General features: G+C 73.7%; 38 protein-coding genes (1 of these 38 running past the window's edge). 21 read left to right on the forward strand and 17 right to left on the reverse strand.

The genetic code is table 11. The features are described 5' to 3' along the window. Nucleotides 1–410 carry the 3' end of a glycoside hydrolase family 13 protein gene (locus tag ABT296_RS03810; protein WP_351922812.1) on the forward strand. The gene continues 1,252 nt to the left of window position 1, outside the view, so 410 of the gene's 1,662 nt are visible here — the last part of the coding sequence; its start codon lies beyond the left edge, outside the window; it ends in the stop codon at nt 408–410. A gap of 172 nt (nt 411–582) precedes the next feature. On the opposite strand, the gene ABT296_RS03815 is transcribed toward ABT296_RS03810, so the two are convergent. From ABT296_RS03815 to ABT296_RS03830, 4 genes are all read right to left on the reverse strand, one after another. Beyond that, entirely contained in the window at nt 583–1,428 is an 846-nt protein-coding gene (locus ABT296_RS03815) for a DUF4097 family beta strand repeat-containing protein (protein WP_351922814.1), read from the reverse strand. An 83-nt stretch (nt 1,429–1,511) separates the two neighbouring features. Then, complete coding sequence (locus ABT296_RS03820; protein ID WP_351922816.1) at nt 1,512–2,033, reverse strand: hypothetical protein; 522 nt, start codon at nt 2,031–2,033, stop codon at nt 1,512–1,514. 197 nt (nt 2,034–2,230) lie between these two features. After that, entirely contained in the window at nt 2,231–2,974 is a 744-nt protein-coding gene (locus ABT296_RS03825) for an ABC transporter permease (RefSeq protein WP_351922902.1), read from the reverse strand. A gap of 85 nt (nt 2,975–3,059) precedes the next feature. Beyond that, a complete protein-coding gene (locus ABT296_RS03830; protein ID WP_351922819.1) occupies nt 3,060–4,001 on the reverse strand; it encodes an ATP-binding cassette domain-containing protein in 942 nt (313 codons plus the stop codon). A 140-nt stretch (nt 4,002–4,141) separates the two neighbouring features. Between ABT296_RS03830 and ABT296_RS03835 the strand changes: the two genes are divergently transcribed. Both ABT296_RS03835 and ABT296_RS03840 read left to right on the forward strand, forming a co-directional pair. Continuing rightward, nucleotides 4,142–4,843, forward strand: a complete 702-nt coding sequence (locus ABT296_RS03835; RefSeq protein WP_351922821.1) for a TetR/AcrR family transcriptional regulator C-terminal domain-containing protein — start codon at nt 4,142–4,144, stop codon at nt 4,841–4,843. A gap of 365 nt (nt 4,844–5,208) precedes the next feature. After that, the gene (locus ABT296_RS03840) at nt 5,209–6,024 is read left to right on the forward strand and encodes an Ig-like domain-containing protein (protein ID WP_351922823.1); all 816 of its coding nucleotides are present in this window, start codon (nt 5,209–5,211) and stop codon (nt 6,022–6,024) included. On the opposite strand, the gene ABT296_RS03845 is transcribed toward ABT296_RS03840, so the two are convergent. Both ABT296_RS03845 and ABT296_RS03850 read right to left on the reverse strand, forming a co-directional pair. Next, nucleotides 5,999–7,123, reverse strand: coding sequence for an aminopeptidase P family protein (locus ABT296_RS03845; protein ID WP_351922825.1), 1,125 nt, complete (start codon nt 7,121–7,123; stop codon nt 5,999–6,001). The genes ABT296_RS03840 and ABT296_RS03845 overlap by 26 nt on opposite strands. A 115-nt stretch (nt 7,124–7,238) precedes the next feature. After that, nucleotides 7,239–7,700 carry an FxLYD domain-containing protein gene (locus tag ABT296_RS03850; RefSeq protein ID WP_351922827.1) on the reverse strand — a complete coding sequence of 154 codons (462 nt, stop codon included), beginning with the start codon at nt 7,698–7,700 and terminating at the stop codon, nt 7,239–7,241. Between the two features lie 196 nt (nt 7,701–7,896). Here ABT296_RS03850 and ABT296_RS03855 point away from each other — a divergent pair, with 196 nt between their 5' ends. Further along, nucleotides 7,897–8,433, forward strand: coding sequence for a DUF7144 family membrane protein (locus ABT296_RS03855; protein WP_351922829.1), 537 nt, complete (start codon nt 7,897–7,899; stop codon nt 8,431–8,433). Nucleotides 8,434–8,534: 101 nt separating this feature from the next. Here the strand turns inward: ABT296_RS03855 and ABT296_RS03860 are convergent, their stop codons facing one another. Continuing rightward, entirely contained in the window at nt 8,535–8,903 is a 369-nt protein-coding gene (locus ABT296_RS03860) for a DUF6479 family protein (RefSeq protein ID WP_351922831.1), read from the reverse strand. 62 nt (nt 8,904–8,965) lie between these two features. Continuing rightward, on the reverse strand, nt 8,966–10,291 hold the full coding sequence (locus ABT296_RS03865; protein WP_351922833.1) for a lipase family protein: 1,326 nt from the start codon (nt 10,289–10,291) through the stop codon (nt 8,966–8,968). A 616-nt stretch (nt 10,292–10,907) separates the two neighbouring features. Here ABT296_RS03865 and ABT296_RS03870 point away from each other — a divergent pair. From ABT296_RS03870 to ABT296_RS03905, 8 genes are all read left to right on the forward strand, one after another. Continuing rightward, a complete protein-coding gene (locus ABT296_RS03870) occupies nt 10,908–13,139 on the forward strand; it encodes an MMPL family transporter (RefSeq protein WP_351922835.1) in 2,232 nt (743 codons plus the stop codon). A 76-nt stretch (nt 13,140–13,215) separates the two neighbouring features. Beyond that, on the forward strand, nt 13,216–14,445 hold the full coding sequence (locus ABT296_RS03875; protein ID WP_351922837.1) for a sensor histidine kinase: 1,230 nt from the start codon (nt 13,216–13,218) through the stop codon (nt 14,443–14,445). Beyond that, a complete protein-coding gene (locus ABT296_RS03880) occupies nt 14,442–15,125 on the forward strand; it encodes a response regulator transcription factor (RefSeq protein WP_351922839.1) in 684 nt (227 codons plus the stop codon). The genes ABT296_RS03875 and ABT296_RS03880 overlap by 4 nt, the downstream gene beginning before the upstream one ends. Before the next feature lie 196 nt (nt 15,126–15,321). Continuing rightward, nucleotides 15,322–16,017, forward strand: a complete 696-nt coding sequence (locus ABT296_RS03885) for a type 1 glutamine amidotransferase domain-containing protein (protein WP_351922841.1) — start codon at nt 15,322–15,324, stop codon at nt 16,015–16,017. A 474-nt stretch (nt 16,018–16,491) separates the two neighbouring features. Further along, complete coding sequence (locus ABT296_RS03890; RefSeq protein WP_502977169.1) at nt 16,492–17,472, forward strand: LysR family transcriptional regulator; 981 nt, start codon at nt 16,492–16,494, stop codon at nt 17,470–17,472. Between the two features lie 138 nt (nt 17,473–17,610). Next, complete coding sequence (gene abc-f, locus ABT296_RS03895) at nt 17,611–19,284, forward strand: ribosomal protection-like ABC-F family protein (protein ID WP_351922843.1); 1,674 nt, start codon at nt 17,611–17,613, stop codon at nt 19,282–19,284. A gap of 287 nt (nt 19,285–19,571) precedes the next feature. Beyond that, nucleotides 19,572–19,880: a helix-turn-helix domain-containing protein gene (locus ABT296_RS03900; RefSeq protein ID WP_351922845.1), complete on the forward strand. Its 309-nt coding sequence runs from the start codon at nt 19,572–19,574 to the stop codon at nt 19,878–19,880. Between the two features lie 323 nt (nt 19,881–20,203). Next, a complete protein-coding gene (locus ABT296_RS03905; protein WP_351922904.1) occupies nt 20,204–21,541 on the forward strand; it encodes a phosphatase PAP2 family protein in 1,338 nt (445 codons plus the stop codon). Here ABT296_RS03905 and ABT296_RS03910 read toward each other — a convergent pair. The 4 genes from ABT296_RS03910 to ABT296_RS03925 are packed head-to-tail and all read right to left on the reverse strand — an operon-like array spanning nt 21,524 to nt 27,746. Next, complete coding sequence (locus ABT296_RS03910; protein ID WP_351922847.1) at nt 21,524–23,266, reverse strand: SulP family inorganic anion transporter; 1,743 nt, start codon at nt 23,264–23,266, stop codon at nt 21,524–21,526. The two genes, ABT296_RS03905 and ABT296_RS03910, sit on opposite strands and share 18 nt — an antisense overlap. Nucleotides 23,267–23,297: 31 nt before the next feature. Beyond that, nucleotides 23,298–26,078, reverse strand: coding sequence for a cation-translocating P-type ATPase (locus ABT296_RS03915; protein WP_351922849.1), 2,781 nt, complete (start codon nt 26,076–26,078; stop codon nt 23,298–23,300). 43 nt (nt 26,079–26,121) lie between these two features. Then, the gene (locus ABT296_RS03920) at nt 26,122–27,099 is read right to left on the reverse strand and encodes a polyphosphate kinase 2 family protein (RefSeq protein ID WP_351922851.1); all 978 of its coding nucleotides are present in this window, start codon (nt 27,097–27,099) and stop codon (nt 26,122–26,124) included. Further along, nucleotides 27,099–27,746: a three-helix bundle dimerization domain-containing protein gene (locus tag ABT296_RS03925; RefSeq protein ID WP_351922853.1), complete on the reverse strand. Its 648-nt coding sequence runs from the start codon at nt 27,744–27,746 to the stop codon at nt 27,099–27,101. The genes ABT296_RS03920 and ABT296_RS03925 overlap by 1 nt, the downstream gene beginning before the upstream one ends. A 317-nt stretch (nt 27,747–28,063) precedes the next feature. Between ABT296_RS03925 and gadC the strand changes: the two genes are divergently transcribed. From gadC to ABT296_RS03940, 3 genes are read left to right on the forward strand one after another with little or no spacing between them, the layout of a single operon-like run. Continuing rightward, nucleotides 28,064–29,518 carry a glutamate/gamma-aminobutyrate antiporter GadC gene (gene gadC, locus ABT296_RS03930; protein WP_351922855.1) on the forward strand — a complete coding sequence of 485 codons (1,455 nt, stop codon included), beginning with the start codon at nt 28,064–28,066 and terminating at the stop codon, nt 29,516–29,518. Further along, the gene (locus ABT296_RS03935; RefSeq protein WP_351922857.1) at nt 29,515–29,952 is read left to right on the forward strand and encodes a hypothetical protein; all 438 of its coding nucleotides are present in this window, start codon (nt 29,515–29,517) and stop codon (nt 29,950–29,952) included. Before gadC ends, ABT296_RS03935 begins: the two co-directional genes overlap by 4 nt. A 4-nt stretch (nt 29,953–29,956) precedes the next feature. Beyond that, nucleotides 29,957–31,327 (forward strand): dipeptidase, encoded by a 1,371-nt coding sequence (locus ABT296_RS03940; RefSeq protein ID WP_351922859.1) that lies wholly within the window; start codon nt 29,957–29,959, stop codon nt 31,325–31,327. A 72-nt stretch (nt 31,328–31,399) separates the two neighbouring features. Here the strand turns inward: ABT296_RS03940 and ABT296_RS03945 are convergent, their stop codons facing one another. Beyond that, nucleotides 31,400–32,602: a L,D-transpeptidase gene (locus ABT296_RS03945; RefSeq protein ID WP_351922861.1), complete on the reverse strand. Its 1,203-nt coding sequence runs from the start codon at nt 32,600–32,602 to the stop codon at nt 31,400–31,402. Nucleotides 32,603–32,821: 219 nt separating this feature from the next. Here ABT296_RS03945 and ABT296_RS03950 point away from each other — a divergent pair, with 219 nt between their 5' ends. From ABT296_RS03950 to ABT296_RS03970, 5 genes are all read left to right on the forward strand, one after another. Further along, nucleotides 32,822–34,018, forward strand: coding sequence for a lipid II:glycine glycyltransferase FemX (locus ABT296_RS03950; RefSeq protein WP_351922863.1), 1,197 nt, complete (start codon nt 32,822–32,824; stop codon nt 34,016–34,018). An 89-nt stretch (nt 34,019–34,107) separates the two neighbouring features. Beyond that, nucleotides 34,108–35,661, forward strand: coding sequence for a murein biosynthesis integral membrane protein MurJ (gene murJ, locus ABT296_RS03955; RefSeq protein WP_351922865.1), 1,554 nt, complete (start codon nt 34,108–34,110; stop codon nt 35,659–35,661). A 23-nt stretch (nt 35,662–35,684) separates the two neighbouring features. Next, nucleotides 35,685–36,368: a response regulator gene (locus ABT296_RS03960; RefSeq protein ID WP_351922867.1), complete on the forward strand. Its 684-nt coding sequence runs from the start codon at nt 35,685–35,687 to the stop codon at nt 36,366–36,368. Further along, a complete protein-coding gene (locus ABT296_RS03965; RefSeq protein WP_351922869.1) occupies nt 36,365–37,840 on the forward strand; it encodes an ATP-binding protein in 1,476 nt (491 codons plus the stop codon). The genes ABT296_RS03960 and ABT296_RS03965 overlap by 4 nt, the downstream gene beginning before the upstream one ends. After that, the gene (locus ABT296_RS03970) at nt 37,837–38,541 is read left to right on the forward strand and encodes a hypothetical protein (RefSeq protein WP_351922871.1); all 705 of its coding nucleotides are present in this window, start codon (nt 37,837–37,839) and stop codon (nt 38,539–38,541) included. Before ABT296_RS03965 ends, ABT296_RS03970 begins: the two co-directional genes overlap by 4 nt. Before the next feature lie 50 nt (nt 38,542–38,591). Here ABT296_RS03970 and ABT296_RS03975 read toward each other — a convergent pair whose 3' ends face one another. The 4 genes from ABT296_RS03975 to ABT296_RS03990 form a co-directional block, all read right to left on the reverse strand. Beyond that, entirely contained in the window at nt 38,592–40,301 is a 1,710-nt protein-coding gene (locus ABT296_RS03975) for a methyltransferase (protein ID WP_351922873.1), read from the reverse strand. Between the two features lie 83 nt (nt 40,302–40,384). Beyond that, nucleotides 40,385–41,551, reverse strand: a complete 1,167-nt coding sequence (locus tag ABT296_RS03980; protein ID WP_351922906.1) for a 4-hydroxybenzoate 3-monooxygenase — start codon at nt 41,549–41,551, stop codon at nt 40,385–40,387. A gap of 292 nt (nt 41,552–41,843) precedes the next feature. Further along, entirely contained in the window at nt 41,844–44,516 is a 2,673-nt protein-coding gene (locus tag ABT296_RS03985) for a zinc ribbon domain-containing protein (RefSeq protein ID WP_351922875.1), read from the reverse strand. A gap of 374 nt (nt 44,517–44,890) precedes the next feature. Then, entirely contained in the window at nt 44,891–47,905 is a 3,015-nt protein-coding gene (locus ABT296_RS03990) for an FG-GAP-like repeat-containing protein (protein ID WP_351922877.1), read from the reverse strand. A 1,074-nt stretch (nt 47,906–48,979) separates the two neighbouring features. Here ABT296_RS03990 and ABT296_RS03995 point away from each other — a divergent pair. After that, a complete protein-coding gene (locus ABT296_RS03995) occupies nt 48,980–49,486 on the forward strand; it encodes a lamin tail domain-containing protein (protein WP_351922879.1) in 507 nt (168 codons plus the stop codon). Nucleotides 49,487–49,625 lie beyond the last annotated feature (139 nt).

The following is a 49,625-nucleotide window of genomic DNA, read 5'->3' on the forward strand; positions in this document are numbered from 1 at the left end:
GGGAACAGACCGGACACGTCCGCAAGGGCCGCGACGGATGCCGGGTCCCGCTGCCCTGGACGTCCGGCGGCCCCTCGTACGGCTTCGGCGCGGGCGGCGCCTGGCTGCCGCAGCCCGAGTGGTTCGCGGGTCTGTCCGCCGAGGCGCAGGACGGGGTGGAGGGGTCGACCCTGGAGTTCTACCGGCGCGCGCTGCGACTGCGCCGCAAGCTGCTGGAGGGGGAGGAACTGACCTGGGACGACGACGCTCCCGACGGGGTGCTCCGGTTCGCCCGGTCGGACGGGTGGCGGTGCGTGGCCAACCTGTCGGGGGCCGCGGTGCCGCTCCCGCCCGGTGAAGTCGTCCTCTCCAGCGCCCCGTTGGAGGCGGACGGACGCCTGGGGCCGGACACGACGGTGTGGCTCACCTAGGGCCCTTCTGATGGATCTCCGTGGCGTCGCGTCGCCCGGCACGTACGCTCGGCGCACGGCGCGAAGGGACAGGTGGCTCCGCCACATGACCCTCCACGCCGCACACCGATCGCACGCACCGAACGCCGCTCCTCCTCCCACGGAGATCCATCAGAAGGGCCCTAGGCCGGTCTCAGTCCTTCGCGCGCAGGATGTCGATGTTGCCGTACCGGGTGCGGGCGCGGACCTCGACGGTGTCCCGGGCGTCCTCCGGGGCGTCGGACGCGGTCAGCCTGTTGCGGACCTGTCCGGAGCTGGCGTTGACGTCGAGCCAGGCGGCGGAGCCCTCGCGGATTCCGACCTCGACGGCGCCGTAGGCGGTCTCCACATGGACGGTGCCCCGGGCGACGTGGGCCACGCGCACGGTGCCCTGGGCGGTGGTCGCCGAGACCGAGCTCTCGGCGCGCGCGATGTCGATGTCGCCCTGGCTGTTGCGGACGCGCAGGTCGCCGGTGACCGTGCCGACGGCGGTGGTGCCGTGGGAGTTCTTCAGGACGGCGGTGCCGTCGACGCTGCCGACGCGCATGCTGCCGGTGCTGGTGGTGACCTCGGCCGGGCCCTCGACCCGGCCCACGGTGATCGAGCCGTGCGAGGCGGTCAGCCGGAGCGGTCCGGTGGTGTCGAGGCGGACGTCGCCCGAGGAGGTCTTCGCCCTCACCTCGCCCAGCCGGCCCTCGCCGAGCACCTGCGCCCACGAGCCGGTCACGTCGACGCCCGAGCCGGTGGGCAGCTCCACCGTCACGTCGACGGTGCCGGAGCGGCGCAGCGCGTTGCGGTGCTTGGGCGTCCGCACGGTCAGCGTGCCGCCGGCGAAGGTGACCTCGGTCTGTTCGGCGTCCCGCACGTCCCGGTCCTTCTTCGGGTCGCGGGGCACCACCTCGACGACGGTGTCGGCGCGGTCCCCCGCGCTGAAGCGGATGGAACCGGCCTCCACCTGGGCGATGACGGAGATCGGGGCCGGGGTGTCGAAAGCGGGCATGGCGGTACCGTCCTCTGGGGTCCTTGGGGCGTCCTCGCAGGTGGGACGCGGTGGGTGAGGGGTGGCGCGGCGGGCGGGCGCGGTCAGCGCACCCACCCCGTGAAGCTCTGTCCGACGGTGTGGCCCGGGCCGGCCGGGCGGGGCCGGGCGCCGCCGCCCTCGACGGCGGTCGAGACGGCCCGTACGAGCCAGGCGTTGACCGACAGGCCCTCGCGGCTCGCGGCCTCCTCGGCGCGGGCCTTGAGGTGGGCCGGCAGGCGCAGGTTGACGCGGGCGGTGCCGCCCTCGTCGCCCTCGGCCGGGACCGGGGCGGGGAGCGGCTCGGCGAGGGCGAAGGGCTCCGCGGGGGCGGGGCTCTCGGCGGGCGGCAGGGAGACGACGAAGTCGGGGTCGAGCCCGCGCAGCCGTACGTCGACCGAGCCGGGGGCGAGTTCGCGGGTGATCTCGTCCATGGCCGCGGAGAGGACGTTGAGCATGGTCAGCCTGGTCGCCGACTCCAGGGGCGCGGTGAGCCGCTCGGCCAGCTCGCGGGCTTCCTCGCCGCCGGCCTCGGCGGCCACCGCGAGTTCGCGGCGGAGGTTGTCGACGTAGGGAGTGAGGTCCATGACGCCATCTTGGCACCATCGTGGCGCTATATGCAAGTGTTGGTGCCATGATTTGGCGCCTGATGGCACCGAGTGGCATCGCGTGGCGTCGGCGTGCCGCATGCAAGGGCGCGCCGCCGACCGGGGTGCGGTCGGCGGCGCATGGAGGTGGGCCGGGCTGCGGGCGGCGCGGCCGTCCGGAGCCCGGCCCTCTGGGGTCAGGCCCTCCGGAAGGACGCCCGCGCCCACAGGTACCCCGTCGCGGCCAGCCCCGCGCACCAGGCCAGCGCGGTCCAGGCGTCGTTGCCGATCGGGGTGCCGAGGAGCAGGCCGCGCAGGGTCTCGTTGACCGGGGTGAAGGGCTGGTACTCGGCGAACCAGCGCAGCCCGGCCGGCATCGAGTCCGGGGTGACGACCGCGCTGCCGAGGAAGGGCAGGAAGGTCAGGGGGGTGGGCGCGTTGCTGGCGGCCTCGACGGTCCTGGCGCGCAGCCCCATCGCGGCCGACAGCCAGCTCAGGCCGAAGGCGAGGAGCAGCAGCAGACCGAGGGCGGCCGCCCATTCGACGGCGGTGGCGTTCGGGCGGAAGCCGACGGCGAAGGCGATCCCGACGACCAGGACGAGGATCAGGGCGACCTGGACCATGTTGCCGAGGACGTGCCCGGTGAGCACCGAGCCGCGGGAGATCGCCATGGTGCGGAAGCGGTTGACGATCCCCTCCGTCATGTCGGTGCACACCGACACCGCGACCGAGATGGTGCCCGAGGTCACCGCCATGAGGATGATCCCGGGGACCACGTAGTTGGTGTAGTCGCCGCGGTCCCCGGCGCCGATGCCCGCGCCGATCGCGCCGCCGAAGACGTACACGAACAGCAGCATGATCAGGACCGGCATCGCGACGATCGCGACGGTCATCGAGGGGTAGCGCCGCATGTGCGTGAGATTGCGGCGGAGCATCGTCATCGCGTCCCGGAAGGCGTAGGAGCGGACGGCGGCGGGCGCGGTGGTGGCGGTGGTCACTGGGGCTCTCCTTGGGTGTGAAGGGGGTTCACGCGGCCGGGACCGGGCGCGGCTTCTCCGTCAGGGCCAGGAACACGTCGTCCAGGTCCGGGGTGTGGACGGTGAGGGACTCGGCCGTGATCCCGGAGGCGTCCAGCAGGTCCAGCACCGCCCGCAGGCCCGAGATGTCCCCGTCGCTCGGGACGTGCAGGGCGAGTTCCTCGTCGTCGCGGGTGCCGACGCCGAAGGCCCGGGCCGCCGCGTCGAGCCCCGCCGGGTCCGTGAACCCCAGCCGGATGTGGCTGCCGGGGACGCGCCGCTTGAGCGTGTCGGCGGTGCCCTCGGCGACGATGCGGCCGCCGTCGAGGACCGCGATGCGGTCGGCGAGCCGGTCGGCCTCCTCCAGGTACTGGGTGGTGAGCAGGATCGTGATGCCCCGGTCGTCGACCAGGCCGCGGATGATCTCCCACAGGGTCCGCCGGCTGCGCGGGTCGAGGCCGGTGGTGGGCTCGTCGAGGAAGATGACCCGCGGCTCGCCGACCAGGGTCATCGCGAGGTCGAGCTTGCGGCGCATGCCGCCGGAGAAGGTGGCCGCCGGCTTGCCGGCCGCCTCGGTCAGGTCGAAGCGCTCCAGCAGTTCGGCGCTGCGGCGGCGGCCCTCGCGGCGGTCGAGGTGCTCCAGGTCCGCCATCAGCAGCAGGTTCTCCTCCGCCGTCAGCAGTCCGTCCACCGCGGCGAACTGGCCCGTCACGCCGATCGCCCGGCGCACCTCCTCGGCCTGCCGGCGCACGTCGAACCCGGCGACCCGGGCCTGCCCGCCGTCGGCCCGGATCAGCGTGGAGAGGATCTGGACGGTGGTGGTCTTGCCCGCGCCGTTCGGGCCGAGCAGGGCGAACACGGACGCCTCGGGGACGGTCAGGTCGACCCCGTCGAGGACGAGCTTGTCGCCGTAGGACTTGCGCAGGCCCTGGGCGGAGATGGAGGTCGTCATGGTGGTCTTCCCCTGTCCGATCCGACTTTTACGCCGTTCAACCGCGGCGACTTGCACACCGTAAAAGAAGACTTGCACGATGTGCAAGTCCCTTGCGTCGAGGAGTTTTACGGTGTGCAAGTCGCAGGTACGCTGAGGCCATGGGACGCGAGACGCTGAACCGGGAACAGATCGTCGGCGCGGCGATCGAACTGCTCGACGCCGAGGGCGAGGACGGCCTGAGCATGCGCAAGCTCGGCCAGCGGCTGGGCTCCGCGGCGACGGCCATGTACTGGCACGTCGGCAACAAGGAGAACCTCCTCGCGCTCGCCGCCGACGAGGTCTGGCACGAGCTGCCGCTGCCGGACCCCGGCGCGCTCGGCTGGCGGGAAGCGGCCCGCCGGATGATGTACGACCTGAAGGCGCTCAGCGCCCGGCACCCCTGGCTGATGCGCGTGGTGCACACCCACTTCGCCTACGGCGAGGGCATGGCCCGCTACCAGGACACCGGGTACGCGATCTTCGAGGCGGCCGGGTTCTCCGGCTGGGAGCTGGACCACGCGGTGAACACCACGTCCACGTTCGTCATCGGCACCTCCCTGATGGACCAGACCGAGGCGTCCCGGCTCAAGGAGCGCGCCGCGCCGGGCCGGGACAAGGGCACGGAGACCGTCGACGAGGCGGAGGCCGAGGCCCTCGCCGGGGCGGAGGCCATCGCCTCGAAGTACCCGCGGCTGGCCGCCCGGCTCGCCGAGCACCACGGCAGCGACCCGGCCGCCATGGCCGAGCGGGCGTTCGCGTACGGCGTGGAGGCGATCCTGGACGGCCTCCAGACGCGGCTGGGTCCGACGCCCGGGCGGTGACCCCCGACGGGTCGCCCCGGTGTCCGGGCCGTGCCCCCGGGGCTGCCCGGGCCGCTCCGGAGCGCAGCCCTCGGCTGCCCGCGTGGCGGCCCGCCGTCCGGTCCGCGGTCGCGGCCAAGGGGTCCGGGCGGGCGGAGGGCCGTGTGCCCGGCGGGGCCGGCCGGTTCGGCGCCGCCCGCGTCCGGACGGGTGGTACGACCCGGGCGGGTCGGCCGTACGGCCGAGCAGCGAGGGCGGGGCGGGCGGCGGGTCGTGAGAATCGCAGGCGGGGGCGGTGCGTCCACCACGCGCCCGCCTCGCGCAGGCCACGCGTCCCCCACGCGCCCGCCCTGTGTCCGCTCGGTCCGGGAGGAGCTTTGCCGACGATGAACAGGCTCAGCAGGTCCGCGTCCGCCGCCCTCGCGGCCGCCGTACTGACCGCCCTGGCCGCACTCCCGGGGCGGGCCGCCGCGCTGGACGGCCCGGAGCTGTGGGGTGCCGTGACGATCCCGCCCGGCCGGGAGGGCGTCGTCGAGATCTCCGGGTACTCCGGGCCCGCCCTCGGCGTCGGCTCGGCGCTGACGCTGACCCCGCCCGAGGGGACCCGCGTCACGGGCGTACCCCTGGCCGGCGACGGCTACCGCGGGGCCGTGGCCCCCGGCGGGCGCGAGGGCACGTACACCTTCACCGGCGCCCCGGAGGGCGGGCCCCGGCGGGAGCGGGGCCTGCCGTTCGTACTGGCCGTCCCCGCGGACGCGGCACCCGGCACCCGGCTCGCCGGCTGCGCGACGGTGCTGACGGACGGGCGGGGAGCGCCCCGCGGTGGGGGCACCTGCGCGGTGACCGTCGGCATGCCCGTGCCGACGCTGCTGCCGCCCCCGCCGGGCGCCGTCCTCGACGCGCGCCCCGAGATCTCCGGGACCGCGCACCCCGGCGCGCAGCTCACCGTCAAGGACGCCCGGGACGCCGAGGTCTGCGCCACCACCGCGGACCCCCGGGGCGTCTGGTCCTGCGACCCCGCCCTCCCGCTCGCCCCCGGACCGGGCACGCTCCGGGCGACCGCCACCCTGGGCGGTGTCACGGCGACGAGCGCGCCGGTCGCGGTCACCGTCGAGGGGCGGCCCGGCGGCACCGGCCCGGCCCCGGCCGGCGACGGGGTCAACGAGGGCCGGGCCCTCACTCCACGAACGCCATCTCCCTGACGGTGTCGTTGAGCCGGCGCCCGCCGTCCTCCGTGCAGGTCACGATGTCCTCGATCCGCACCCCGAACCGGCCCGGCAGATAGATCCCCGGCTCGATCGAGAAGCACATCCCCGGCACCAGCGGCAGCTCCTCGCCCTCGACCATGTACGGCGGCTCGTGGGTGGTGACGCCGATGCCGTGCCCGGTGCGGTGGATGAAGTACTCGCCGTACCCGGCGGCGTCGATCACCCCGCGCGCCACCCGGTCGATCTCCTGGCAGGCCACCCCGGGCCGGACCGCCTCGAAGGCGGCCTGCTGGGCCTCCCGCACGACGTCGTGGACCCGCCGCTCCTCGTCCGTCGCCGGGCCGACGTGGACGGTGCGGGTGGTGTCGGACCCGTAGCCGTCCCGGAGCCCGCCGAAGTCGAGGACCACCATGTCGCCCCGCTCGATGGTCCGTTCGCCGGCCTCGTGGTGGGGGTTGGCGCCGTTCGGGCCGGAGCCGACGACCGTGAAGTCGACCTGGCTGTGGCCGTGTTCGCGCAGCAGCCGGGCGAGGTCGGCGGCCACCTCGGTCTCCCGGCGCCCGGCGAACCGCACGGAGAGGATCTCCTCGTAGGTGGCGTCCGCGGCGGCGCCCGCGCCCGCGAGCCGGGCCACCTCGTGCTCGTCCTTCACCGCGCGGAGCATCGGCAGCACCGTCGTCAGCGCCCGGTAGGCGGTCTGCGGCAGCGCCTCCTGAAGGCCCAGCAGATGCAGGGACCAGGTCGAGTCGGAGACGCCGTACCGGCCGTGCGGGCGGAGCATCCCGGCGGCCACCGCGTACGGGTCCTGGCCGTCCCGCCAGTCCGCCAGGCGCAGGGCGCCCGCGCCGGGCGCGCCCGCGGCGTCCGGGTGCTCCAGCGCCGGCACCAGCAGCCGGGGCTCGGACTCGGGGGTGAGGACGAGGAGGGTCAGCCGCTCGGTGATCGCGGTCGGGCGGTAGCCGCACAGCCACGTCAGGTCCGGGCCCGGGGTGACCAGGAGCCCGGCGAGACCCGCGTCGACGGCGTCCCGGGTGGCCCGGGCCATGCGTTCCGCGTGGTCGTGCTCGGTGAAGGCGGCCGGTGCGTCGCTCATGATCGGAAACCCCATCGCCGTGGTCTGCGCTGACGTCTTCCATTGGAGGAGCGGGCGGTGCGCCCCGCCTCGGCGGTTACGCCGTCCGGGGGATGCGGGCCGTGTCTTTTCCGGCTCAGTAGCGGACGGCCCGGGCGACCTCGGCGCGTACGTTGTCGCCGGACAGGTCGCGGTTGGAGCGGGCGGTGGCCTCCTTGGACTCCCCGCCGGCGACGTCGGAGACCGTGACGACGACCGTGTCCAGACGGTTGCCGTCGGAGTCGGTGAAGTCGACCTGGACGCCGAAGGACTTCGTGGAGTCGTCGGTGTTCTCGACGGTGACGGGGACCGTGACCTTGCCGCCGTCGGTGCCGGTGTCGCCGAGCCGCACCTCGTCCTTGGCGTCCACCCCGTCCTTGATCCCGTCCAGCTGCTTCTCCGCCTCCGACGCGAGCGCCGAGGCCGCGGAGGCGGCCCTGCTGGAGACGCCCTCCGGCAGATCGTCCTCGGAACAGCCGACGAGCCCGCCCAGGGCCAGCGCCAGCAGGGCCGCCGGTACGGCGACACCCCTCGCCCTACGGCTGCGGTCTCCGGCCATGTCGCCCTCCAGGGGTGCGGTGTGCTGCGCGTCCCTCTCATTGAAGGCGCGGCGACCGGCCCGCGCATGCCGGGGACTCACCCGTTCGGCCCACCCCCGTGGTGGCGGGACGGCGGCCCCCGGAGGGTGGACGCGAAGACGTCAGCGGCGGACGGCGCACAGCGCGCCGTCCGCCCCGGAGTGAACGGGACGTGCCATGACCCAGCAGCCGCACGCGAAGCCGCCGACCGAGGAGGGACAGCAGTCCCCGGTCTGGGGGGAGTCCAACCGCCCGGCGGGGCCCGCGCCCGGCACCGGCGGCTGGGACCGGGGCGAGGCCCCGGCGGGCAGTGACTGGCGCACCGGCGGCATGGTCTTCGCCGGTGTCCTGATGATGATCAACGGTGTGGTGGCGATCCTCCAGGGCATCTCCGCCATCGCCTCCGACGACGTGTACGAGGCGCTCGCCAATTACGTCTACGAGATGAGCCTCACCGGCTGGGGCGTCGTCCTGCTCTGCCTCGGCGTGCTGGCCCTGGGGGCCGGCTGGGGCATCCTCCAGGGCGCCTGGTGGGCCCGGATCACCGGTATCTTCCTGGCCTCCCTGAGCATGGTGGCCCACTTCCTGTTCCTGCCGTACCAGCCGGCGTGGTCGGTGCTGATGGTCGCGATCGACTTCTTCGTGATCTGGGCCCTGGCCACCGCGCCGGACGCGCCGCGCGGCCACGGGCGCGGCGCGGCCACGAAGTCCTGACCGCGGACGAGTCGTGACCGCGTCCTGACCGTGGACGAGTCCTGACCGCGGACATGAGTGGGGGCCGCCCCTGATGGTGGGGCGGCCCCCGGGTCACCGTTTCAGACGTGACCCAGGCCACCACTGCCGAAGGATCCACTGGAGCCCGGCAGCCAGCGTTTGCGGTTCTGGTCCTCGCCCCGTTTGCTCCCCGAGTGCCGCAACTGGTACGGCATGAGCCGTTCGCCGCTCTCGGCCTGGAGGATCTCGTCCGGCTCCCGCATCTCCCGCTCCTCGCGGACGGCGCCGCCCTCGGGGAGCTTGGGGTGCTCCTCGGGGGCGGGATGCGGAAGTTCCCGGTCCATGACCCGCATGCCGAACTGCACGGCGAAGATCAGCGCGCCGGCGACGATCATGCCGCCGATGAAGGCGGCGAGGACGTTGAGCACGTCACTCCCCGCGGCCGCCAGGTCAAGCGTCGTCGTACTCATGCACCAATTATCACCGAAATGGGCGAATGTATCCCTTTTCGGACTGGCCGATTTTGGATTTCTCAGGGCTGGAGCGGCATGGTCCAGCAGTTGGAGTGGGCGGTCCTGCCCTTGAGCCGGTCGGTGATCCAGTCCACCGCCTCGCCCTGGTCGGTGAGGAGCGGCGTCATGTGGTTGATCAGCGGACTCCCCGTGTTGATCATGACCTCCGCCTCGTAGGTGACGTTCGCGCCCTTGGCGCACCAGTCGACCGCCAGCTTCCGGGCCTGCTTGTGCGGGACCAGGTCGTCGCTGGTGCCGGTCGCCACGCGGACCGGGGCGGCCGGCTTCATGGTGCCGATGCGCTGGCTGTTCAGGAAGGACGTCAGGGCCGGGGTGGCGGCGATGATCTCGCTGACCGAGCGGCCGTCCGTGGTCCAGTCGGTGCTGTCGGCGCCGGCGTAGCGCAGGATCGCGTCGCCCACGCACATCGTGGACATGTCGGCCAGTACCGCCTTGCCCGAGGCGCTCAGACGGGCGTCCGCGATCGGCTTCAGCGCCGGTTCGGACTGGACGAAGCCGTTGAGCGACCAGCCGAGGGCGCCGGCCAGTTCGCTGCCGTCGATGGCCCGGGTGACCTCGATCAGGTCGGCGGGCGGGGCACCGGCGTAGGCGCCGGCGAGGTTGACGTCGGGGGCGTAGGAGGGCTGGAGCTCGGCGGCCGCCGCGCTGGCCCCGCCGCCCTGGCTGTAGCCGAACAGGCCCACCCGGGACTCGGCGGTCACCGAGGCGCCGGCCACCTTGCGGGCGGCGCGGGCGGCGTCGAGGAGGGCGTGGGCCTCGTCGACGCGGTTGACGTAGGTGTGCAGCCGGTCGGTCGTGCCCAGGCCCGCGTAGTCGGTGACGACGACGGCGGTGCCGGTGGCGAGGAGGCGGTAGATCGCCAGGTCCTCGTAGCCCACCGAGACGGTCTCGCCGTTGAAGGTCAGCGGGTGTTCGAGGCCCATGGAGGCGGAGCACTGGTCGCCCTGGCCCATCGTGCCGGGGGCGAGCGCGACCAGCGGGCGCGGTCCTTCGCCCTTCCAGGCGGTCGAGGGTTCGATGTAGGCGCCGGTCACGGCGACCGGGCGGCCGCTCGCGTCGGTGGACTTGTACATCAGCCGGGTCGCCCGGCCCGGCAGGGGGCCGTCCAGACTGGGCAGGCTGAGGGCGAGCTTGAGCGGCTCGGTGCGGACCAGCGCGCCGTCGGCGGCGGGCAGGGTGGCCGGCGGGTTGTAGAACGCCGGGATGGTGACACCCCGGGACACGACCTCGTCGGACGCGGTGGCGGCGGTGCCGGCGAGGGCCTGGGCACCGAGGGCGGCGACGGTGACGATGCTCGCGGCCAGGAGCCGTCTGCGTACGGGCATGGCGAACCTCCTGTAAAGCGGCTGGCAGGAAGGTGCGGTGAAACGGCGGCCCGCCGTGCGCGCAGTCGTCCGGAGCGCGGGCACGGCGGGCCGTTCAAGGGCTCGTCAGGACCGTACCGCCGGTAACCGACCAATCGATACTGGCCGGTAGGTTACGGTTCAGTAATTTAACTTCGATCTTTGGCCGCCCCGCCCTGTGAGGCGCCCGCGCGCGACCCCGGCCTGCTCGGGACGCGACCCGGCGCCGATCCGCACGCGATCCGGCCCCGACACGGCGCTGATCCGGACGCGGCCCGGCCCCGATCCGGCGCCCGGATCCGGACGCGACCGGCGTCGCGAACCGGGCGCCGAGCCGGGCTCAGATCCGGGCTCCGAACCGGACCCGGCCCCGACGCCGATGCGACCCCGACGCCGACCCCGACCCGGGGCCGAGTCCCGCTCGTCCCCGGGAGGGACCCGGGGGCCGGGGCGTACTGCGTTCTCAGTACGGCGCATTGTCGGCAGCCGCACGACGACAGGACACGCCCGCGCCCGCGAGCCTGGAGCCACCTTCGACGCTTTCGAATCCTTCGACGCCTTCGACGCCTTCGACGTCCAGATGTGGAGACCTCCCGACGTGGCAACTTTCCTGTATCGACTGGGCCGACTGGCCTTCCGGCGGCGCTGGTACGCCGCCTTGGTCTGGGCGGCCGTCCTGGCCGCGGTCGGGCTCGGTGCCGCGCAGGCGCCGGGCGCCGCCGACGAGGAGTTCGCCATGCCGGGCGTCGAGTCGCAGCAGGCGTTCGACCTGCTGGAGGAGCGTTTCCCCGGCACCACCGCCGACGGCGCGACCGCCCGGGTCGTCTTCGTCGCGCCGGGCGGCGAGAAGGTCACCGCGGCCGGGAACAAGGCGGCCGTCGAGGCGGCGGTCGCCGACCTCGCGGACGGCTCGCAGGTCGCGAGCGCCGTCGACCCCTTCCAGGCCGGCGCGGTCAGCCAGGACGGCTCCACCGCGTACACCACCGTCACCTACGCGGCCGGCCCCGCCGACCTCACCGACGCGAGCAAGGCGCACCTCGAAGAGGCGCTCGGGCAGGCCCGGGACTCCGGGCTGACCGTCGAGGCGGGCGGCACCGCCATGTCGGAGGAGGGCGGTCCGGGCGGCGCGGCCGAGGTGATCGGCGTCGCCATGGCCGCCGTCGTCCTGCTCGTCACCTTCGGCTCACTGGCCGCCGCCGGCCTGCCGCTGCTGACCGCCGTCGTCGGCGTCGGCGTGAGCATGGCGACCATCCTGGCCCTGTCCAGCGCCCTCGGCCTGTCCACCACCACCGGCACCCTGGCGATGATGCTGGGCCTGGCCGTGGGCATCGACTACGCCCTGTTCGTCGTCTCCCGCTACCGCGAGGAGCGCGCCCGGGGGCGCTCGCCCCAGGAGGCCACCGCCCTCGCCACCGGCACCGCGGGCTCCGCGGTCGTCTTCGCCGGGCTCACCGTCGTCATCGCGCTCGCCGGGCTCGCGGTCGTCGGCATCCCGATGCTGACCAAGATGGGCCTGGCCGCGGCCGGCGCGGTCGTCGTCGGCGTACTGATCGCGCTGACCCTGGTCCCGGCCTGCCTCGGCTTCTGGCCGGACGCCGTGCTCGCCCGCAAGGACCGCAAGGCGCTCCGCGCCGGCCGTACCGGGGAACAGGCCGCGAAGGGGGAACAGGCCGCGAAGGACAACGGCGGCACCCGCTGGGCCCGCTTCGTACTGCGCCGCCCGCTGCCCGTGCTCCTCCTCGGCGTCGTCGGCCTCGGCGCGCTCGCCGTCCCGGCGGCCGGCCTCCAGCTCGGCATGCCCGGCGACGAGGCCAAGGCGACCTCCACCACCGAACGCCGGGCCTACGACGCGCTCGCCGAGGGCTTCGGGCCCGGCTTCAACGGGCCGCTCACCGTCGTCGTCGACGCCCGGGGCGCCGGGGACGCCAAGGCCGCGGCGGCCTCGGTCGCCGACCGGATCGACGCCACCGCGGGCGTCGTCAGCGTCACGCCCGCCCGCTTCAACGAGGCCGGCGACACCGCCGTCCTCTCCGTCGTACCGGCCACCGCGCCGACCGACGAGCGGACCAAGGACCTGGTCACCACGATCCGCGGCGAACGGCCCGAGGTGGAGGCCGAGACCGGGGCCACCTTCGAGGTCACCGGCACCACCGCGCTCAACATCGACATCGCCGCCAAGGTGCAGTCGGCGCTGGTGCCCTACCTGATCGTGGTGGTCGGACTCGCCGTCGTCCTGCTGCTCGTCGTCTTCCGGTCGCTGCTCGTCCCGCTGAAGGCGGCCCTGGGCTTCCTGCTCTCCGTGCTCGCCTCCCTCGGCGCCGTCGTCGTGGTCTTCCAGCAGGGCCACGGCGCGGAACTCCTCGGCGTCGAGCAGACCGGCCCGATCATGAGCCTGATGCCGATCTTCCTGGTCGGCATCGTCTTCGGACTCGCGATGGACTACGAGGTCTTCCTGGTCTCCCGGATGCGCGAGGCGTACGTCCACGGCGAGTCCCCCGCGCAGGCGGTGACCTCCGGATTCCGGCACAGCGCCCGGGTCGTCGTGGCCGCCGCGCTGATCATGATCGCGGTCTTCGCCGGGTTCGTCGGCGAGACCGAGTCCATGATCAAGATGATCGGCTTCGGACTCGCCACCGCCGTACTGCTGGACGCCTTCGTGGTCCGGATGGCGATCGTGCCCGCGGTCCTCGCCCTGCTCGGCGCCCGCGCCTGGTGGCTGCCGAAGTGGCTGGACCGGATCCTGCCCCGGGTCGACGTGGAGGGCGAGGCCCTCGCCCGCCCCGAGGTCCCGAGCGCCGAGCCCGCCCCCAAGGAGGCCGCGCGCGCCTGACGTGACGCGCGGAGCCGCTCCGGCGGCTCCGCGTCGTCCACCATGGAGTGAGCCCCACGGACCGAGAGAGCCACGCATGATCACCAAACGGGAGCGCTACGCCGGCCGCTTCGAGAACTACGCCGAACGCTTCCCGCACGCCGTCGACGTCACGATGGTGCTGTCCGTGATCGGCTGCGCGGTCCTCGGCACCCAGCTCAGCTTCCCCGGCAGCCGGCCCCCCGACTCCGGCAAGCCCGTCGAGGTGCTCCTCGCGCTGTCCTGCCTGTTCCTGCTGAAGTACCGCACCCGGCCGCGCGCGGTCGTCGTGGTGGTGGGCCTGGTCACCGTCCTGGCGATCGTCCGCGGCTATCTGATCACCCCGCTGCTGCTGGCCCCGCTGCTGGTGGCGGTGTACTGGATGGCCGTCCTGTGCGACCGCCGGACCACCCGGGCGTACACCGTCGCGATCGGCGCCGTGCTGCTGACCGCGACCGTGTGCAGCGACACCATGGACGGCGTCTCCGTGGTCCTGCGGGTGATCGGCCCCGTCTTCTGGCTGGCCCTGCCGGTGGCCGCCGGCCGCTCGACCCGGCTGCGGCGCGACTACCTGGCGGCGGTGCAGGCCCGCGCCGAGTACGCCGAACGCACCCGCGACGAGGAGGCGCGGCTGCGGGTCGCCGAGGAGCGCATGCGCATCGCCCGCGAGCTGCACGACGTCGTCGCCCACCACCTGGCCCTGGCCAACGCCCAGGCCGGCACCGCCGCCCACCTCGTGCGCGCCGACCCCGGGCAGAGCGAGCGGATCCTGCGCGACCTCACCGGCACCACCTCCTCCGCCCTGCGCGAGCTGAAGGCCACCCTGGGCCTGCTGCGCGAGGACGACGGCCCCGAGGGCGAGGGCCTGGAACCCGCCCCCGGCCTCGCCCGGCTGCCCGAGCTGATCTCGGCGTACGAGTCGGCGGGCCTCGACGTCACCGTCACCACCGACGGCGAACCCCGCCCGCTCTCGCCCGGCACCGACCTCACCGCGTACAGGATCGTGCAGGAGGCCCTCACCAACGTCTCCAAGCACGCCTCGGCCCACACCGCCCGGATCCGCTTCACCTACGCCGACGTCCGGCTGCTCATCACCGTCAGCAACGACGGACCGGCCGGCGACCTCCGGGCCACCGGCGGCTACGGGCTGATGGGCATGCGGGAACGCGCCCACTCCGTCGGCGGCGAACTGCGCGCCGGCCCCCGCCCCGGGGGCGGCTTCGAGGTCACCACCGCCCTGCCGCTCCAGTCGTACGCCACCGCCGCCCCGGAGGGGGAGACACCGTGACCGTCCGCGTGCTGCTCGCCGACGACCAGGCCCTGCTGCGGGCCACCTTCCGGATACTGATCGACTCCTGCCCCGACCTGGAGGTGGTCGGCGAGGCATCCGACGGCGCCGAGGCGCTGGAACTGGCCCGCGCCCACCGCCCGGACGTCGTGCTGATGGACATCCGGATGCCCGGCACCGACGGGCTGGCCGGCACCTCGGCGATCTGCGCCGACCCCGACCTGGCCGCCACCCGGGTGCTGATCCTGACCACCTTCGAGACCGAGGAGTACGTGGCCCGGGCGCTGCGGGCCGGGGCGAGCGGCTTCCTCGGCAAGGACGTCACCGCGGACACCCTGCTGGCCGGCATCCGCACGGTCGCCTCCGGCGAGGCGCTCCTGTCACCGGGCGCCACCCGCACCCTGATCACCCGCTTCCTCACCTCCCCCGCTCCGGAGGTCCAGCTCGCGCCCCCGGAGCGGCTGGCCGAACTCACCGTGCGGGAGCGGGAGGTGATGGCGCTGGCGGCGGAGGGCCGGTCCAACGCCGAGATCGCGGAGCTGCTCACGGTGAGCCCGCTGACCGTGCGCACCCATGTGCACCGGGCGATGACCAAGCTCAACGCCCGCGACCGGGCCCAGCTCGTCGTCATCGCCTACCAGACGGGACTGGTGCAGGCCGGTCCGGCGGGCCCGGGGTGAGCCGGGCCCGGCCGCCAGGACGGGCGGCGGGGCGCGGGGCGTCGTAGATTCGCAGGGGGCCGGTGTATTCCGCCGGTGCCATCGGAATGCCGATGGCAGGGATCGGATTCCTCATTGGATGCCTATGGGTGGGCGGGCGTACGTTCGAAGTACCCAGTCCGGGGACATCCCCACCGAACCCTCTGGAGCTCTCACCATGTCGAAGATCCTTTTCGTGCTGACCGGCGCCGACCACTGGACCCTCGCCGACGGCACCCGCCACCCCTCCGGCTTCTGGGCCGAGGAGGCCGTCGCCCCCTACCAGCGGTTCAAGGCCGAGGGCCACGAGATCGTCGTCGCCACGCCCGGCGGGGTCGTCCCGACCGTCGACCGGGGCAGCCTCGCCGCCGAGGCCAACGGCGGCCAGGAGAACGCGGACGCGATCGCGGCGGGGCTCGCCGCGATGACCGAGCTGGAGCACCCGCTGCGGCTGGAGGACGTGGACCTCGACGACTACGCCGCCGTCTTCTACCCGGGCGGTCACGGCCCCATGGAGGACCTGGCGGTCGACGCCACCTCCGGCCGGCTGCTCGTCGACGCCCTCGACTCCGGCAAGCCCCTCGCCGTGGTCTGCCACGGCCCGGCCGCGCTGCTCGCCGCGACCCGCGAGGACGGCTCCAACGCCTTCGCCGGCTACCGGGTCGCCGCCTTCACCGACGCCGAGGAGACCCAGGCCGGCCTCGCCGACCGGGCCAAGTGGCTGCTCCAGTCGCGCCTGGTCGAGGCGGGCGTGGACGTCCGCGAGGGCGAGCCGTGGGCGCCGCACGTCGTCGTCGACCGCAACCTGGTGACCGGCCAGAACCCCGCCTCCTCGGCACCCCTGGCGGCCGAACTGCTGAAGAAGCTGGCCTGAGCGGGGCGTTGAGCGGGGGCGTGAGCCTCACCGGAGCGGGCCGCCGCACGGGCGGACGGGGGGCGGGGCGTGAGCGGCACTGAAACGGACGGCACGGGCGCCGGCGGTACGGGCTTTGGCGGGACCGGCGCGGGCGGCCCCGGCTCGGGCCGCACCGGATCGGACGGCCCCGGTCCCGGCGGAGCCGGCGCGAGCGGTGCCGTCCCCGGCTCCGGCGGCACGGCTCCCGGCGGTACCGGCTCCGGCGGCATCGCTTCTGGCCCCGGCGACATCGCCCGCGGCCGTACCGGAGCGGGCGGGACCGGCTCCGGTGGCCCCGGTCACGGTCCCGGCTCCGGCGGAGCCGGCGCGAGCGGTACCAGTCCCGGTTCCGGCGGCACGGTCCCCGGCCGTATCGGAGTGGGCGGGACCGGTTCTGGCGGTACCGCCCCTGGCGGTATCGGCGCGAGCGGCACCAGTCCCGGTTCCGCTGGCATCGCGCCCGGCCATACGGGTGCGGGCGGGACCGGTTCCGGCGGCTTCGCCCCCGGCCGTACCGGAGCGGGCGGCGCCGCCCCCGGTGGGCAGGACCTCAACCTCGTCCGGACGTTTCTCGCCGTCTACCGGGCCGGTTCCCTCACCGCTGCCGCGCAGGTGCTCGGTATCTCTCAGCCCACGGTGACCACCCAGGTCAAGGCGCTGGAGCGGCAGTCGGGGCGGGAGCTGTTCACCCGTCTGCCCAGGGGTGTCGCCCCCACGCCGTACGCCCATGACCTGGCCGCGCGGGTCGCCGGACCGCTGGACGCGCTGCTGGCGGTCACCGGGCACGACCCCACGGAGGCGGGCCCGCCCGCCCCCGTGCACCTGGCGGGCCCCGCCGAGGTGCTCTGCCTGCGGGTGCTGCCCGCCCTGGCCCCGCTGGTCGCCGGGGGCGTCCGGCTGCGGGTCACGCCCGGACTGACGGACCCCCTGCTCGACGGCCTGCGGGCGGGCCGGTACGACCTGGTGCTGGCCACCAGCCGCCCGCGCGGCCGAACCCTGCCCTCGGCCCCGCTGCTCGACGAGGAGTTCGTGCTGGTCGCGGCGCCGGTGTGGGCGGAGCGCCTCGGCGACCGGGTGACGGCCGAGGGGCCCGGCGCACTGCACCCCGTCCCGCTCGTCGCGTACGCCGAGGACCTGCCCATCGTCCGCCGGTACTGGCGGCACGTCTTCGGGCAGCGCCTGAACTGTCGGGCCGCGGTGACCATGCCGGATCTGCGGGGCGTCCTCGCGGCGGTGGCCGGGGGAGCGGGGTTCTCGGTGCTGCCCCGCTATCTGTGCGAGGCCGAGCTGGCCGCGGGCGCCCTCGTCGCGCTGCACGAACCCGAGGACCCGCCTTTCAACACGGCCTATCTGGTCCAGCGCCCGGGAATGCCGGAGAACCCGCACGTCACGCGCGTACGGGACCACCTGCTGAGGCTCGGCCCGACCTGGTGAGGGCGGCCTCCGGGCCATTGGCGAGACGGAGCGTCTTGCGGGGAGCGGTGAAGGGGTGTACGGTCGGCGTACGCGATCGAGACGAGACGTATCGTCTCGCGAATCGCCCGACCTGTCGCCCACGGAAGAAGACACCACTTGTTCCCAGTCGCCGAAGCACCCGCCGCCGTCTCCCAGCTCACCGTCACCGAGGTCGCCAAGCGCTACGGCGACCGTCTCGTCCTGGACCGGGTCTCCTTCACCGTCCGGCCCGGGGAGCGGGTGGGCGTGGTCGGGGACAACGGCTCCGGCAAGTCCACCCTGCTGCGGCTGCTCTCCGGCGCCGAACGCCCCGACAACGGTGAGATCACCGTCGTGGCCCCCGGCGGCACCGGACACCTCGCCCAGACCCTCGACCTGCCGGACTCCGCGCGCGTCGGGGACGCCGTCGACCTCGCCCTCGCCGAACTCCGCTCCCTGGAACGGCGGTTGCGGTCCGCCGCCGCCGAGCTGCGCGGGGCGGACCCGGCCGCGTACGAGCGGTACGCCGCACTGGAGGCCCAGTTCGAGGCGCGCGGCGGGTACGACGCCGACCGCCGGGTCGACGTGGCCCTGCGTCACCTCGGCGAGCCCGTCGCCCTGGACCGCTCGCGCCGGCTCGGCACGCTCTCCGGCGGCCGCCGCTCCCGGCTCGCCCTGGCCGCGACGCTGGCCGCCTCGCCCGAGCTGCTGCTCCTCGACGAGCCGACCAACGACCTCGACGACGAGGCGGTGGCCTGGCTGGAGGAGCGGCTGCGCGCCCACCGGGGCACGGTCGTCGCCGTCACCCACGACCGGACCTTCCTGGACCGGGTCACCGACACCCTCCTGGAGGTCGACGCGGACACCCGGTCCGTACGCCGCTACGGCGGCGGCTACCAGGGGTACCTCACCGCCAAGGCCGCCGAACGCGCCCGCCACGAGAGGGAGTACGCCGACTGGCGCGCCGAGGTGGCCCGGCAGTCCCGGCTCGCCGACTCCCACATCGGCCGCCTCGACGCCATCCCGCGCAAGGGGCCGTGGGCGTTCAGCGGGGCGGGCGCCTTCCGGGCCCGCTCCCGGGCGCACGGCGCGATGAGCAGGATCCGCAACGCGCGGGAGCGGCTGGAGCGGCTGACCGGGAACCCGGTGGCCGCACCGCCCGAGCCGCTGCGGTTCGCGGCCCGGATCGAGGGGGCCGCCACCGCCCCGGTGACCGCGGCGGACCTGCGGGTGCCCGGACGCCTGGCGCTGGACGCGCTGCACGTCCAGGCGGGCGGCAGGCTCCTGGTGACCGGGCCCAACGGGGCCGGGAAGTCCACGCTGCTGCGGGTCCTGGCCGGTGAGCTGAGTCCGGCACCGGGCGGCACGCTGAGCCGCCCGGAGCGGGCCGGCCTGCTGCGCCAGACCATGCCCCCGCCCACCCCGGCGGAGTCGGCCCGCCCCCTGCGGACGGCCTTCGGGGAGGAGCGGGCGGAGGAACTGCTCCGCCTCGGCCTCTTCCGGGAGGGCGACCTGCACCGGCCGGTGGGGGAGCTGTCCACCGGCCAGCGCCGCCGCCTCGACCTCGCCCGGCTGCTCACCGCACCGCACGACGCCCTGCTGCTGGACGAGCCGACCAACCACCTGGCCCCCGCCCTGGTGGAGGAGGTCCAGGAGGCCCTGCACGCCTACGAGGGGACCCTGGTCGTCGTCAGCCACGACCGACGGCTGCGCTCCGCCTGGTCCGGCCCCGTCCTGGAGCTGACCGCGCCCGGCGCGGCCGGTGAGAGCGGTGCCCGGGGCCGCGTCCGCGCCTCGGCGCACCGGGGGTGAACCGACCGCGCCCGGCGACACCCGCGGGAGCGGTGCCCGGGGCCGCGGCCGAGCCTCGGTACACCCGGGACGGCGCTCAGGCACGGTGTCTGCCCCGCTCGTGTGAACGGCATTCCCGCGCAGGGCCCGGACGGGGCCCGGGACATGGCCTCCGTCGACGCCGTGGTGCGCCGGCCGGCCGACGTCCTCGCCCCCGGGCCGCTCGCCTACGGTCCGGGCGCCGGCAGATCGGCGACCTGGTCATCGCCGAGCCGGGGGAACCGCTCGACGGGGTGCGGGACGCCCCGGTGCTCCCGATCGGCGCCCGGGGTGCGACCGCGGCCGCGCTGATCGCCGCGGCCGCGGTCGCCAAGCGGCCCGGCGTACACCCCAACACGCCGCGGTACCGCATCCGCCGGGCGGTCGCGCCGACCGGCCTCGACCTCGACGACCCCGAGGACCGGCCGGCCGCCACGCTCCGGCTCCGCCTCGACCTGACCGAGCGGGAACCGGCCGGCACCGCCTCCCCCGCGACCGAGGCCCTCGCCGCGGCCGAAATGCCCGGCCTGGGTTCGATGCCCGGTATGCCACCGCGTGTGCTGCGACACGTCTATTGACCTGCGCAGAAGGGCCGTGCTTCCCTCGCGAGGGGGTTGGGGGGCACAGGAGTGCGACAGCGGTGCGACAGCCGGACGACAGCGGGGACGCGGGGTGGGGACGAGATGACCGCTCGGCCTGCGGCTTTCCCCGGCCGCCCGGTCCGGCACCGCCCGCCCGGAACCCGGACCGCGTTCCTTCCGTCTTGCTGCGGAGCGAAACCCGCCCTGACATGACCACTTCTAGCAAAAGCGGCCAAAAAGTGACTCACATACCACCGCAGAACCTTGGGCCGGCGGACCGGGGAACCGCGCCCCCCTTCTGGCGCCGGCCCCGGACGGTCCTGTGGGCCGCGGCCGCCGTGGTGACGCTCGGCTTCCTCGTCGCGCTGGAGTTCACCGCGCGCCACTACGGGACGCCCGGACCGATCACCACCCAGACCCGCGAGGTGTTCCTCCCGCCCAAGTCGGGCGGACTGCTCTACGCCTCCCTCGCCCTTGCCATGGTGGTGCTGACCTGGCGGCAGCGGATGATCGCGCTGGCCGCCGCGATCGGCGTCGACCTCGCCTTCCTGACCGTCAGGTGGGCGGCCGGCATCGAGGTGACCGGCGGCCACCCCTTCGGCAACGGCGCCCTGTGGGCACTGATCGGCATCGCGGTCGTCGCCGTCACCCGCCGTACCGGCCGCGAACGCCTGCTGCTGCTCAAGGGCGCGGGGCTCGGCCTGCTGCTGATGGCGGGCCGCAAGACCGGCGACACCTGGCTGTTCATCACCTCCGAGACCCGCCCCACGGTCCTCGACCAGTACGTGGCGACCGCCGACCGCGCCCTCGGCGACCCGTCGTGGCTGGTGGGCCGGGTCGTCGAGGCGAGCGGTGCCGTCGGCTTCAACTTCCTCGACTTCGTCTACGGCCAGCTCCCGGTCGCCGCGGTCCTCGTCGCGCTCTACCAGCTCCGCCACGTCGCCGCCGAGCGCGCCTTCCCCCGCCACCACCTGGTCCGCACCTTCCTGGTGATCGGCCTGATCGGACCGGCCTTCTACATGATCTACCCGGTGGTCGGGCCGATCTTCGCCTACGGCACCGGCGCCGAGCACTGGGCCGACGTCAGCCTGTGGGCACCCGAGATGGAGCCCAGCGCGCCCTGGGCGGTGGGCGAACTCTGGCCGCACACCCTCCCCCCGATCGGCGACCCGCAGGCCATGCCGTTCGACGGCGTCACCCCGCGCAACTGCATGCCCAGCCTGCACACCGCCTGGGCCACCGCGATCTTCCTGCACACCCGCAAGGGCCCGCGCGCCCTGCGCTGGGCGGGCACGTTCTGGCTGGTCGCCACCCTCTGCGCGACCCTCGGCTTCGGCTACCACTACGGCGCCGACCTCGTCGCCGGCGTGGTGTTCACGCTCACCATCGAGGCCGGGCTGCGCGCCCACGACCGCGGCTGGGAGCGCCCGGGCATCCGCTTCGTCGCCCTCGGCACCGCCGTCTTCGCCGCGATGCTGCTGTCGTACCGCTTCCTGCCCCTGCAGATGGCCGCCCACCCGTGGCTGTACGGGCCGCTGCTCCTGCTGGCCATGGGCGCGGTGATCCACGCCTACGTCCGCACCACGGCCCGGTGGGACGCCACCCCCGAACCGGTCCGCGCCCCGGCACCCGAGCCCGAACTAGTCCGGCCCCTCTGACACCACGGGGCCGCCGCCGCTCAGCCGGAAGGCGGCGACGGCGGCCTCCACGGTGGGGAAGAAGTGGTGCGGATCGATCGTCTCGGTCAGCTCGTACCGCTCGATCTTGCGCCGCACCGGGTCCTTCAGCTCGGCGAACACCAGGTGGACGTCCTCGGCGTTCAGTGCCACGTCCAGCTCCAGCAGCATGTCGGCGGCGGTGGTGTCCACGTCGGTCATCGGCTCCGCGGCGATCACGATCCAGCGCGGGCGCGGCTCGGTGCGCGCCAGATGCCTGATCTCGTCGCGGAAGGTACGGGCGTTGGCGAAGAACAGCGGCGCGTCGAACCGGTAGATCACCAGCCCCGGCATCAGCTCCGCCGCCGGATAGGAGCGCACGTCGTGGTACCCCTCCATGCCCTCCACCCGGCCCAGCACCGTGTTGTACGGCCACCAGGCGCGCCGGAAGACGTTCAGGACCGACAGGCCCACCGCGAGGGCGATGCCCGGGAGCACCCCGAGCAGGGCGACCCCGAGGAAGGCGGCCACCGACAGCAGGAACTCCGTCCGGCGCTGCCGCCACAGCCGGACCGTGCCGGGGATGTCGGCCAGGGAGAGGGAGGCGGTGATGACGACGGCGGCTAGCGCGGGCTGGGGCAGGTCGCGGAAGAGGCCCGGCACCAGCACCAGCATCAGGACGATCAGCGCCGCGCCCACGACCCCGGTGAGCTGGCTCTTGGCGCCGGCCCGCTCCGCCACCGCCGTACGGGAGCCGCTGGTGCTGACCGGGAAGCCCTGGAAGAGACCGGCCGCCAGATTGGCGACGCCGATGCCGGCCATCTCCTGGTTGCCGCGGATCTCCTGGCCCGACCGGGCCGCGAACGCCGAGGCGGTGGAGATCGTGTCGGTCAGCGACACCAGGGCGATGCCCAGCGCGCCGCCGAACAGCGGGACCAGGTCGGAGAGCCGGATGTCGGGGACCGTCAGCGGCGGGAAACCCTCGGGCAGGTCGCCGACCAGGTCGACGCCGTGCTCCCCGAGGTCGAACACCACGGCCGCCGCGATCGCCAGCACCACCATCAGCAGCACCGCCGGGACCTTGGGAACCAGCCGCTGGAGCACCAGGATCAGGGCGATCCCGCCGACGCCGACGGCCGCCGCGGCCGGCACCAGGGCCCCGTCGGCGAGCTGCTCCACCAGGCCCACGCACTCCCCGACCAGGGTGTCGGCGTCGACGGAGAACCCGAACAGCTTGGGCAGCTGGCCGACGAGGATCGTCAGGGCCAGCCCGTTCATGTAGCCGATCATCGTCGGCTTGGAGATCAGGTCCGCGATGAAGCCGAGCTTCGCCACCGAGGCCAGGATCATGATGGCCGCCACCATCAGGGCCAGCACCGAGGCGAGTGCGACCGCCCGGTCGGGGTCGCCGTCCGCCGCCACCAGGGGCAGCACGGTGGCCGCGATCATCGGCCCGAGCGAGGAGTCCGGCCCGAGCACCAGGATCCGGGACGGCCCGCACACCGCGTAGCCGAGCAGGCAGAGGATCGTGGTGTACAGGCCGGTGATGGGCGGCAGCCCGGCCAGATCGGCGTACGCCATGCCCTGCGGCACCAGCAGGGTGGCCAGCACGATCCCGGCGACCAGGTCCTTGCCCAGCCACTCGCGCCGGTACGTCCGCGCGGCCCTGACCCCCGGCACGGCGAGCAGCCGGGACGCCGTCCCCCGCCCCTCGTCGCTGTCCTTCACGGACCCCTCCGTCCCGCCCCGCCCGTCCGCCTCAGCCGGCCGATCTCGACCGCCGCGCCAGCAACTTACCCAGTTCCCACAGGACCAGCAGCGCCACCGCGGTCAGGACCGCCCAGCCGAAGTGCCGGGCGCCGATCTCGGTCGTGCCCAGCATGCGGCGGAAGCCGTCCAGCTGGGTCACCAGCACCGCGAGGACCAGCTGGGTCAGCGCGACCCAGTTCATCTGCTTGCTGTCGAAGGTGGCGGCGGTCAGCGCGGAGTCCGTCTCGCTGCGGCACTCGAAGGCGGCGACGACCAGGCAGAGCGCGAAGGCCGTGAACGCGATCGACTGACCGATCTCGGCGCTGTCGTACAGCGACTGGCCGAGTTTGATCAGGCCCAGCAGGCCGCAGGTGATGGCCAGTCCGGCGAGCCCCACCGTGACCAGCACCGGCCGGGTGAGCACCGACTCCCCGCGCGGGCGCGGACTTCGGCGCATCAGCCCCGGGCTCTCCTGGTCGAAGCCGAGCGCGAAGCCGAAGGAGGCGTTGACCACGAAGTGGATCCACAGCACCTGCGGCGGGGTGAAGGGCTCGCCCGCCGCGATGTTCAGCACGGTCGCGCCGAGGAACGTCAGGACGAAGGTGACCAGCAGGAGCAGCACGAAGCGGATGTACTTGGTGAGGTTGTCGTAGATCGTCCGGCCCTGCTCGACGGCGTAGACGATGGTCGCGAAGTTGTCGTCGGAGAGGATCATGCGGGCGGCGTTCTTCGCCACGTCCGTCCCGCTGCCCATCGCGATGCCGATGTCGGCGGACTTGATGGCCGGGGCGTCGTTGACGCCGTCCCCGGTCATCGCCACCACGTCGCCCTTCTTCTTGAGGGTGTCGGCGAGCAGCACCTTGTGCTCCGGCGCGACCCGCCCCAGCACGCCGATGGAGTCGATGCGCTCCAGCCGCTCCCGTTCGTCCATCGCGGCGAAGTCGGCGCCCAGGACGGCCTCGCCGGGAATGCCGATCTGGCGGGCGATGGCCGCGCCGGTGGTGACGTCGTCGCCGGTCACCAGCCGGACCCGGATGTGCGCGGCCCGCGCGTCCGCGACCGCCGCCTTCGACTCCTCCCGGGGCGGGTCGACCATGGCGACCAGGCTGGTCATGCGCAGCCCGGTGACATGGCCGAGCAGATCGCCGTCGGCGTCGAAGGCCGCCGGGTCGAGATCCCGGGTGGCGGCGGCCATCACCCGCCGGCCCTCGCCGCCCATCCGCTCGGTCGCCGCCTCGGCCCGCTCCCGTAGTCCGGTGTCCCAGGGGACGGTGGCGCCCGCCGCCAGGGCGGTGGTCGTCCGGGCCATCACCGCGGGCGCGGCGCCCTTCACGAAGCACCGCACGACGGCCCGCCCCTCGGCGTCGGTCGCCGCGTGGAACGTCGCCATCAGCTTGTACTCCGGGTCGAACGGCAGCGTCGCGAGCCGGGGCAGGGCGTCCCTGCTGCCGTCCGTGTCCAGACCCGCCTTGTGCGCGAGCACCAGCAGCGCGCCCTCGGTCGGATCGCCGACCACCCTGCCGTCGACCAGCTTGGCGTCACTGGCCATGAGATACGGAAGGATCGCGTCCTCGATGCCCGCGGCGGACCCGGCGGCGTGGTGGACCCGGCCCTCCAGGCCGTAGCCGGTGCCCGAGACGGTGTACCGGTCGGTGGGACTGAGCACCTCGACGGCCGTCATCTGGTTCATCGTCAGGGTGCCGGTCTTGTCCGAGTTGATCGCCGAGGTGAAGGCGAGCGTCTCGACCGACGGCAACTCCTTGACGATGGCGTTCCGTTTCGCCAGGTTGAGGCTGCCGACGGAGAGGATCGCCTGGGTCACGGTCGGCAGCGCCTCGGGGATCGCGGCGATGGCCAGCGAGACCGCGCTGACGAACAGCGCGTCCCACGCCTGGTCGCGGCTGCGCCCCAGCGCGAACATCACGATCATGGTGAGGCCCGCGGCCGCCGTGATCCACAGGGTGAGGGTGTCGAGCTCCTTGGTGAGCGGCGGCACCTCCCGCTCGGTGGCGGCCAGCATCCCGGAGATCCGGCCCAGTTCGGTGTCCGCGCCGACCGCGGTCACCACGAGCAGCCCGCTGCCGTGCGTGACCGGTGTGTTCATGAACGCCATGCAGGTCCGGTCGCCGGGCGACAGTTCCCGCCCGCCCGGCAGCGCGACGGTGTCCTTCGCGGCGGGCACGCTCTCACCGGTCAGCGCCGACTCGTCGATCTGCAACGCGCTGGCCTCGACGATCCGCCCGTCCGCCGGGACCTGGTCCCCGGCCGACAGCAGGACGATGTCGCCGACGACGAGCTGTTCGGCGGGGATCTCCGCCTCGGTGCCGTCCCGGCGCACCCGGGCGGTGGCCCGCATCATCGACTTCAGCGCGTTCATCGCGCTCTCGGCCTTGCCCTCCTGGCGCAGGCCCACGACCGCGTTCAGCAGGGTCAGCACGATCAGCAGGATCGCGGTGGTCCACTCCTGGATGGCCAGCGAGACGACGGCCGCGGCCAGCAGCACCAGCTGCATGTAGCTGCGGTACTGCGCGAGGAACCGGCGCCAGGCGGGGGTGCGGCCCTCCTCGGGCAGCACGTTGGCGCCGTGCGCGGCGCGCAGTTCGGCGGCGCGCGCGGCGGACAGGCCGACCGCCGGGGCGACGCCGAGGGCGGCGACGACCTCGGCGGGGGGCCGGGTGTACCAGGCGTCGCGGGGCGCCCGGCCGCCGCTCCGGGGGGCTTCCGGGTCCCGGGCCGTCTCCGGGTTCCGTGTCGCTTCCGGTTTCCGTGCCGAGGGGGGCTCCACCGTCATCGCCTGCCTCCGAACTCTCCGGCCCGCTCGCCGCCGTGGCGCACTAGCGGCGCTTCTTCTTGCCGGACTTCTTGCCGGTCTCCGCCGGGTGGCGGGCGGCGTACGGGTCCGGGGGCGTCCCCTTCGGGGCCTCCCGCTCCAGCTTCCGCCGGGCGGCGAACAGCTTCTTGCGCGTCGCCTCGTCGACCTCGGGGTACCGGGGGTCGATGTCCATCAGGGTGTGCGCGAGGACCGCCGCCGTGCAGATCCGCGCACACCACTTGCGGTCCGCCGGCACCACGTACCAGGGCGCCCACCGGGTGCTCGTCGCCGACAGCATCTCGGAGAAGGCGCGCTGGTAGTCGTCCCAGTACCGGCGCTCACGCACGTCGGCGGCGGAGAACTTCCAGTTCTTGTCCGGCAGGTCCAGCCGCTTGAGGAAGCGGGTGCGCTGCTCCTCCTTGGACAGGTTCAGGAAGACCTTGACCACCTTGAACCCGTTGTCGGTGAGATGGCGTTCCCAGTCGTTGATCTCCCGGTACCGCCGCTCCCAGATGTCCCCGCCACGCGCCTCGGCGGGCAGCTTCTGCCGGACGAGGAGTTCGGGGTGGACCCGTACGACGAGGACCTCCTCGTAGTGCGAGCGGTTGAAGATGGCGATGTCGCCGCGCTCGGGCAGCCGTTGCGCGTACCGCCACAGGTAGTCGTGGTCCAGCTCCTCGACCGAGGGCACCTTGAAGCTGCTCACCCGCACGCCCTGCGGGTTCACCCCGCTCATCACATGGCGGATCGTGCCGTCCTTGCCGCCCGCGTCGAGCGCCTGGAGGCAGAGCAGCACGCCGTAGGTGTCCTGGGCGGCCAGCCGCTGCTGGTAGTCGGCCAGGAGGGCCACCCCGGCGCCCAGCAGCGCGGCGCTGTCCTTCTTCTTCAGGCCGACCTTGTCACGGGGGTCGAAGTCGCGGTCCAGGCGGACCTTGGAGCCCGGCTCCACCCGGAGCCGCGCCACGAGTTGCGCGACCCGCTCCGCTCTCTCGTCCGGCATCACGCATCGGTTCCTTTCCGGTAAGGCGCTTCGAGCCGCCTGCGGACCCGGCGTTCGACCAGGATCGGCACATAGGCCCTGACCCTGGCCTCCCGGAACGAGTCGAAGGCGACCCGGACCTCGGCCTCGACGCGCCGCCGGTCGACGCCGGGCCATCCGGCGCAGAGCCGGTCGACGAGGTCCCGGAGCACCGCGGCGTCGTCACCGGGCCGCCCGGGCGGCGCGGGCGGCGGTCCGTCCGGCTCCGGGAGCCGGGCATCGGCACGGTCCGACAGGGACACGGGCGGTACGCCGGGCGCCGGGGCGGGCACGTCGTGCGGCGCCACCGGCGCACTCACGGGCGGCGCGGCCGTACGCAGGGGTGCCGGCGCGGCCGTACGCAGCGGCGGGGGCGCCGTCCCCGCACCCGGCGGTGGGACCGCCGTCCCCGCACCCGGCGCCGTACCCGCACCCGGAGGCGGACCTGGTGCCTCCGCATACAGCGGCGGGGCCGCCGATTCCAGCGCCCCGACCCGCGCCTCCCGCGGCAATTCCCTTGCTGTAGGCCCCCGTTCGGGTTCCGTCAGGGCCACCGGGCCGCGCGGTCCGCCGCCCGCCTCCCCGAGCACCGGCGCGCCGGGCTCGTCCATCCCGTCATCGACGATCATGACCACACGACTCCGGTCCCTCGAACCCGAAACGCCCGGGTTTGTCGCTGCCATTCTCGGGTCGACCGCACAAGATCGCCTCCCGGGGCGGCCGGGCACCGGTCAGGGAGGTTCCCCGCACCCCCCCGGCCGGTGCCCGCGCACCCGCCGCGACCCCGGCCCATGGCGCGAACTCGCCCCGCGCCACGAACCCTTGGCGCCCACCGCACCGGCCCCGAGGGCCTGCCCGGCTCACCCGTACGGCCCCATCCGCGATGCGGTCCGCCTCCCCCGCTCGGACGATGGCGGCACTGCCCCCTCAGCACCCGGGAGTGCCGATGGCCTCGATGGACGTACCCGCCGACCGGCCGAAACCGGCGGCGCGCGCGGAGGTGAGAGCAGTGGCCGCGCCCCGGCTGACCTGGCTCACCCTGGCGCTCATGACGACCGCGTCCGTGGCCAGCCTGCGGGCCGCGCCGACGATGGCCGTGTACGGGCTGGCCTGCGTGTTCCTCTATCTGCTGCCCGCGGTCGTCTTCCTGCTGCCGACCGCGCTGGTCTCCGCCGAGCTGGCGTCCGGCTGGAACGGCGGTGTCTACCGCTGGGTGAGCGAGGGCCTGTCCAAGCCGCTCGGCTTCCTCGCGGTCTGGTGCCAGTTCGCGATGACGATCTTCTACTATCCGAGCCTGCTGGCCTTCGTCGCCAGCACCATCTCGTACGTCATCAATCCGGCCCTGGCCTCCAACGGCGTCTACACCGCGATCGTGATCATGGTGCTGTACTGGACCGGCGTCTGGGTCTCCTCGCGCGGCACCAAGGCCCTTGCAGGACTGTCCAGTTGGGGCCTGGTCATCGGCACCCTGGTGCCGGGCACCATCCTCGTCGTCCTCGGCATCGTCTTCCTCGGCCAGGGCAACCCCTCCGCCGCCCCGATGACCGCCGACCACCTGCTGCCGGCCTGGACCGGCCTGGCCAGCCTGGTCCTCATCGTCAACAACTTCCTCTCCTACTCCGGCATGGAGATGAACGCGGTGCACGTCTCCTCGCTGAAGAACCCGGCGAAGGAGTACCCGAAGTCGATGTTCCTGGCGATGGGCCTGGTGCTGCTGATCTTCATCCTCCCGGCGCTCGCCATCAGCTGGGTCGTCCCGGCCGACCAGACCAGCCTCACCGCCGGTGTCATGCAGGCCTTCGACGCCTTCTTCTCCTACTTCCACATCGGCTGGATGACCCCCATCGCCGCCGTGATGCTGATCTCCGCCTCGCTGGCCGGCATGCTCACCTGGCTGGCCGGCCCCTCCAAGGGCCTGCTGGAGATCTCCCGCAGCGAGGGCTACCTGCCGCCGTTCCTGCAGAAGCTCAACAAGAACGGCATCCAGCAGAACATCCTGGTCACCCAGGGCGTCGTCACCACCGCGATCGCCCTGATGTACGCGCTGATCCCGGGCGTCTCCAGCGTGTACTGGATCTTCTCGACGATCACCACGCAGGTGTACCTGATCGTCTACCTGCTGATGTTCCTCGCCGCGATGCGGCTGCGGAAGAACCAGCCCGACCACCCGCGCGGCTACCGCGTCCCGGCCCTCGGCCTGGTCTGCGTCGTCGGGCTGCTCTCCTCGGCCGCCGCGATGGTCATCGGCTTCGTGCCGCCCTCGCAGTTCGGCGGCAGCAGCCTCGGCTCCTACATCGCGATCGTCGGCGGCGGCCTGCTGATCCTCGGTCTGCTGATCCCGTGGGCGTTCCTGAAGTTCCGCAAGCCCAGCTGGCGCACGGAGGGCGGTGAGCAGGCATGAGCCCCACCCGGTTCGCGTCCGAGCACCGATGGATCTACATCGGCGCCATCGTCATCCTGCTGGCCCTCGCGGTGATCGGGGTCGTCCGCTGGGAGAACCTCCGGACCACCAACGCGGCCACCGAGAAGGCGAACCAGCTCGCCGACGCCGCCGTCGACGCCGGCTACCCCCGCCCCGACGTCGACACCATCGTCCGCACGCTGGGCACCGACGGCGGCATCGTCTGCGAGGACCCCGGCGCCGCTCTGAGGACGGCCCTGTGGAAGACCAACGTCTCCAACGGCGCCGCCTTCGTCGGCCAGCGCCCGGTCATCGGCGACAGCCGCGCCCTGCGGGCCGAGGCGAAGATCCTGGAGATCTACTGCCCGGAGGAGCTGGACGACTTCGAGGACCGTTTCAACGACCTGGAGACCGACGACACGGTGAGGCAGTGAACCCATGTCCCACACCCCCGACACCCCGGAACTCGCCGCGCGGATAGCCGAGTTGATGCCCCGAGCCAAGAGCGACCTGGCCGAACTGGTGGCGATCCCGTCCGTGGCGGACCCCCGCCAGTACCCGGCCGAGGAGTGCCGACGGGCCGCCCGCTGGGTCGCCGACGCCTTCACCGACGCCGGTCTCAGGGACGTCCACCTCGCCGAGACCCCGGACGGCAGCCACGCCGTCATCGGCCACCGCCCGCCCCCGCCCGGCGCGCCCACCGTCCTGCTCTACTGCCACTACGACGTCCAGCCCCCGCTCGACGACAAGGCGTGGACGAGCCCCCCGTTCGAGCTCACCGAGGGCGCGGACGGCCGCTGGTACGGCCGCGGCACCGCCGACTGCAAGGGCAACATCGTCATGCACCTCACCGCGCTCAGGGCGCTCGGCGAGGACATCCCGGTGGGCCTGAAGTTCGTCGCGGAGGGCTCGGAGGAACAGGGCACGGGCGGCCTGGAGGCGTACGTCGCCCAGCACCCCGAGGAGTTCCTCGCCGACGCGCTGCTGGTCTGCGACACCGGCAACGCCGAGGTCGGCACCGGCACCGCGACGATCACCCTGCGCGGCCTGGCGAACCTCGTCGTCACCGTCGACACCCTGAGGGGCGAGGTCCACTCGGGCATGTTCGGCGGCCCCGCCCCGGACGCGCTCGCCGCCCTGATCCAGACGCTGTCCACCCTGCGCGACCCGGAGACCGGCGCGACCAGGATCGACGGCCTGGACTGCGAGGGCGCCTGGCAGGGCGAGCCGTACGACGAGGACACCTTCCGCCGGGACGCCGGTGTCCTGGACGGCGTATCGCTCACCGGCACCGGCACGGTCGCCGACCGGCTGTGGGCGCGCCCCGCGGTCACCGTCCTCGGCATCGACTGCCCGCCGGTCATCGGCTCCACGGCGGCCGTACCCGCCACCGCCCGCGCCCGGGTCAGCCTGCGCGTCCCGCCCGGCACGGACGCGGACGCCGCCCGCGACGCCCTCACCCGGCACCTCACCGCCGCGGCCCCCTGGGGCGCGAAGGTCACCGTCGAACCCGAGGGCACCGGCTCCCCGTTCCGCGCCGCCACCGACGGCGCCGCCTACAAGGCCCTCGGCACGGCGATGGAGGCGGTCTACGGCAAGCCCCTGGCCTTCCTCGGCCAGGGCGGCTCGATCCCGCTGTGCAACGTGCTGGCCTCGACCTATCCCCGGGCCGAGATCATCCTCATGGGCGTGGAGGAGCCCCGCTGCCTCATCCACGCCCCCAACGAGAGCGTCGACCCCACGGAGATCGAGCACATGGCCCACGTGGAGGCCCTGTTCCTGAGGGAGTTCGCGAAGAGCCGCCGCTGACCGGCCGACGCTGACCGGCCCGCGGCGGGGCGGGAGCGCGGAGACCGGCCCGCCGCGGGGCGGGAGCGCGGCTCAGTCGAGCGCGCTCCTGTCCCGCCACTGGCTCCACGACAGGTTCCACGCCCCGAACCCGTTGCCCGGCTCGACGACGCCCTTGGTGTCCTCGCCGGTGATCTCGAACGGGTCGCCCGGCCGCAACTGCCCGTACAGCCAGCCGGCGTCCGCGTCGCTCATGCCGATACAGCCCGAACTGCGGTTGGCGTTGCCGAAGTACCGGGCGTTCCAGGGCGCGGCGTGCGCGTACATGCCCGACCAGGTCAGCCGCATCGAGTGGTCGACCATCTTGTCGTAGGCGTCGCCGAGGCCCACGGTCTCGGAGTTCATGTTGATCGTGCCCTCCTTGGCCATGAGCACGGCCGTTCCGCGCCAGGAGCGCTTGTCGCCGCCGGGGGTGCCGCCGGACACCGCCAGCCGCCGCACACTCTCGCCGTCGCGCTCCAGGGTGAGCCGGTGGCGGTCGAGGTCGACCTTCACGACCTGGCGGGCGCCGACGGTGAAGGCGGTCGTGTAGTCGCGGACGAACCAGCCGCCGTCCGGCCCCGAGTCGGTGCCGTTCAGCTCGGCGCGCAGGGTGACCTCGGTGCCGGGCTTCCAGTACTCCCTGGGCCGCCAGTCCACCCGGTCCCGGCCCGACCAGTCGCGGACCCAGCCCCAGGAGCCCTCGGTGTCGTTCGAGGTGGTGATCCTGAGCTGCTTCTCCACGGCGGCCTTGTTCTTCACCGGGTGGTCGAAGACCAGGGAGACCGGCTGGGCGACCCCGACGGTGGTGCCCTCGCCGGGCCGCCAGTCGACCTTGTTGACCCGCCCGGCCGGAGCCGTGGTGAACGCGGCGCTGGTGTTCTTCGCGGTGCCGCCCTCGCCGCGGGCCGCCGCCCTCACCGTGTAGGCGGCCCCGGGGACGGCCTTGCGGTCGGAGACCCATGACCGCCCGTCGGCGGCGGTTCTTCCGGCGAGCCGATGGCCCTCGCCGTCGGTGACGGTCACCGAGGTGAGCCTGCCGCCGGTGGCCGTGACCCGTACCGGGTGGCCGGCCGGGACCTGCTTGCCCGAGGGCGTGACGGTGACCGTGACCGGGCGGCCGTCGGCGTCCCCCGACGGCTTGCCGTCCGCGCGGTCGGGGGAGGCGCCCGACGAGCAGGCGGCGAGCGGTGCCAGCAGGACGGCCACGGCGGCGGCCCGGAGGCGGGCGTGCGGCGATATGCGGATGCGGGGCAACGGGACCTCCGGAAAAGGCGGGTGCGCGAGACGGACGAGTCGGCGATGCCGTGACTGTAGAGCCGTCAAAACCCGAGGTCAGCCGCTGTGGGGCTGTATGACGGCGACTGGTGAGGAACGGTCATGGTCCGGTCACATTCGCCGCGCGGAGCGGTCATGGGCCGCTGTGAGCATCCTGTGCAGCCCCGCGACAGGCCCGGGGAGAAGGAGAGGCTCACTGTGTCAGCGCTGCTCGTGCCGCCCGGCCGTGTGCCCGGGGCGCGGAACCGGGACTTCGCCCTGCGCGCCATCACCCCGCGGACCTACCGCGCCTTCCTCGCGTCCCCCGCCGGCACGGCGCTCGGCGCGGGCTTCCTCCAGTGCCCGTCCTGGGCCGACGTCAAGGAGGGCTGGCGTGCCCAGCTGCTCGGCTGGGGCCCGGACCCGGAGGCGGGCGAGCTGACGGGGGTGGCCCTGGTGCTGCTGCGTCAGTTCCCGGGCACCCGCAGGTACTTCGCCTACCTTCCCGAGGGGCCCGTCGCCGACTGGACCGACCCGTACGTCGACGGCTGGCTCGGCCCGCTGCTGGAACACCTGCGCTCCGCGGGCGCCTTCGCCGTCCGGATCGGCCCCTCGCCCGCCTACCGGCGCTGGGACGCGGCCCTGCTCAAGCCGCTCGGCGGCCCGGGGCGGCGGCTCGGCGACGTCCTGGCCAGCGAGGTCGACCCGCTCGGCACCGCCGTCGCCGAACGGCTGCGCGCCCGGGGCTGGCGCCGCTGCGGCGGCGATGGGACCGAGGCCGACGGGGACGCCCAGCCGCGCCACGTCTTCCAGGTGCCCCTGGCCGGACGCACCACCGAGGACCTGTGGTCCGGGCTCAACCAGGAGTGGCGGCGCAACGTCCGCCGCGCCCAGAAGGAGGGCGTGGAGGTGGTGGTCGGCAGCGCGGCCGAACTCCCCGAGTTCTACCGGCTGCTGGGCATCACCGAGCGGCGCGACGGCTTCCGTCTCGGGCGCTCACTCGCCTACTACGAGCGCCAGTACGCGGCCCTCAACGCCGAGGAACCGGGCCGGATGAAGCTCTACCTGGCCCGGCACCAGGGGGAGATCCTCGCCGCCCACACCCTGATCACCGTGGGCCGCCGCGCCTGGTACCAGACCGGCGCCTCCGCCGACCACCGCCGCGAGGTCCGCCCCTCCAACGCCCTGCAGTGGCGGATGATGCGGGACGCCCACGCCCTCGGCGCCGACGTCTACGACATGCGCGGGGTACCCTCCACTCTCGATCCCGACGAACGCGCGTACGGACTGCTGCGCTGGAAGCTCGGGACCGGGGGGCAGGTCGTGGAGACCTTGGGGGAGTGGGAGAGACCTTTGGGCGGCAGCGCCAACCACACGCTCTACCGCGCCTTCCAGGCGTACCTCAACCGCCGGTGAAGCACTCCGCGCCGGCCGCGTCCGAGGTGCCCGCTTCCTCCGCCGACCGCATGGTTTCACGTGAAACAGCCGGCCGGGGCAGTGCCGTCATGGCCGCCGGTTCCCTCGTCGCCCGGGCCACCGGCTTCGCCCGGTCCGCCGTCGTCGCCGCGGCGCTCGGCACCATCGGCCCGGTCGCCGACGGCTACGCGGTCGGCAACTCGCTGCCGACCATCGTCTACATGCTGCTCCTCGGCGGCGCGCTGAACGCCGTCTTCGTGCCCGAACTGGTCAGGGCCGCCAAGGAGCACGCCGACGGGGGCACCGCCTACACCGACCGGCTGGTCACGGTGTGCGTGCTCGCCCTGCTGGCGATCACCGGGGCCGCGGTGTGGGCGGCGCCCGCGATCGTCGACGCCTACACCGACTACAGCGGCGGCCAGGCGGCCATGACCGTCGCCTTCGCCCGCTCCTGCCTGCCGCAGATCTTCTTCCTCGGCCTGTTCACCCTGCTCGGCCAAGTGCTCAACGCACGCGGCCGGTTCGGCGCGATGATGTGGGCGCCGGTCCTCAACAACCTCGTCGTCATGACCGTGTTCGGGCTGTACCTCGCCCTGGCGCTGGGCGGCGGCGACACCCTCACCGCCACCGAGACCGCCGTACTCGGCTGGGGCACCACCGCCGGCATCGCCGTACAGGCACTCGCCCTGGTGCCCGCCCTGCGCGCGGCCCGCTTCCGCTTCCGGCCCCGCTTCGACTGGCGCGGCAGCGGACTGACCCGCCCGCTGCGCGCGGCGGGCTGGCTGGTGCTGCTGGTCCTCGCCAACCAGGCCGCCTACTGGGTCACCACCCGGCTGGCCACCACCGCCGGCCTCGACGGCGGCCCCGGCTACGGCGCCTACAACAACGCCTACGTCCTGTGGGTCGTCCCGCACGGCATCATCACGGTCTCCGTGGTGACCGCCCTGATGCCCCGGATGAGCGCGGCCGCCGCCGACGGCGACCTGCGCGCCGTACGCGACGACGTCTCCCACGCCCTGCGCGTGTGCGCCGCCGCCGTGGTCCCCGCCGCCTGTGCCCTGTTCGCCCTCGCCCACCCGGTGATGGCCCTGGTCTTCGGGTACGGCAGGACCAGCGCCGAGGACACCGCCGCCATGGCCGGCATCCTGATGGCCTTCGCCCCGGGACTGGTCGCCTTCTCGGGCCAGTACGTCCTGTCGCGGGCCTTCTACGCGCTCTCCGACACCCGTACGCCGTTCCTGCTCAACCTCGTGATCGTCGTGCTCAACGCGGGACTCTCCCTGGCCGCGGCCCAGCTGCTGCCGGCGCGCTGGGCCGTCACCGGCATGGCCGCCGCGTACTCGCTGGCCCTGTGCGCGGGCTGGGCGGTGACCGGCCTGGTGCTGGCGCGCCGGCTCGCCGTCGCCCGCCCCCTGCGCTCCTCGGCGGTGGGCGCCCACGGACGGCTGCTGCTCGCCGCCGTCCCCGCGACCGCCCTCGGCCACCTCGCGGCGTCGGCCGCCGCCGGAGCCGGAGCGCTCGCCGCCGCATCCGCGGGGGCCGTCGCCGTCGTCCTCACCTTCGTCCTGCTCGCCCGTCCGCTGCGACTGGCCGAACTCGACGCGCTGCTCTCCGGTGTCCGCCGAAGAGTGACCCGGACCTGACCTTCACCGAGGGAGAACCGCCGATGCCCCGCGTGCTCCTCATCGAGGACGACCCCTCCGTACGCGAGGGGGTCGAACTCGGTCTGCGCCGCCGCGGCCACGAGGTACGGGCGGCCGCGACCGGCGAGGCCGGCCTGGCCGCGCTGGCCGAGTTCCGCCCCGACCTGCTGCTGCTGGACCTGATGCTGCCCGGTATGAACGGCGTCCAGGTCTGCCGCCAGGTCCGCGACCGCAGCCAGCTGCCGATCATCATGCTCACCGCGCGCGGCGACGACTTCGACGTGGTCATCGGCCTGGAGGCGGGCGCCGACGACTACATCGTCAAGCCCGCCCGCACCGAGGTCATCGAGGCCCGCATCCGCGCCGTACTGCGCCGCCTCGACGACAGCGGCCCCGGCCGCCCCTCCATCGAGGTCTACGGCGAACTCACCATCGACCGCGCCGGACTGACCGTCACCAAGGCCGGCCGCCCCCTCGCCCTCGCCCCCTCCGAACTCAAGCTCCTGCTGCACCTGTCCGCCGCCCCCGAGCAGGTCTTCAGCCGGCAGCAACTGCTGGAGCACGTCTGGGAGCACGGCTTCCACGCCGACGCCCGGCTCGTCGACGCGTGCGTCGCCCGGCTCCGCGGCAAGATCGAGGACGAGGCCGGCACCCCCCGCTACGTCCAGACCCTGCGCGGCTTCGGCTACCGCTTCGGACCGCTGTGAGCGGCCGCCCCGGCCGCCGGCTCAGGTTCAGGGCGTTCGGGCTGCGCACCCGGCTGCTGCTCGCCTTCCTGCTGGTCGCCGCCGTCGGCTCCGGCACCACCGCCGCGCTGACCTACCGCGAGGCCCGCAACGCGGTGCTGGAGACCGCCCAGGACACGGCGGTCGCCACCTTCCGCGAACTCGTCCAGCAGACCGGATTCGCCCTCCCGGTAAGGGAGGAGGGCCTGGACCTGGCCCTCCAGGACCTCGCCCGCAAGGGCAAACCGCACCCCTGGGTCGTCTTCGCCGAGTACGGCTCGCTGCGCGCCTCCTCCGGCGAGAACCCGGTCTCCACCGTCATCACCCCCGAACTGCGCCGCGCCGCCCGCGCCGACCCGCACGGCAGCTTCGAACGCGTCGTCAAGGACGGCGTCCCCTACCTGACCATCGCCATGCCCACCGTCTTCAAGACCAGCGCCGAGAGCGTGCTGCCGAGCGGACTCGTCCTGTACGCCGTCATGCCGATGACCGACGAGCAGCTCAACGTCGACGCCCTCCTCATGGCCGCCCGCGACGGCGCGCTGCCCGGCCTCGCCATCGCCCTGGTCCCCGCGCTGATCGCGGCGCGCAGCGTGCTGCGCCCGGTGCGGGAGCTGCGCGCGGCCGCCCACAGCATGGGCGGCGGCCGGCTCGACACCCGGATCCGGGTGCGCGGCCGCGACGAACTCGCCGACCTCGCCCGCACCTTCAACGAGGCGGCGGAACAGCTGGAGCGTTCGGTGACCGAACTGCGCGAGGCCGGCGAACGCGCCCGCCGCTTCGCCTCCGACGTCAGCCACGAACTGCGCACCCCGCTCGCCGGAATGCTCGCCGTCACCGAGGTCCTCGACGAGGACGCCGACCGCCTCGACGCCGATACCGCCCGGGCGGTCCGCCTGGTCAGCGCCGAGACCGGGAAGCTCGCCGTCCTGGTCGAGGACCTGATGGAGATCTCCCGCTTCGACGCCCGCGCCGCCGAGCTGAACGCCGACGAGGTCGATGTCGGCGAGGCCATCCGCCAGACCCTGCGGAGCCGGCACTGGAGCGACGACCGGGTCCGCGTCGACCTGCCCGACGGCATCCGGGCCCGCCTCGACCCGCGCCGCTTCGACCTGGTGATCGCCAACCTGGTCGGCAACGCCCTCAAGCACGGCGGCACCCCGGTCACCGTCCGGCTGCGCGCCGGGACAGCGGCCACGGGCACCCCGGTGCTGGTCACCGAGGTCGCCGACAGCGGACCCGGTATCCGCCCCGAGGTGCTCCCGCACATCTTCGACCGCTTCTACAAGGCCGACGCGGCCCGTACCCGCTCGACGGGCAGCGGCCTGGGCCTGGCGATCACCCAGGAGAACGTGCGCCTGCACGGCGGAACCGTCCACGCCGGGAACCTGACCGGGGGCGGCGCCGTCTTCACCGTCGTCATACCGCTGCGCGCGGAGGAGGCCGGGGAATGAGGCGTGCCCGCAGGCGCCGTCGCGCCGCCGTCGCCCTCGCGGTCGCGCTGGCCGTACCGCAGCTCGGCGGCTGCGGCATCCAGGAGACCGACGTCATCGCGGCGGGCGGACCCGCCAGCTTCCAGGCCTTCCTCGACCGCGAGTACGACATGCTGCTGTTCTTCCGCGCCCCCGACGGCGGACTCAGCCCGGTGATCCGGACGACCGAGCTGTCGCACGGGTTCGGCGACGAGTACGTGGTGGTCGAACCCGGCGACGACGCCACGGAGGAGCCGGGGTCGGGCGACGGGAGCGCCTCCGGCGGGAGCGCGCAGGGGGCTTCCGGTGGCGGGAGCGCGGTGAACCCGGTCGGGGTGGTGGGCCCGGAGAAGGTGATCACGGCCCTGTTCGTCGGCCCGCGGGAGGAGGACCGCGCGGCGGGCCTGGACACCGCCCTGCCCGCCCTGCGGCCCGGCGGGACCATAGAGGTCGACCGGGGTCCCGGCTACCGGGTCACCGTCCGGGTGCCCCTCGACCTGACGGACCTGGACCCCACCGCCCTGCGCCAGCTGATCTGCACCGTCGCCTACACCGAGGACGGCGACGGCCGGATCGAGGTGGAGCTGAGGGGCGACGAGGACACGACCAGCTCCGGCACCTGCGACCTCGCCCCCGGCCGGGACAGGCCCGCGGGGGCCACACCGTCCGCCACCCCCGACTGACGGCTGAGGCTGACGGCGTCCTTGCTCGGCCTGGCGCCCGCCCCCCGGATCTACCGGCGTACCGCCACCGCCACCGCCCCCGCCTTCCTGACGTGCAGCACATGCCCGTCCAGGGGCAGCGGGGACCGGTCCACCAGGGCGAGGCCGGCGTCGGCGAGGAGCTGCTCGTAGTGGGCGGCCCGCCGCTCACGCCCGCCCACGTTGCACATCATGTGCAGATCCCAGGCGGTGGCCAGCGAGGCCGAGCCGTCGGAGGGCAGCAGCCGCTCCACGACGAGCAGATCGGCGTCGTCGGGCATCGCACGGGCGCAGTGGCGCAGGATCTCCCGGCAGCGCTCGTCCTCCCAGTCGTGCAGGACACGCGAGAGGAGGTAGACGTCGCCGCCCCCGGGCACGTCCGCGAAGTCACCGGCCAGGAAGGTGCAGCGGGCGCCGTGACCGGCCCCGGCCAGCCGGCGCCGGGCGGCCTCCACGGCGTGCGGGCGCTCCAGCAGGACCCCGCGCAGCCGCGGGTGCGCGGCGAGGACGCGGCCGAGCAGCTCCCCGTTGCCGCCGGCGATGTCGACGACGGTTGCTCCGGCGGGCGCCTCGGCCGCCGCGGTGAGCGCCGGATGGGCGGGGACCGGGTCGAACATCGCGGCCCCCGCCGCCATCGACGCGTCGAAGAGTTCCGCGAGTTCGGGATCGCGGGCGAAGTGGTCGAAGTGGTGCTCCCCGAAGACGTGCTCGAAGGCGACCTCCCCGGTGCGCACGGTGTGCCCCAGCTCGCCGAACGACCGGTAGAACGGTCCGCCGTACATCAGCGCCAGCGCCCGCATCGACCCGGGGCCGCCCGACCGCAGCAGGGCGCCCCGCTCGGTGAGACGGAACCCGTCGCGGCCCTCCGTCACCGCGCCGAGCATCGCGAGATAGCGCAGCAGCTTCCCCAGGTTCCCCGGCCGCGCCCCGACCTCCCGCGCCAGTTCGGCCAGGGCGACCCCGCGCCCGGTGTCCATCGCGTCCGGCACCCGCAGCTCGGCGAAGACGGCGAGCGCCTGCGTCGTCCACGCCCCGGTCATCAGCCGCAGGAGCGTTTCCGCCGGCTGTCCGGCACGGTGTTCGGCGAGGTGGGCGGCGAGCACGTCACGGTGGTCGCCGGGCACGTACAGCTCCACCCGCCGGTAGCCGACCTTCGCCTCCACGGGCAGGCCGAAGTAGAAGACGGTGCCGTTCTCGTGCGGGTTGTAGCCGCCTCCGTCGGGCGTGGCCCCGTAGCGGGCGAGGGTCGCGCACAGGCCGCGCAGCACCAGCGGGTCGGGCGCCGTCACGTCGAAGGCGACATGCGCCTCGTGCTGCTGCTCCCGCTCGTGCGCGGCGATGCCGTCCAGGTCCGAGCCCGGCGGAACGGTGAGTGCGAACACCTCGACCGTCCGGCGGGCCCCGTCCGCGCCGGTCACCGCCGGGCGCAGGATGCCGACGTCCAGGTCCGCGGCCGGCCGCCGGTGCCGCAGCGCCAGCCGGCCGCGTACGACGACACTCGGCCGCGGCGGCTCGGAAGCGGAGAGTCCGCAGTCGGCGAGCATCGCGGCCAACTCCGCCTCGCCCGAGGGGAAGACGAGCAGCGCGGCGTGGGAGAAGCGGCAGCGCTCCACGAGAGCCCGCAGCTCCGGCCCGTCGAGCCCGGGCAGCAGGAGCGGCAGCAGCGTCGCGGTGTCCTGCTCCCTGACGAATTCGACCGTCGTACGCAGGCGGGACGTTTCGCCCGACAACGTCGTGATCATTACGGACATCCTCATTCCGGTGTTCGGGTGGTGCGAGGGTGAGAGAGAGCCTTCTGGGGCGGGAGGACAGGCGGACCGATTCCTCACACGCCGACGTAGTGCTCGGCGAACCAGTCCTGCCGACTGCGCGAGGTCCGCAGCGAGTCGAGGCGGGACCGCCACAGGGCGTGGTGGAACGGTGAGCCGCCGTCGCGGCCGGAGGGGCCGTGCAGGAGCCCGATCATCCAGTGGGAGAACTCCTGCGCCCGCCAGATGTGGGCCAGACAGCGCGCGGAGTAGGAGTCGAGCCCCGTGGGGTCGCCGTGCAGGAGGTCGGCGACCAGGGCGAGGGCGAGGAGTTCCGCCTCCAGGACGGCGAGGTTGGCGCCCTTCGCCGCGGACGGGCTGATGAGGGCGGCGGCGTCGCCCGCCAGGAACAGCGAGCCGTGGCGCAGCGGTTCGAGCACGTCGGAGGTCAGCTCGACGACGGAGCGCTGGGTGAACGGGCCGCGCTCCAGCGGCCCGTGCTCCTTCGCCCGCATCCGCAGATCCAGCTCGTCCCAGATCCGCTCCTGCGACCAGGCCCCGGCCGGAGTGCCGCGCTCGCACTGCAGGTAGTAGCGGGTGACGTCGCTGCTGCGGGCCATGTGCCCGGCGAACCCGCGCTCGTGCACCGCGTACCCGACGGCGTCCATGCTGGGCGGCGCCTGGGCGAGCAGCCCGAGCCAGGTCACTCCGTGGTCGCAGGGGTACCGGCGCACCGAACCGGCCGGCAGCGAGCGCCGGGCCGCCCCGTGCCGCCCGTCGCACCCGGCCACGTACCGGGCCCGGAACCCGCCGGGCCGTCCGTCCGCCTCGCGCACCGAGACGGAGGGCCGCCCGGTGTCGGCGTCGAGCACGGCCACCGCCTCGACCCCGAACCGCACCCGCCCGCCGCGCCCGACGAACCGCGTCAACAGATCGCCGACCAGCTCCTGTTGGGGATAGACGGTGTGCCGCTCGCCCCGCCCGAGCCGGCCGTAGTCCAGCCGGAACCCGCCGTCCGCGGTACGGAACTCGCACACGCCGTGCTCCTGCCCCCGCCGCCTCAACCCCTCGTCGAGACCGTGCCGTTGGAGGACCCGCACGGTGTGCGCGGCGAGGAACCCGGCCCGCGCCCGGGTCCGCACCTGCGCGGCCTCGGCCCGCTCGACGACGACGCAGTCCACCCCGCTGTCCAGAAGGAGATTGCCGAGCACGAGCCCGGCCGGTCCGGCGCCGAGAACGACCACATCGGCCGCCCCCCAGTTCTGCCCTTCGATCACGAACGGGATGCTAGGTGAACCAAGGCCACGTACCGGACAAAGATCACCTGAATGCCGGTCCGGGGTGGGAACGGGGGCGAATCGGCCGCCTCCACGGGCCCGTCCGTAGCGCGCGGCGGGTGTCCCGGGTGGGGAACGAGGACCAGGACGCACCGGAGAGCGGTGCGTCCTGGTCGTGGCGCGGAGTGCCGGACGCCGGCCCGGTCAGGGCCGGCGGGGGGTCACCGGCGGTAGCCGGGTTCGAGGGTCCCGGCGCGGGTCACCAGCCGTAGCCGTAGCCGGGTTCGAAGGTCACGGTGGGGGAGCCGCCGGAGAGGTCGACGGTCGCGGTGAAGGAACCCGTGGAGGTGTCCTTCTGCTTGTCCTCGGTGTCCGCGAAGGTGTCGACGGCGACCCAGCGCACCTCGAAGTCCAGCTCGCCGTAGGCGGTCACGGTGCCGTCCTCGGCCAGCTCGGTCTCCACGTCCGGCTCGGACTTCTGGGTCCAGCGGACGTCCTCGGCCTCGTCGAGCGAGGAGTAGTAGGTGTCCGGGGCCAGCGGGCAGTCCTCGGGTTCGAGGGTCGTGCTGCGCTCCGCGCACTGCGCCAGCTCGGTGAGTACGGCGGTCCGGGCGGCCTGCTCGCCCTCCTCGGTGAGTGCCGCTTCGAGGCCGTCGGCGGTCCCGGAGCCGCCGGGCTCCACGAGGACCGAGCCGCCGCCGTCGGCGGAGAGGTAACCGGAGTTCACTCCCTCGACGGTCACCAGCCCCGGAAAGACGGTGAGTTCGGCGTAGCCGTCCTCCAACGGCACCTGCACGCCGTTCACTTCGACCTCGTCGAGCAGCCCGGACGCGGTCACGTCGACGCTGCCCAGGCCGTCGGAGACCTTCCAGCTGCGCCAGAGTCCGAAGTGGTCGTCCTCGTCGGCGACCAGGAGCAGCGAGGTCTCGCGCTCCTGCCCGTCCACCGAGTAGGTGACGGTGACCGTCGCCGTCGTGTCGGACTCGTCGACCTCGCCCACGCTCACCTCGGTCAGCGCGGCGGCCTCGCGCTGGCTGTCGAGGGCGGCCTCGGTCAGCAGCGGCCCGGAGGGGGCGCGGTCGAGGAGGGCCAGGGCGTCCTCGGCCCGCCCTTCGGCGACGGCCCGGAGGTAGTCCTCGGCGGCGGCCTCCGGCCCGTAGACCTGGGAACCCACCACGGCCCAGGCGGCGGTGCCGCCACCGCCGAGCACGACGGCGGCGACCAGGCCGACACCGGTGAGCCGCGCCCACTTCGCGTCGGTGGCCAGCGGCGGACAGGCGAGCGGCTCGGTCTCCGAGTCCGTGAGCTGGCCCGGCACCGTACGGCCCTTGCGGCGCGCGGCGTCGGCCAGCAGCGCCGCCCACTGCGGGTGCACGGGCAGGCCGGGCAGCCGCAGCACCCGGGCACCCGTGGCGGGGAAGGCGCTCAGCAGCGGCCGGGTCAGGAACTGGGCCGCGAGCAGCAGCAGCGCGCCCCAGGCCAGTGCCACGAACAGGGTCCCGAACAGGCTCAGCCCGAAGGTCACGGAGCCGTGCGCGCTGCCGCTGGCACCGAAGGCCCCGGCACCGGTGTCGACGCCGCCGTCGATCTCCGCGCTCAGCCCGGACACCACGCCGAGCGGCACCCACACCACGGCCATGACGACCGCGAACCGCCACAGCGTGGGCAGCAGCCGCTCCCGGGGGTCGTGGGCCAGCGCGTGACGCACCGCCGCGAGGACCACCACCAGCGCGACGGCGAGCAGCAACAGGTAGGCGGGGCCGGGCATGCCGCCCGTGAACAGGCCCGCCTTCGCCTCCTCCAACTGACCGGCGTCATCACTGCCGAGGAAGGACTCGACGCTCGCGGCACCGGTCAGCGAACCGCCGACGGTGACGCCCATGGCCACACCGGCCAGCATGACCGCGGAGTTGACGAGCGTGAGCAGCGAAAGACCCAGCGCGGCACCGGTGCCGAGGTCACCGGTGTCGCCGAACACCGCGAAGCCCAGCGCCGTCAGGGCGGACAGGCCGAGCAGGACCGCGCTCACGGTGCCCGCGGCGACCACGGGGGAACGCCACGCGCGCAGCCGTCCGGCCGCCGTGCCCGGCAGCGCGTCCGCGGCGCGGTACCGGACGAGGGCACGACCGGCGAGGTCGGCGAGGAAGACGAAGAGCAGCGTGTACGCGAGGAGCGGCCAGAGGGAGACCCCCAAGTCGACGGAGACGGAGCCGAGTTCCTCGGTCGACATCCCGTACACGGCCGAGGAGTGCGTGGCCAGGGCCAGAACGCCCAGGGCGACGGCGTACACCAGCGCGCCGGTGGCGGACCGTCCCGCGACCCGGGCCCAGGTGTCCGCTCCGGCGCGCCGCTCGTCACGCCGGGCGAACCACCACACCGCCAGCAGCCCGGTGCAGGTGAACAGCAGCACCTGCACGGTGAGTCCGAACTCCCCCTGCCCGGCGACACCGCTCGGCGCGAACTCGCCGAAGCTGTCGGACGACGATGCCGAACTCCCCTCCAGGGTCAGGCTCAACGTCCCCCGAAGGGCGAGGCAGGCCACCCACACGGTGCTGATCAGCCAGTCGCCGACCGTGCCGGAGTCCTCCTCCAGCGCGAACTGCGCGACCAGGACGATGACGACGAACAGCAGCGCGAGCTGACTCCCCAGCGCCGAAAGCGCGCCGACGGCGGCGGCCTTCGCGGACCGGTTGTCCGGCCGCACCCGCTCGAACCAGACGGCCGCCCGGCCGGGAGCGACGGGCCCGACGGGCGCCGACGGTGGCACGGGCGGGGGCGGGGTCTGTGGCGCCGACGGGGGTGCGGGCGGTACGGGCGGCATCGGCGGCGGCGTCGCCGCGGTCGCCGTCGTCACCGTGATCGCTGCCCCGCAACTGCTGCAGAACGCGTGGCCCGCGGCTATCGGCGCGGCGCAGGACGGACAGGTGCTCATGGACTTCCCTGGAGGACTGGCGGCCCGGCGGGCCGACGGGTGAGGCGGAGCGAACCCCCGACCGCCCGGACGCACCACGAACCCGGACACCGGCTTGCACACCGACCTCCGCGCCCTGGGCACCGAACGGGGAGGAGTCCCTCACTTGTGAAGATCCCGTGGTTGTTGCGTGGGGAATTGATAGCAGCCCGAGGCGACCAGTGCAATGGCCAAACGTCGGCCATACGCCTCTGACCGGCGCAAACCCAGCACGGCGAGGTGTGCGAAACCCCGTGACCGGCTTCGCCGACTGCCCTGCACATGTCACTGACCGCCCGTCATGTGGTCGCGTAAAAGCCCTACTTGTCCACTCGGCGAGGAAACGCCCCGAGCGGTCAGCGCAGGGCCCTGTACCCCTGCCACCCGGCGGCGATCTGTACGCGCGCCCCGAACGAACCCTTGCCGTCACCGCTGTTGCGCCACAGCCGGCCGGAGGTGTCACGGGAGACGACGTCCGCCCTCCCGTCCCCGGTGATGTCACCGACACCCACCACGACGTCGTAGGAGGCACCCCAGCCGTCGGCCACCGCGACCCGCGCCTTGAAGCCGCCGCTCGCCGTGCCCGCGTACCGCCACAGCTTGTTCGACCTGTCCTGCGCCAGCAGGTCCCCGTGACCGTCACCGTTGAGGTCGCCGACGCCGACGATCTTCTTGTAGCCGGACCACTTGGAGAAGATCTTCACCCGGGTCGAGAACGCGCCGCCACCGGTGGCCCGGTACAGGTAGACGTCACCGGTGGACGCCTGGCGGGCCAGCAGCTCCGCCCGGCCGTCGCCGGTGATGTCGCCCGGTGAGGTCAGCACGTCGTACTGGTTCCAGCCCGACCCGCCCAGCGTGGTGTACGGCGTGGACGTCGTCAGCGCCTTGCCGCACCCCGGGCGGTACGCCCGCAGCACACCACTGGCGAACCGCACGAGCACGTCGTTGCAGCGGTCGCCGTCGAGGTCCCCGAACGGCACCGCCGTGATCGAGGACGGCCAGCCCGAGGCCGAGGTCTTCGTCGAGAACTTCCCGCCGCCGTCGCCCCGGTGGAAGGAGAGCGTGCCCGCCGAGGTGAGCGTGAGCAGGTCCCCGATGCCGTCCGACCCGACCTGGTCGCGTCTGACCGCGGCACCGCCGGTCAGCCTCAGCGTGCCGGAAGCCGTCGCCGACGCACCCTGCCCGTCGGCCGGGGCCGCCGTCAGCGTCCAGCCGTACGTGCCGTTCGGCACGTACGCGCCCGTCGACGTCCGGCCGTTCCAGGACGCGCGGACCGCGTCGTGCGCGGCACCGCCGGACAGCGTGCGCACGGTGGCCCCGGACGCCTTGTTCCTGAGCACCAGCGTCCATGACGCGGCCGGCTTCGACAGCCACCACGTACCGTCCCACGAGGCCGACGTCTCCCCCGCGCCGATGGCGGGTTCCGCCTTCGCCCCCAGGACCGCGAGGTCCGTGACGGGGACGCCGGCGCGCCGGACGTGGATGTCCTGGGAGGCCGGGTCCACGTAGCCGACGAGGCCGGTGTACGGGTCGAGGTCCCACTTCCCCGCCCTGGCCGCCAGGGTCCGGCTCACCGCGGAGCCGCTCGTGACGTCCGTGAGGACCAGCGCGCCGGACGTGGCGGCGCGCGTGACCAGGAAGCCGTCGCCCAGGCGCGGCTCCGGGCCCGTGGGCACGTCGATGAGCGTCTTCCGGCGGGTGTCGTACACGTACGCCTTCGACTCGCCGCCCTGGGCGGTGCTGCACCAGCCGGACCAGTGCACCCAGCGTCCCACGGCCTGGAGGTTGCCCGGAGCGCAGCCGCTGCCGGCGCCGAACACCCGGAACGACGTGATCGTGTCGCCCGAACGCACCTCCTGGGCAGTGACGACGCCGTCATCGGCCGCCGTCCACAGCGTCTCCCCCCACAGGCGGGCGGGGACCTTGCCGGCCGCGCCCGTCCGGGTCAGTACGACCTTCCCCGTGTCGAGATCCGCCACGTTCAGGCCGTCTCCCGCGGGCGAGGGGCCGTACCAGCTCGCATACCGGCCCGCGACGTCCACGACGCCCTGGTCGTCCTGGAGACCCGAGCCGATCACGGTGCCGGGAAGGGACTGACCCCGGTCCAGCACCAGGACCTCGCCGGGTATGTACCGGATGACGGCCCGGCCGTCGCCCGTACCTCTGAGGTCGGGACAGGCCCCGTGGTCCCCGACCGCGGTCCCGCACCTGCGGGTCCGTCCCCGATCCGTGCGCGTGCCCGCCGTCAGGTCCCCCGCCGTGGTCAGCGAGCGGCTGTACAGGCGCGTCATGTCGTCGCCGGACTCGTAGGTCATCAGCTCGCCGCCGCTCAGGTCGAGCGACTCGATCCCCAGGGGTACGGGGGCGAGACCCACGATCCGGCGGGCCCGGGGCAGACCGTCGGCCCCCGCCTCGACCTTGGCGATGCCGTAGTCCAGCGCGGATTCGCCGCCGGCGACGACCAGGCCGCCGTCGGGGCTCACGACGGCGGTGGGATCGGCGCGCTCGAACAGGGGCAGCTCCGCGGAGCCGTCGAAGGGCAGGGCCGAGACGCTCCAGGCTTCCGACGAACCGTCGCGCCGCGCGACGACCACCGCGTCTCCGACGACGCCGAGCACCTTGTTCTCCGAGGTGCGGGGCAGCGCGACCTCGTGAACAGGCGCGTCGTAGGCACCCTCGGCGTACACCCGCGCCCGGGACGTGCCGTACATGCCGACCAGGTAGCCGGGCCCCACGACGGTGTCCGTGTTCGCCACCAGCGGCGGCAGAATCGTGGCGGCACCGGTCTCCGTGTCCACCCAGGCGTACCGGAGGACCCTCTCCGGACCGTAGTAGTTGACGAGGATCCCGAAGGCCGAACCCCTGGTGAAGAAGGGGAACTCCACCCCGTCCGGCAACCCGGTGACGGGCGTCCGGACCGTGCCGCCGTTCTCATGACGCAGCAGGAAGAGCCCGGTCCGTTTCCCGCCCGTCGACGTACCGGTGAGCACGGTACGTCCGTACGTCTGCATGTACTCCTGGCCCGCAGGGACGGTCACCGTCTCCGTCGTGCCGGTCGCCATGTCCAGGAGCGGGACCCGCCCACCACTGCTCGGGGACGGGCGCAGGGCGACGACGTCCGAAGCGGTGCCGTACGAGCCCCCGCTGCGCGGTGCGAGTCCCGCGCCGCCTTCGACGGGCTTACGGCTGCCGTCGTAGCCGGTCCACCAGAGCCCGGCCCCCTCGGTGGTGGAGCGGTACTCCAGGAAGCCGGTCGCCCCCGCGCTCTGCAGATACGCCACGCGCGGAGTCGTTCGCATGGTGGCCGGAACGACGATCTCCGACGCACTGTCCGCGTACGCGGGCGCGACCAGCGGCGGCACGGCGGACACGGAGAGCCCCAACCCGACGACCACACCGACAAACCCACGCCCAAAGCAACGCCGCGCCACTTGCTTCCCCTCCCTGAAGGAGGGCCCCATCCCCCCGAACAAGTGGGCGGATATTAACACCGGTTGAGGAGGGTGGACCTTGCTGAGCCGACGGGGTGGTCGGCGCCGAGGATGCGTTCCCGGTCGGCCAGGACCTGCTCGCCGTGATCGGAATGCGGCGCGAGCTGTCGGTGCAGTTCGTGGTGGAGTGCCCCAGTGCCATCAGCATGGACGCTCTGTCACCGCGCGGCCGGGTCAATTACCTGGGGGTTCGAAATGGAGCGGGTGACGAGAACCGAACTCGCGCTCTCGGCTTGGGAAGCTGCGGGCATGTGCGGCCCGCTCATGAACTGAACCGGGCCGATGTCCAGGACGAGGGCTCATTGCCCTTGGTCACGTTCCCCGTCGTTGCCCGTTGGTCCCCGCTCTGTCTGGTGCGCTTGTGGTGCGGTGGACACGTCCTCGCTTGATGCCGCCGCCGGTAGCGAACCGAACTGGCGCTGCCCCGGCGCACGATCTGCGGCAGCTTCTGACCCTCCTGGTCTGTCGGTCTGCGCACACGGACGGGCTCGGCCACCGCGCCTCCGGCGGTCGGATCGGATGTCACCGCACATCCACACCGCAAGGACCGCCAACGCGGCGAACTACGCGGTCACGGCACTGGAGACGAACGAAGCCACTGGCAGCGGTCTGGAGCGGATTCGCGGACCCCTTCTGCTGTTACTCACTTTCGGGTGACGGCCCGAACCCTCGCAGGGTGGCGCGCCATGGCGGAGAGAGGCCCTGCCCCGATCCCCACAAGACCTCCCCCGGCCTGTGGGTACGTCAACGCGACCATATGGGACATAAGTGGGCGTTGCATCTGAGGGTTATGGAAATGTGGGCAGCAGGTAACAGAGGTCATGTTCTGCCCGTAGGTGCCCGGTGGTGTGGACAAGGTGTGTGTGCGGCCAGCCGGTCGCCGACGCACATCACACCGGATCCCGGAGCCCGTTCAGGCTGTCGGGGATGGTGTCTGCACCCTGAGGGGGACTCATGTCCGCTTCCGCTTCTGTCACCGCCCGCAGTCTCGTCGCCGCCGCGCTCGCCGCCGGCGCCGTGGTCTCCGTGGTCACGCTGCCGGCATCGGCCGCCGACCACCGCCCTGAGCGGTCGAGGGTGACGATCTCGGACGTCCAGTACAACTCCCCCGGCCACGACGACGGCTCCAACCGCTCCCTGAACCGGGAGTGGGTGGAGATCACCAACAACGCCCGCCGCAGCGTCAACCTCGACGGCTGGACCCTGAAGAACGAGGACGGCAAGACCTACACCTTCGAGGACTACCGCCTGGAGGGCCGTACCACGGTCCGTATCCACACCGGACGCGGCCGCGACACCGACACCGACCTGTACCAGGACAGCCGCCGCTACATCTGGGACAACCGCGACACCGCCACCCTCCGCAACGACCGCGGCCGCTACATCGACAGCGACTCCTGGGGCCACCACCGCCACGGCGGTGGCGGGCACCACCACAACGGCGGCGGCCGCCACCACTGACCCCACACCACACGCACACCCGACAACAACACGGGCGCGGGCGGGCCCCCCCCGCCCCGGGGGGCCCCCTCCGTGGAGGCGGAGGCCCACAGAGGGCAAAGGGCCGGCCGCCCCCAGGCGGAAGAGGGGGAGTGCCGCG

Origin of the sequence: Streptomyces sp. NPDC000983, assembly GCF_040299205.1 — a bacterium.
Lineage (GTDB): Bacteria > Actinomycetota > Actinomycetes > Streptomycetales > Streptomycetaceae > Streptomyces.

What these genes read in the sequence shown, in the direction of transcription:
- ABT296_RS03855 (WP_351922829.1), top strand. Translation starts at nt 7,897, where the DNA reads ATGACCCAGCAGCCGCACGCGAAGCCGCCGACCGAGGAGGGACAGCAG.
- ABT296_RS03985 (WP_351922875.1), bottom strand. Translation starts at nt 44,516, where the DNA reads ATGAGCACCTGTCCGTCCTGCGCCGCGCCGATAGCCGCGGGCCACGCG.
- ABT296_RS03995 (WP_351922879.1), top strand. Translation starts at nt 48,980, where the DNA reads ATGTCCGCTTCCGCTTCTGTCACCGCCCGCAGTCTCGTCGCCGCCGCG.
- ABT296_RS03970 (WP_351922871.1), top strand. Translation starts at nt 37,837, where the DNA reads ATGAGGCGTGCCCGCAGGCGCCGTCGCGCCGCCGTCGCCCTCGCGGTC.
- ABT296_RS03830 (WP_351922819.1), bottom strand. Translation starts at nt 4,001, where the DNA reads ATGACGACCTCCATCTCCGCCCAGGGCCTGCGCAAGTCCTACGGCGAC.
- ABT296_RS03915 (WP_351922849.1), bottom strand. Translation starts at nt 26,078, where the DNA reads ATGACGGTGGAGCCCCCCTCGGCACGGAAACCGGAAGCGACACGGAAC.
- gadC (WP_351922855.1), top strand. Translation starts at nt 28,064, where the DNA reads ATGGCCTCGATGGACGTACCCGCCGACCGGCCGAAACCGGCGGCGCGC.
- ABT296_RS03875 (WP_351922837.1), top strand. Translation starts at nt 13,216, where the DNA reads ATGATCACCAAACGGGAGCGCTACGCCGGCCGCTTCGAGAACTACGCC.
- ABT296_RS03860 (WP_351922831.1), bottom strand. Translation starts at nt 8,903, where the DNA reads ATGAGTACGACGACGCTTGACCTGGCGGCCGCGGGGAGTGACGTGCTC.
- ABT296_RS03815 (WP_351922814.1), bottom strand. Translation starts at nt 1,428, where the DNA reads ATGCCCGCTTTCGACACCCCGGCCCCGATCTCCGTCATCGCCCAGGTG.
- ABT296_RS03975 (WP_351922873.1), bottom strand. Translation starts at nt 40,301, where the DNA reads ATGATCACGACGTTGTCGGGCGAAACGTCCCGCCTGCGTACGACGGTC.
- ABT296_RS03850 (WP_351922827.1), bottom strand. Translation starts at nt 7,700, where the DNA reads ATGGCCGGAGACCGCAGCCGTAGGGCGAGGGGTGTCGCCGTACCGGCG.
- ABT296_RS03820 (WP_351922816.1), bottom strand. Translation starts at nt 2,033, where the DNA reads ATGGACCTCACTCCCTACGTCGACAACCTCCGCCGCGAACTCGCGGTG.
- ABT296_RS03825 (WP_351922902.1), bottom strand. Translation starts at nt 2,974, where the DNA reads ATGACGATGCTCCGCCGCAATCTCACGCACATGCGGCGCTACCCCTCG.
- ABT296_RS03935 (WP_351922857.1), top strand. Translation starts at nt 29,515, where the DNA reads ATGAGCCCCACCCGGTTCGCGTCCGAGCACCGATGGATCTACATCGGC.
- ABT296_RS03865 (WP_351922833.1), bottom strand. Translation starts at nt 10,291, where the DNA reads ATGCCCGTACGCAGACGGCTCCTGGCCGCGAGCATCGTCACCGTCGCC.
- ABT296_RS03840 (WP_351922823.1), top strand. Translation starts at nt 5,209, where the DNA reads ATGAACAGGCTCAGCAGGTCCGCGTCCGCCGCCCTCGCGGCCGCCGTA.
- murJ (WP_351922865.1), top strand. Translation starts at nt 34,108, where the DNA reads ATGGCCGCCGGTTCCCTCGTCGCCCGGGCCACCGGCTTCGCCCGGTCC.
- ABT296_RS03885 (WP_351922841.1), top strand. Translation starts at nt 15,322, where the DNA reads ATGTCGAAGATCCTTTTCGTGCTGACCGGCGCCGACCACTGGACCCTC.
- ABT296_RS03920 (WP_351922851.1), bottom strand. Translation starts at nt 27,099, where the DNA reads ATGCCGGACGAGAGAGCGGAGCGGGTCGCGCAACTCGTGGCGCGGCTC.
- ABT296_RS03940 (WP_351922859.1), top strand. Translation starts at nt 29,957, where the DNA reads ATGTCCCACACCCCCGACACCCCGGAACTCGCCGCGCGGATAGCCGAG.
- ABT296_RS03845 (WP_351922825.1), bottom strand. Translation starts at nt 7,123, where the DNA reads ATGAGCGACGCACCGGCCGCCTTCACCGAGCACGACCACGCGGAACGC.
- ABT296_RS03925 (WP_351922853.1), bottom strand. Translation starts at nt 27,746, where the DNA reads ATGATCGTCGATGACGGGATGGACGAGCCCGGCGCGCCGGTGCTCGGG.
- ABT296_RS03960 (WP_351922867.1), top strand. Translation starts at nt 35,685, where the DNA reads ATGCCCCGCGTGCTCCTCATCGAGGACGACCCCTCCGTACGCGAGGGG.
- ABT296_RS03835 (WP_351922821.1), top strand. Translation starts at nt 4,142, where the DNA reads ATGGGACGCGAGACGCTGAACCGGGAACAGATCGTCGGCGCGGCGATC.